42 protein-coding genes, 3 tRNA genes and 1 pseudogene (1 of these 46 only partly in view) are annotated in these 57,671 nt (G+C 39.0%); 20 read left to right on the top strand and 26 right to left on the bottom strand.

Features of this window, described 5'->3' with window-relative positions:
* Both QE404_RS18270 and QE404_RS18265 read right to left on the bottom strand, forming a co-directional pair.
* Window positions 1-143 carry the start of a RidA family protein gene (locus QE404_RS18270; protein ID WP_307452966.1) on the bottom strand. Its footprint begins 238 nt before the window's first position, so 143 of the gene's 381 nt are visible here — the first part of the coding sequence; its start codon is at window positions 141-143; the stop codon falls past the left edge of the window.
* A 54-nt stretch (window positions 144-197) separates the two neighbouring features.
* Entirely contained in the window at window positions 198-2,786 is a 2,589-nt protein-coding gene (locus QE404_RS18265) for a putative LPS assembly protein LptD (protein WP_307452964.1), read from the bottom strand.
* A 53-nt stretch (window positions 2,787-2,839) separates the two neighbouring features.
* On the opposite strand from QE404_RS18265, the gene QE404_RS18260 reads away from it, so the two are divergent.
* The 15 genes and pseudogenes from QE404_RS18260 to QE404_RS19385 all read left to right on the top strand — a co-directional run bounded on the left by QE404_RS18260 (window position 2,840) and on the right by QE404_RS19385 (window position 19,103).
* Window positions 2,840-4,126 (top strand): N-acetylmuramoyl-L-alanine amidase family protein, encoded by a 1,287-nt coding sequence (locus QE404_RS18260; protein ID WP_307452962.1) that lies wholly within the window; start codon window positions 2,840-2,842, stop codon window positions 4,124-4,126.
* Between the two features lie 57 nt (window positions 4,127-4,183).
* Window positions 4,184-4,258: transfer RNA gene (locus QE404_RS18255), tRNA-Glu, on the top strand.
* A gap of 378 nt (window positions 4,259-4,636) precedes the next feature.
* A complete protein-coding gene (gene rpsT / locus QE404_RS18250) occupies window positions 4,637-4,891 on the top strand; it encodes a 30S ribosomal protein S20 (protein WP_307452960.1) in 255 nt (84 codons plus the stop codon).
* 11 nt (window positions 4,892-4,902) lie between these two features.
* A tRNA-Glu gene (locus QE404_RS18245) sits at window positions 4,903-4,974 on the top strand.
* A gap of 92 nt (window positions 4,975-5,066) precedes the next feature.
* Window positions 5,067-5,138 (top strand) — tRNA-Glu (locus tag QE404_RS18240).
* A 666-nt stretch (window positions 5,139-5,804) separates the two neighbouring features.
* A complete protein-coding gene (locus tag QE404_RS18235; protein ID WP_307452959.1) occupies window positions 5,805-7,472 on the top strand; it encodes a T9SS type A sorting domain-containing protein in 1,668 nt (555 codons plus the stop codon).
* A 3-nt stretch (window positions 7,473-7,475) separates the two neighbouring features.
* Window positions 7,476-10,250, top strand: a complete 2,775-nt coding sequence (locus tag QE404_RS18230) for a hypothetical protein (protein WP_307452957.1) — start codon at window positions 7,476-7,478, stop codon at window positions 10,248-10,250.
* Between the two features lie 95 nt (window positions 10,251-10,345).
* Window positions 10,346-14,017: a DUF6443 domain-containing protein gene (locus QE404_RS18225; protein WP_307452955.1), complete on the top strand. Its 3,672-nt coding sequence runs from the start codon at window positions 10,346-10,348 to the stop codon at window positions 14,015-14,017.
* A complete protein-coding gene (locus QE404_RS18220) occupies window positions 13,995-14,681 on the top strand; it encodes a hypothetical protein (protein WP_307452953.1) in 687 nt (228 codons plus the stop codon). The genes QE404_RS18225 and QE404_RS18220 overlap by 23 nt, the downstream gene beginning before the upstream one ends.
* Before the next feature lie 635 nt (window positions 14,682-15,316).
* Complete coding sequence (locus tag QE404_RS18215) at window positions 15,317-16,102, top strand: hypothetical protein (protein WP_307452951.1); 786 nt, start codon at window positions 15,317-15,319, stop codon at window positions 16,100-16,102.
* A 2-nt stretch (window positions 16,103-16,104) separates the two neighbouring features.
* Complete coding sequence (locus QE404_RS18210; RefSeq protein WP_307452949.1) at window positions 16,105-16,434, top strand: hypothetical protein; 330 nt, start codon at window positions 16,105-16,107, stop codon at window positions 16,432-16,434.
* Window positions 16,435-16,524: 90 nt separating this feature from the next.
* Entirely contained in the window at window positions 16,525-16,860 is a 336-nt protein-coding gene (locus QE404_RS18205; protein WP_307452947.1) for a hypothetical protein, read from the top strand.
* 207 nt (window positions 16,861-17,067) lie between these two features.
* Window positions 17,068-17,433: a hypothetical protein gene (locus QE404_RS18200; protein WP_307452944.1), complete on the top strand. Its 366-nt coding sequence runs from the start codon at window positions 17,068-17,070 to the stop codon at window positions 17,431-17,433.
* 61 nt (window positions 17,434-17,494) lie between these two features.
* Window positions 17,495-18,031, top strand: coding sequence for a hypothetical protein (locus tag QE404_RS18195; protein WP_307452943.1), 537 nt, complete (start codon window positions 17,495-17,497; stop codon window positions 18,029-18,031).
* A 359-nt stretch (window positions 18,032-18,390) separates the two neighbouring features.
* Window positions 18,391-19,103: pseudogene (locus QE404_RS19385) on the top strand (IS1 family transposase).
* Window positions 19,104-19,360: 257 nt separating this feature from the next.
* Here QE404_RS19385 and QE404_RS18185 read toward each other — a convergent pair.
* The 11 genes from QE404_RS18185 to QE404_RS18135 all read right to left on the bottom strand — a co-directional run bounded on the left by QE404_RS18185 (window position 19,361) and on the right by QE404_RS18135 (window position 28,951).
* Window positions 19,361-20,305 (bottom strand): transporter, encoded by a 945-nt coding sequence (locus QE404_RS18185; RefSeq protein ID WP_307454053.1) that lies wholly within the window; start codon window positions 20,303-20,305, stop codon window positions 19,361-19,363.
* Between the two features lie 10 nt (window positions 20,306-20,315).
* Window positions 20,316-21,401 (bottom strand): cytochrome-c peroxidase, encoded by a 1,086-nt coding sequence (locus tag QE404_RS18180; RefSeq protein WP_307452937.1) that lies wholly within the window; start codon window positions 21,399-21,401, stop codon window positions 20,316-20,318.
* The gene (locus tag QE404_RS18175; RefSeq protein WP_307452935.1) at window positions 21,385-22,212 is read right to left on the bottom strand and encodes an MbnP family protein; all 828 of its coding nucleotides are present in this window, start codon (window positions 22,210-22,212) and stop codon (window positions 21,385-21,387) included. Before QE404_RS18175 ends, QE404_RS18180 begins: the two co-directional genes overlap by 17 nt.
* A gap of 121 nt (window positions 22,213-22,333) precedes the next feature.
* Entirely contained in the window at window positions 22,334-22,699 is a 366-nt protein-coding gene (locus QE404_RS18170) for a hypothetical protein (RefSeq protein WP_307452931.1), read from the bottom strand.
* A gap of 3 nt (window positions 22,700-22,702) precedes the next feature.
* On the bottom strand, window positions 22,703-23,377 hold the full coding sequence (locus tag QE404_RS18165) for a superoxide dismutase (protein WP_307452929.1): 675 nt from the start codon (window positions 23,375-23,377) through the stop codon (window positions 22,703-22,705).
* Window positions 23,378-23,406: 29 nt separating this feature from the next.
* Window positions 23,407-24,090, bottom strand: a complete 684-nt coding sequence (locus QE404_RS18160) for an SCO family protein (protein ID WP_307452927.1) — start codon at window positions 24,088-24,090, stop codon at window positions 23,407-23,409.
* Entirely contained in the window at window positions 24,077-24,352 is a 276-nt protein-coding gene (locus QE404_RS18155) for a YHS domain-containing protein (RefSeq protein WP_307452926.1), read from the bottom strand. Before QE404_RS18155 ends, QE404_RS18160 begins: the two co-directional genes overlap by 14 nt.
* A 127-nt stretch (window positions 24,353-24,479) precedes the next feature.
* A complete protein-coding gene (locus QE404_RS18150) occupies window positions 24,480-24,839 on the bottom strand; it encodes a hypothetical protein (RefSeq protein ID WP_307452924.1) in 360 nt (119 codons plus the stop codon).
* Window positions 24,840-24,999: 160 nt separating this feature from the next.
* Window positions 25,000-26,976: a heavy metal translocating P-type ATPase gene (locus QE404_RS18145; protein WP_307452922.1), complete on the bottom strand. Its 1,977-nt coding sequence runs from the start codon at window positions 26,974-26,976 to the stop codon at window positions 25,000-25,002.
* Between the two features lie 45 nt (window positions 26,977-27,021).
* On the bottom strand, window positions 27,022-27,441 hold the full coding sequence (locus QE404_RS18140; protein WP_307452920.1) for a Fur family transcriptional regulator: 420 nt from the start codon (window positions 27,439-27,441) through the stop codon (window positions 27,022-27,024).
* A gap of 214 nt (window positions 27,442-27,655) precedes the next feature.
* Entirely contained in the window at window positions 27,656-28,951 is a 1,296-nt protein-coding gene (locus QE404_RS18135) for a hypothetical protein (RefSeq protein ID WP_307452918.1), read from the bottom strand.
* Window positions 28,952-29,396: 445 nt separating this feature from the next.
* Here QE404_RS18135 and QE404_RS18130 point away from each other — a divergent pair, with 445 nt between their 5' ends.
* Together QE404_RS18130 and QE404_RS18125 are read left to right on the top strand one after the other, a co-directional pair.
* Window positions 29,397-30,377, top strand: a complete 981-nt coding sequence (locus tag QE404_RS18130; RefSeq protein ID WP_307452916.1) for a helix-turn-helix domain-containing protein — start codon at window positions 29,397-29,399, stop codon at window positions 30,375-30,377.
* 42 nt (window positions 30,378-30,419) lie between these two features.
* Window positions 30,420-30,833, top strand: coding sequence for a type II 3-dehydroquinate dehydratase (locus tag QE404_RS18125; RefSeq protein WP_307452914.1), 414 nt, complete (start codon window positions 30,420-30,422; stop codon window positions 30,831-30,833).
* A gap of 148 nt (window positions 30,834-30,981) precedes the next feature.
* On the opposite strand, the gene pckA is transcribed toward QE404_RS18125, so the two are convergent.
* The 13 genes from pckA to rimP form a co-directional block, all read right to left on the bottom strand.
* Entirely contained in the window at window positions 30,982-32,601 is a 1,620-nt protein-coding gene (gene pckA / locus QE404_RS18120) for a phosphoenolpyruvate carboxykinase (ATP) (RefSeq protein WP_307452911.1), read from the bottom strand.
* 127 nt (window positions 32,602-32,728) lie between these two features.
* Window positions 32,729-33,634 (bottom strand): GYDIA family GHMP kinase, encoded by a 906-nt coding sequence (locus QE404_RS18115; RefSeq protein ID WP_307452909.1) that lies wholly within the window; start codon window positions 33,632-33,634, stop codon window positions 32,729-32,731.
* Between the two features lie 15 nt (window positions 33,635-33,649).
* Window positions 33,650-34,525, bottom strand: coding sequence for an ACP S-malonyltransferase (fabD, locus tag QE404_RS18110; RefSeq protein WP_307452907.1), 876 nt, complete (start codon window positions 34,523-34,525; stop codon window positions 33,650-33,652).
* 73 nt (window positions 34,526-34,598) lie between these two features.
* Window positions 34,599-36,500, bottom strand: a complete 1,902-nt coding sequence (locus QE404_RS18105) for a LysM peptidoglycan-binding domain-containing protein (RefSeq protein ID WP_307452905.1) — start codon at window positions 36,498-36,500, stop codon at window positions 34,599-34,601.
* Window positions 36,501-36,538: 38 nt separating this feature from the next.
* Entirely contained in the window at window positions 36,539-38,125 is a 1,587-nt protein-coding gene (gene bshC, locus QE404_RS18100; protein ID WP_307452903.1) for a bacillithiol biosynthesis cysteine-adding enzyme BshC, read from the bottom strand.
* 12 nt (window positions 38,126-38,137) lie between these two features.
* Window positions 38,138-40,078, bottom strand: a complete 1,941-nt coding sequence (locus QE404_RS18095; RefSeq protein ID WP_307452901.1) for a putative porin — start codon at window positions 40,076-40,078, stop codon at window positions 38,138-38,140.
* 88 nt (window positions 40,079-40,166) lie between these two features.
* Window positions 40,167-41,633 carry a RagB/SusD family nutrient uptake outer membrane protein gene (locus QE404_RS18090; RefSeq protein WP_307452899.1) on the bottom strand — a complete coding sequence of 489 codons (1,467 nt, stop codon included), beginning with the start codon at window positions 41,631-41,633 and terminating at the stop codon, window positions 40,167-40,169.
* Between the two features lie 14 nt (window positions 41,634-41,647).
* Window positions 41,648-44,452 (bottom strand): SusC/RagA family TonB-linked outer membrane protein, encoded by a 2,805-nt coding sequence (locus tag QE404_RS18085; RefSeq protein WP_307452897.1) that lies wholly within the window; start codon window positions 44,450-44,452, stop codon window positions 41,648-41,650.
* Between the two features lie 372 nt (window positions 44,453-44,824).
* A complete protein-coding gene (locus QE404_RS18080) occupies window positions 44,825-46,183 on the bottom strand; it encodes a RagB/SusD family nutrient uptake outer membrane protein (protein ID WP_307452895.1) in 1,359 nt (452 codons plus the stop codon).
* Window positions 46,184-46,202: 19 nt separating this feature from the next.
* Window positions 46,203-49,034 carry a SusC/RagA family TonB-linked outer membrane protein gene (locus QE404_RS18075; protein WP_307452893.1) on the bottom strand — a complete coding sequence of 944 codons (2,832 nt, stop codon included), beginning with the start codon at window positions 49,032-49,034 and terminating at the stop codon, window positions 46,203-46,205.
* 302 nt (window positions 49,035-49,336) lie between these two features.
* Window positions 49,337-52,261, bottom strand: a complete 2,925-nt coding sequence (infB, locus tag QE404_RS18070; protein WP_307452891.1) for a translation initiation factor IF-2 — start codon at window positions 52,259-52,261, stop codon at window positions 49,337-49,339.
* A gap of 76 nt (window positions 52,262-52,337) precedes the next feature.
* Window positions 52,338-53,573: a transcription termination factor NusA gene (nusA, locus tag QE404_RS18065; protein WP_307452889.1), complete on the bottom strand. Its 1,236-nt coding sequence runs from the start codon at window positions 53,571-53,573 to the stop codon at window positions 52,338-52,340.
* Window positions 53,574-53,588: 15 nt separating this feature from the next.
* Window positions 53,589-54,056, bottom strand: coding sequence for a ribosome assembly cofactor RimP (gene rimP / locus QE404_RS18060; RefSeq protein WP_307452887.1), 468 nt, complete (start codon window positions 54,054-54,056; stop codon window positions 53,589-53,591).
* Between the two features lie 217 nt (window positions 54,057-54,273).
* On the opposite strand from rimP, the gene QE404_RS18055 reads away from it, so the two are divergent.
* The 3 genes from QE404_RS18055 to rfbA are packed head-to-tail and all read left to right on the top strand — an operon-like array spanning window position 54,274 to window position 57,549.
* The gene (locus QE404_RS18055) at window positions 54,274-55,587 is read left to right on the top strand and encodes a UDP-glucose dehydrogenase family protein (RefSeq protein ID WP_307452885.1); all 1,314 of its coding nucleotides are present in this window, start codon (window positions 54,274-54,276) and stop codon (window positions 55,585-55,587) included.
* A gap of 4 nt (window positions 55,588-55,591) precedes the next feature.
* Entirely contained in the window at window positions 55,592-56,671 is a 1,080-nt protein-coding gene (gene rfbB / locus QE404_RS18050) for a dTDP-glucose 4,6-dehydratase (RefSeq protein ID WP_307452884.1), read from the top strand.
* A 14-nt stretch (window positions 56,672-56,685) separates the two neighbouring features.
* Window positions 56,686-57,549: a glucose-1-phosphate thymidylyltransferase RfbA gene (gene rfbA, locus QE404_RS18045; protein ID WP_307452882.1), complete on the top strand. Its 864-nt coding sequence runs from the start codon at window positions 56,686-56,688 to the stop codon at window positions 57,547-57,549.
* The last annotated feature ends 122 nt before the right edge of the window (window positions 57,550-57,671 follow it).

Below are 57,671 nucleotides of genomic sequence, written 5' to 3'. Positions count from 1 at the left end.
TTTTCAATTCCTTCCACCAGTTTACCTGTAGCCGGGTCTACAGGGATCTGCCCTGAAATATACAAAACACCGTTAGCCATATTAGCTTGGGAATAAGGCCCGATAGCTGCAGGCGCATTCACTGTATTGATTACTTGTTTCATTAGAGTTTATTTTGGGTGCAAATATAAAATTTATATTTACAAATATCAATCCAATTAGAAAGGAGCATTCGGCTGGGTAAAGCTTCTGTCTTTGTACTTCAGTGCATCGCTCAGGATGTTGGCTTTGATCCCGATGAAAAAATCATATACTTTGTACTGTCCGAAAGGAACCCAGTTGAAATTGATCGTGAAACTTCGCTGGTCCCTGGCAAAACCGATCCTTGTATACGCAAGCTGCTGGGTAATCATATCATAATGGGTACTGCCGTTGATATTCCAGTACGGCGTAAGCTTGATACTTCCGTCCAGTCCCACCGATGCGATCCTATTAGGCGTACGGGAAGCAAGCGTTCTGGTGAATGCATAATTCGCATTGATGTTCAACGTCCATGCCTGTTCAAAGTGCGCATAGTTATCATCATCAAAATAGTAGTTTTCGTTCCGGATCTCACCTTTGGTCTTATATTTTTTGGAATAATCTGTCTTCTCTCCGAAGATTTCGTTGCTTAAAGGATAAGACATCTGAACATTGAATCCCTGGATACTGAAGTGTCCGAAATTTTCAGTCCTGATCCCGGCCTCCTGGCCAGGGATATAGATAATGCGGTACGGGTCTATGGATAATGAGGTGTTTACACTCAGTTTATTATTGAAAAAGGAAGACTGCCCGTTTACGGTAAGCACAGACCACGGATGCGTCTTTGCAGCAAAGTTATAGTTCCCGGAAAGGTTTAGGGATTCAAAAAGCTTCATCTTCTTGATGCCGGTAGAATCCTTTTTAGACCTTACCTTCATTTCAATATTGTTTCCGATATTGAATCCTAAAGCTCCCACCATTCCGCTGGTAGGGCTTCCTACAATACCTCCGTCAAAAATAGAATAGGGTGTCAATGCTCCGTTGGCATCATAATAATTCCTGTAATACCCGAAATTAGACCCTCCGAAATCCGGTGAATAGGTAAATCCGATGCTCGGCGTCATCATATGCCTGATCGCTTCAATGGCAGACCCTTTTTTAAACTTAAGCATCCCGTATAATGTGGTCTGCACACTGGCCGTGGTAGAGAATGTAGAATACCCGGAAATTCCTTTTTCCACTTCATTAACAGTGATGTTCTTTAAGGGATCATAGTATTTCCTTGTGGTCTTTGTGGTTAAGGCATTATCGATATTGGCTGCGAGACTGAATGTAAAATATTTAGCAAAGCTGGTATTGGTTCCTAACGCTATATTATTTTTAATACCGGTCTGGAGTTTGTCCCACATCGCCTGAGTAAAGAGTTCCCCTTCATTGGTCTGCACATAATTCGTTAGGTTGAATCCCGTATTCACGGTAATGTTTTCAATAAGTCCTCTTCTTACTCCCGTCTTTGATTTAAAAAGGTAAAACTGGTTGATGGCCACATTCATCTGCGGAAGGCGGAGATCTGAATTACCCGTTGCGAAGTTCTGTGAGTACGAAGCCGTCCCCGTTATTGTTATAGGAAGTGTAAGAAATCTTTTTGTAACCGTTACCGTAGAGTTCTGCTGGGTGTTCAGGACATTCTGGTTGAATATGTAATTGTTATTGACGGTATTGTTGTAAAACTTATTGCTCACGATATCCACCGATGCGGAAAAGGTAAGAAACGGATTGGCTTTGGTATCCTGGGTATGCCTCCAGGCAATCCTGTAGGTGCTGCTTTTGCTGTAATTATCCAGTCCTTTAATTCCACGCACTGTAGTTCCGATATCTGCAGCAAAATTTCCTGAATACCTGTATTTCTTTACATAATTCATTTCAGGTCTCAGGTTCCAGCTCCCTTTTGTATAAATGTCCGCAAGCACCTTGAGATCAAAATGCTCACCGATGGGCTGGTAATATCCCAGTCCGTTCAGGAAGAATCCTACGTCCTGCCGCTCTCCGAAACTCGGAATGAGGATTCCGGCAGACCTTTTATCTGAAAACGGAAGAATTGCAAAAGGCATGATGAGCGGCGTAGGTACCTGCTCTATATACATCTGTATGGGACCGGTGATGATCTGTGATTTTTGCTTGGTCTTTACAAGCTTGATGTTGGATGCCAGCAGGTGGTAATCTGCAGCGGTATCTTTTTTCTTCAGGAAATATTCGTCCGTAGTGTACAATGCATGGCGCATGGCAAAGACAGAGTCATTGTACTTTTTCGTTTTATTCGCTATAATCACACCCTGGCTTTCCTCCGTTCTGGCATTATAAGCAATAGCCTGCCTGGTTTTGGTATTGTAGCTGAACTGGTCGGTTTCGTATTTTTTACCTGCCTGGGTTGTAATTACAGGCTCGATAATCTTACCCAGGGAATCCTGTTTCCCACGGGCATAAATAAGGTTTTTATTATCATCAATGGAGATGTAATCCGCATCAATCTGCATGTCCTGATATTTTACCTGTGCATTCTTGTTCAGGAAAGTCATTTTTTTGGGAACATCTCTTCGCTGGTCGTCTGCCTTGGTCCTGAGCACGTCTTCCAGAGCCTCCTTTTTCACAGCGATCGTATCTCTCTTCGGAATGGTATCATTAGCCGCATTTTCAGACAATTTTCCGGGGTTTTCCTGTGCTAAAAAATTGTTAAAAATTAGGATAATTAAAATTTGTAGTATATTTTTGAAAACGGTTTTGGCCAATTGTATTCTTTATATTTTAGGCCCAAAATTACTATAATTTTTAAAACTGTAAGATGTACAAACAAAATTTTAAAATAATTTTATCATTTCTCTTCATACTCCTCAGCAACTTTATTTTTTCACAAAAAAAATTCACTATTGTTCTTGACGCAGGGCATGGAGGAAGTGATCACGGAGCGAACAGATCCTATAATGATATAGGACGGGTAGCTGAAAAAGACATTACCCTTGCCATCGTCCTCAAGCTGGGAAATATGCTTGAAAAGAACAAGGATTTTAAAGTAATCTATACCCGGAAAATTGATGAGTACCCATCTTTATCCGACAGGACCAATCTGGCCAACCGGAGCAAAGCAGACCTATTTGTATCTGTCCATTGTAATGCTTCCGGAAGATCCGGACCTTACGGAACGGAAACCTATGTACAGGGACCGGACCAGAACGACACCAACCTTGAAGTGGCAAAAAGAGAGAACGACGTGATCTATCTGGATGAAAAGGATAAACAGACATTCGGATCCTACGACCCCAGTTCACCGGAATCGCTGATTGCATTGAAACTGCAACAAAGCAAATACCTTGAATCCAGTTTACTGCTTGGAGGATTTGTGGAAAACAATTTTGTCAATAAAGACAAAAGATTCTCAAGGGGAGTATTCCAGAAAAACTTACACGTACTGAGGATGAATGCCATGCCTTCCGTACTTATTGAAACAGGATTCATCAACCACCCTGAAGAAAGCCATTACCTGGCTTCGGATAAAGGACAGGAAGAAATCGCATCCAGTATCTACGATGCGATTATCAGTTATAAAAAAGCGGTAGACCGGAAGTCCGGCGGATCGATAGCTATAAAAAAACCTGAGCCGGAAAAACCTACAGAACTGCCTTTGAAAAATGATTTCAGGATCTTACTGATGAGCTCCCCGATGAAGTTCAATGACGGAGACCCTGCGCTGAAAGGACTGAACTATATCCTTCAGATCAAAGAGAACGGACAATACAAATACTATTATGGAGTAACCAATATGGCTTCCGTAAGAGACATTAACCTAAAAACTGCGAAAGATGCAGGCTTCAGGAATGCATTTGCAGTAGGGTTTATGCCAAATCAGAAGCTGAGCACCGGATACTATACCATAGAATTGCATGCGGGCGAAAAACTGAACGGCAATTCCCCTATCCTGCTGGCCTATAAAAATGCCGAAAGGAATAAAGAAAACGGAGTGTTCTATTACACCTACGGAAAAGTGTATACATTGGAAGATGCCGTAAAGCTGCAGAAAGAAATTGAAGCCAAAGGCATCAAGAATACGGTAATTCAAAAAGTTTATAAATAACCGACTGATAAATTTTGAAGTTCAAAAGTTAATACTTATTTTTGCGCCTCAAAATTTGGCCTATTCGTCTAGTGGTCAGGACTCAAGATTTTCATTCTTGCAACAGGGGTTCGATTCCCCTATAGGCTACCAAATTTTATGTCATGCGCAATGAAGTATAAGGTAATGCCTTAGAAATCCAGGCAGTCCCAAAGGCTTTGATCAAAGATGAATAAGTTCAGGGTTCCAGGCATAGATATAAAAAGGTTTCAGATCTTGAAACGTAAAATGGCCGTTTTTAAGTAATAATTGCAGGAATTTACCCTCCTAATGATGACAGAAAATGGAACCATGAGATGATCCTGCCGGGAAGCAGGATCTAAAAATATAAGAGTAGAAGATAATTAAAAGAAACATAACAGGCAACGGATAAACTAAGACAATATTTATCAGAAAAAAATTAAAATTTTTCAAAGATAAATTTGGTAGTTAAAAAAATAGTTTATACTTTTGCACTCACATTTGAACGATATGGCAAATCATAAATCAGCATTAAAAAGAATCAGACAAAACGAAGTAAGAAGACTTCGTAACAGATACTACCACAAGACTGCTAGAACAGCCCTGAAGGCGTTAAGAAATGAAGAGGATAAAGCTGCTGCTGCAGAGCAATTGCCAAAAGTAATCTCTTTGTTGGATAAATTAGCGAAGAAAAATATTATCCATAAAAACAAAGCAGCTAACTTAAAAAGCAAATTAACTAAGCACGTTAATAAACTGGCTTAATAAGCATAGTTGGCCCGTTCGTCTATCGGTTAGGACCTCAGATTTTCATTCTGGTAAGAGGGGTTCGATTCCCCTACGGGCTACTAAACAATCATTGCACTAACCTAATGATTGTTGTAAGAGTTGATACTTATAAAAACAAAAACTAACCCGCCGTAACAGGTGGAAGATAGCTGGCCCGTTCGTCTATCGGTTAGGACCTCAGATTTTCATTCTGGTAAGAGGGGTTCGATTCCCCTACGGGCTACTTAAAGAGATTCATTGTATGAATCTCTTTTTTTTGTTTAATCAAAACATTCCATATCCTCCAAATAACACTCTTCCCAAGATATTTTATATTTGTTTTTGGGTATTGAAGTTTTCCTCAAAGATGTTTGCTTAAGAATAACAGGTATTAAAATAAAAATAGATACTTATTCGGGAAAGTACATGCAATAAATTATTCCTTTATTTTAGTGATCAAGGTTTTGATAAGCTTATTCGAAAGCTTAATCCCCATGTCTTAGTATCTTGATTTTCAGGGATGGAACAGGCTTAAATTTCCGTAAATATTTTATATTCAGTAAAATAAAGACTATGGATACCTCCGTATTTTCCCGGAGGCATTTTTCCGTAAAATCACGGTTGTTTTGCATCTATAGCTGTGCTATTTTTGCAGCAAAATAAACCAGCAAATAATGAAACTCCTTTACCCTACCCTTCTTTTGGATTATTTTAATAAAATCCGGTTATTCCCATTTTTAATACGACAAGTTTTGTCGTTTTGCTGATTTACTTTTGTTGCGGAATCATTAAATAATGATGATAATATTTACATTAAATTATGGTCATCATCTTTTACAGCTGAAGCAAAAGGAGTATTTTTGCTGCGGAATTAAAAGCAATAACATTAAAACAAAAAATAAACACGAGTATGAAGAAATTCTACACTGGCGCATTGTTCTTATGCGCAGCTCTGGGTATGTCTGCCCAGGAAGTAATCTGGCAGAAAGACATCCGATCCTCCTCACAGGATTTCCTTTCCCAGGTAACCACCACCATTGACCAGCAGTACTTAATTACCGGCAGTTCGATCCAATCCAAAAAACTTTCTGCTGAAGGCAATCAAAACAGTGGCTATGACTTCCACCTGGTGAAATTAAACCAGCAGGGAGAAGAGATCTGGGAGAAATATTTCTCAGGCCAGAACCATGATTTTTTATCTGCTACCGTAAATACCCAGGAAGGAGGTTTTCTTCTGGCAGGAACCTCATTCAGCGGAAAAGGCTCAGATAAGAAGGATGATTCTAAAGGCGGCTCAGATATCTGGCTGATCAGGATCAATGAATTCGGGGATGAACTCTGGCAGAAAAGCTTAGGCACAGCTTCGGATGAAGAAGCCAGATCGGTCATCCAGACCACGGACTTAGGATTCTTTGTTGCCGGGAATATCCAGAATTCAGGAAAAGGTTATGGTTCCAAAGATGCCTGGATCATCAGGCTGGATAAAAACGGTAAGGAAATCTCCCAGCTGATCTTAGGGGGCAGAGGCCTGGATGAGGTGGAAAAGATGATCCCGACAAAAGATGGCGGTGCCTTACTAGGGATCTACTCCAGAAGCGGAAGTGTTACTATGAATGATCATCGATCATTGATGGATGATAAAATCAATAATCAATCATCACTTATCACTCATGCAAAATCGGTCGACAATTACGGTGAAGGCGACTATTGGATCGTCAAATTAAGCAAGGACGGGAAAGTTGAGTGGGAAAAGAACTTTGGAGGCAAAGGCGATGATCATATAAGGACCTTAGCTCTTACTTCAACGGGCTATCTCATTGGCGGGGAATCCAGATCTGAAAGATCGGGGAATAAAACCGTAGGGATAGAAGAAGGAACTGATATCTGGCTGATCGCTTTAAATGAAAGAGGAGAAGAAGCCTGGCAGAAATCCTACAACTTTAAGAACCGGGATGTCTTGATGGGAATGAGTGTGGTGAATAAGAGACAGGAGTGGGGAACCAAGAGCCAAGAGCCAGGAACCAAGAATCAAGATGGGCAGGATACTACTAAAGGTATTTTACTGGGCGGTTACACGCAGGCAGAAGGAAGGATAGAGCATAATGATGAGACGTTCTGGATGCTGTATGTTGACCAGAATGGCAATGAGCAGTGGCGCAAGCATGTGAAGGGAGAATCCAGCAAGAAAGAAGAGCGGTTATCAGATATTAAGCTGAACCGTGACGGCTCTATCGTATTGGCCGGAACCAGTGCAGAGGAATTAGGTAAAGAGAACTGGAAGATCGTGAAGCTTGGGGACAGTCAGATCGATCAGCTGATTGAGAAGCAGGACATCAGGATCTATCCGAACCCTGTGAGTGATTATGCGTATGTAGAAATAGGGTTTGAGGGCCAGAGAGTGGGAGCTTTTGAGGCTGAGATCAGTGTGTATGATATGGGCGGAAGGCAGCTTCAGAGCATCAGGACTAAAAACAAGGTGACAAAGATCAACACTCAGGCCTTGGTTCAGGGAGCTTATCTGGTGAGTGTAAAAACCAATGACAACAAAACAGCAAGTGCTAAACTGATTAAAAAATAATAAATGATAGAAAAAAATAAGAAAATTGGCATGACATTTTTGCTGATGGTTCTTTTGCTAGGAAATAATGATGCCTTAGCTCAATCAAGCGTAGGAGACTGGGTAACGACCCCTATCGCATCACCTTCCATGGCTTCCATGGCAAAGTTTTCTGATGCTCCTGTATCTATTCAGACAGGTCAGCCTTCTATACAGATCCCTTTATTGGAATTTCCGGGAAATACAGGTAATTTCAATTATCCTTTAGGGCTCAGCTATAACAGTATGAGTGATTATGGCAGCGATGTATCCGATGTAGGGGATGGATGGTCATTCGCAGCCGGTGGTGTGGTGTATAAGAAAGTAATGGGTGATCTGGCAGATGAATCGTATCATGACGCTTCTGCATCTTATTATACGAAAAATGAGTTTGATGATATTTACTACTATAATCTGCCAGGTTATTCGGGTAAATTTATAATTAAGAGGAATACTTCAAATGACACTTTTTCATTGGTGAAAATGACAATGGATAATATGAAGATCACCTATGAAAGAGACAACAGCGTATCGGCAACCCTGAAAATCAAGAATTTCACTCTTACGGATGATCAGGGATACCAATACTTCTTCAATACGGTGAATGTCAACCGCTATAAATTCCCGGATGAATTTTTGGGCGTTGAATATAATTCCGCCTATATGCTGACGGAAATTAAAAATGCCTCAGGGATATCGCTGGTTAATTTTACCTACGACAAAAAAGATAAATATTCAGGCAACATACGTCTTTATGAAAACTACCGCCTGAAAAGCATCCAAAGCAAGAAGGGACAGGTCATATTCAGCCAGACCTATGATGAAGCACTTGAGAAATCAGTTAATGATCCGTATTCACTACAGGGAATGACCATCAAAAATCCGGCAGGCGAAACTGTATACAGCTATGTTTTCGGATCATCCGTTAATGGAAGCAGGACACTTAATTATATTGAAAAAAAGGATAAAAACGCTACGAAGATCGAACGTACTGATTTTGTCTATTCATCATCAAAGCTTGAAAAGATCATTTTCCCGCAGGGAGCGGTTACTCAGTATGAATACGAACAGGGAGAACTTTTCTTCAATTATAATGACTCTGCCTATTTAGCTTCTATCGAGAGCAGCCTTACATTTAATCCGGAAATTCAGTATGAACAAGCAATAATGACCAATCAGGTCAATACTTCAACTGCTGCAAGCCAGGATTTTACGATTCCCGGTGACGCGTCAAAGAAAAAAAGATTTGTCTTCAAACTGAATATTGCAAAGAATTACAGCGGCAACGACCTGCCTTCCTTACCCGGGACCCCGAAGCCTCCTAAAAATCTTAAATTTATATTGAAAAAGGGAAGTGAGCAGATATTTGTTTTTACCAATTATAATAATGAGAGCAAGGAACTTTTAATCTATCCGGGAGTGTATACCCTGCAGGCTGTGTATGACCCTTACGTCAGCGGTGTCGGAACATATACTGTTATTGAAACCAAATTCCGCCCTCAGCCGTACAGAAATGCTTTGAAAGCAGGCAGACGAAGGCTGAAATCCATCAAGTACTATGCAGGTACCGGAGACACAGTTCCCAAAAAGACCATACATTACGAATACGATGCTTTTGATATGTCCAACAGCTCAAGTGGGTATGGTTTTGTGAATGAAGAAGGCGCATCAAACAGCTATACCTTGTACAGAAATGTAAAAGTATCTGAAACAGGTCTCGGCTATACGAAATATACTTTCGGCAATCCCGATGATTTTCCTAAGCAGCAGGTGGGGGGAACTGCATCAGACCCAGTGTATTTCTGGCCTTATTACAATGTAACCAAACAGGGACTGATGATGAAAAAAGAAATTTATGACGTTCAGAATACGCTTTTGAATTCAGAATTTTATACCTATGAACCGGATCATTATTTTGATGAAGAATACATTTTCAGCAGCAGCAGCAACATTAAATCCAAAACCGCTTATCTGAAAAAAACAGGATCTGTGAGCAAGGCTTATTATGCCGGAGGCGGAATTCTCCAGGCTGCTTCCGAGACCCATATCAGCAACTCTAATCTTCAGCCTTATTACATTAAAAATACTGCTGACGGAGAAGTTTCAGAGCGTTTTTTAACCTATGCCGCAGGACTGCCGGACTATGCTCATCTCGTAGCCGCCAACATGACGGGTATACCGGTCATTACGGAAGAGAAGAAAAACGGAAAAACCATTTCCAGGACCATCACCGAATATAAAAACCTCTCTCTCCTCCCAACCTCAGTGCTGGCTGCCAACCTTGCAGACGGCAGCCTGAAAAAAGCAGTGAAGATGGATGCCTATGATTCCGGGAACAATCCTGTGCAGATATCCTCAGATGCCGGGCAACCTGTAGTGTTCATTTATGGATATAACGGTACTCAGGTGATTGCTAAAATTGAAGGTGCCCAGTTTGCAGCTGTAAAAGACAGCCCGCTGGTAACAGCAGCAGTGCAGGCTTCGGACGCTGATAACCTTAATTCGGCCGCCGAAGGCAGCCTCATTGCTGCCCTGGATAATCTGCGTAAAGATGCTTCCATGACAGGCTACCGGATAACCGCTTATACCTATGACCCCCTCGTGGGCGTTACCACGATGACATCTCCCAACGGGCTGCGGGAACTTTATGAGTATGATGCAGCGGGAAGGCTGAAGATCATGAAAAGAGAAGAAAAAGATGCTTCAGGGAATACTGTGATCAGCAAGATCAAAGAGTACCAGTATAATTATAAAAATTAAGTTGGATGATGTTATATAAATCAGATGGATCTTCAGAGATTAACGATAGATCAATGTACTCCTGCAGGCGTACTCAACTGTTTAAAAACACAAGTATGAAAAAGATCATAACTTTATTTGCCCTATGGATGGCAGTTGCCCTGCATGCGCAGGGCAGCCTTACCGCAACAGAAAATTATATTTACACCAAGACCTGCCTTAACGGAGATTGTACCAAAACTGCTGAAAATGTACAGTATTTCGACAGCTTCGGGAGGCCTTTCCAATCGGTAGCCATTAAAGCGTCTCCTGCCGGTAAGGATATGGTGCAGCATATTCCTTATGATGCCTATGGAAGATCAGTAGACAACTGGTATTCGGTCCCGATGCCAAGCCTCAACGGAGCCGTTCAGGATACGGCTGCCGTAAAATCAAATGCCGTGACAGTGTATGGCGATAACCGGCCGTTTTCCCACTCCATCCTGGAAAGCTCCCCGCTTTCAAGAGTTTTAGGCAGCATCGCACCCGGGCAGGAATGGCAGGCGCATCCTGCGACAGCCGGCTACAATACCAATACAGCCGGTGAAGTAAAAAAATATACCGTCAGCACTGCATGGGCAGAAGGAAGGACAGAAACGGCGATCTCGGAAAACGGGACTTATCCTGCAGGAGTGCTGATTAAAAATACGTTGACTGACGAAGACCAGAATACTTCGATACAGTACAAGAATAAAGAAGGGCAGGTGGTGCTTGTCAGGAAAGGTGCAGGTACAGATCTTATGGCTGATACGTATTATGTGTATAATGAATACAACCAGCTGGTCTGTGTAATTCCTCCTATGGCAAAAGACCAGCCTGTCTCTGCTGCCATGCTCGATACATTCTGTTATCAATACCGGTATGACGGATGGAACCGCCTGGTGGAAAAAAAGCTTCCGGGAAAAGGCTGGGAATATATGGTATATGATAAAGCGGACCGTCTTATTTTTACCCAGGATGCTGTTATGCGGCCTACGGCCAAATGGCTGTTCACCAAATATGATACTTTTGGGAGAATCATTATAACAGGAATTGTTTCAGGAGGAAGCAGGCAGGAGATGCAGGATATGATCGGTGGGAATGTTATTACGGAAAATCGTGATAATACAGGCTTTGCTAAAAGTGATGGCATGAAGATCTATTACACCAACGCGCACTTTCCTTACTTTGATAAAGCATTTTCTGTTAACTATTACGATACTTACCCACCTGGTTATCCTATAACGACTTCCCAGGTGATGGGACAGCCTCTCCTTCCCCAGGCTGGACCGGGCGTTGCAGTAAATACCAAAACCCTTCCTTTAGCGTCTTACCTTAAGAATATAGAAAATGACAACTGGACGAAGAACTTTACCGGCTATGATATGAAAGGAAGGCCGGTCATTGTGTATTCCATCAATCATTTAGGCGGTTATACCCATGTAGAATCCCTGCTTGATTTCTCAGGGGTTCCACAACAGACCATTACCCGCCACAAGAGGCTCTCTACGGATGGTGAACGGGTCATTACCGAGACCTTCCTGTACGACAGCCAGAACCGGCTTCTGGTCCACAGGCATAAAGTGGATAACAATACGGAAGAGATCCTGGCGCAGCATACCTATAATGAGCTTTCCCAGTTGACCAATAAGAAGGTAGGAGGCATATCTGCTGCAAACCCTTTACAGAGTATAGACTATACCTATAACATCCGGGGATGGATGACTAAAATTAACGATCCGGATAACCTGGGGAACGACCTGTTTGGATATGCACTTCGCTATACCAATCCCATAAACCAGAACATCACTCCCGGCAGGTTCAGCGGGAATATAGCAGAAGTTGACTGGAATAATGCCTCCGAAAACCTGCTAAAAAGATACAACTACGAATATGACAGGCTAAACCGCTTAAAGAATGCCTTTTATAAAGAACCTTCGACGGGTGCCAGCAATACCTTTGACGAATACCTGAACTATGACCTTAACGGGAACATCACCAACCTTAAAAGGACAGCTGTGCCTGTTTCCGGTCAGACCGCTACGGTAGTAGACAACCTCGATTACCAGTACAGCGGGAACCGCTTAATGAAAATCACCGAGAATGCCCTTAATGATACCGGTTACGAAGGCGGCAACAATTATATAGACTATGACCTTAATGGCAATATGGTCAACATGCTGGATAAAGGCATACAATCTATTGCCTACAATTACCTGAGCCTTCCGGATTCATTTTCTATAAGCCAGGTTAATCCATTAGGGATGATGACTAATTTTTCACTGGATTATCTGTACCGTGCAGACGGGGTCAAGATCCGCAAAACATATGTGGCACCGGGAAGCCGTGGCCAGATAGGGACCACGAGAATGACGGATTACCTGGACGGTTTTCAATACAGCTATAATGATGCTTCTTCGCCTTGTTTTTGGTGCAGTACCGAAGTGGCGTATGAACGGCAGGCATTCTCCAATTCGGAAACCCTGCGCCCGGCACCTTCTCCCTGGGTGCTTGATTTTGTGGCCACCTCGGAAGGGTTTTACAGTTTCACGGAAAACCGTTATATTTACCAGTATAAGGACCACCTGGGGAATGCAAGGATAACCTATGCAAGGAATAGTGAAGGGAATACAGAGATTACCGATACCAACAATTATTATGCTTTCGGGATGAACCACATTGGTGGACTGACCAGTTTATTGGGCGGATACCAGAACTACAAGTACAACGGTAAGGAAATCCAGGAAACCGGCATGTATGATTACGGGGCAAGGTTCTATATGCCGGATATCGGCCGATGGGGTGTTATGGATCCTTTAGCTGAAGATATGAGAAGGCATTCGCCGTACAACTATGCATTTAACAATCCTGTTAATTTCATAGATCCGGACGGGATGAAGCCTGGCCGCATGGGGGTATTTAATGAGACGGGACACTGGGATTTTGATCCTAATTCCACCCTTATGGGAAGTGATTTTTTCGGAGGTTCTCAGTACACTCCGGGACTGTATTCCGGAAACAATTATGCCATGAGCTTTATGTATGGAGGTGGAGGAAGTGGCAGTACTAGTAATACAGCTACAAATATTATCCTCAATTTTTTAAGAGGTGATAAAAATGGTCTTGGTAATTTTGTAAATAGTGATTTTGAAGCAAATGGATGGCATGTGATTGATGCAATAAGTCTACAAGACGCAATGAAAAAATTGACAGCATATTTAGGAAATACTCAAGCCGACAATATTTATATTAATGCACATGGTCTGGTAAGTGAACGTTATACTTTTGATGAAAATGGAGATGTCATTCGTGATCCAAGTACAGGCAAATATGTGATGGTGGGAGATACTGGTTTTTATACAAATATTGATACGGAAAAAATTTTAGGCAGCGATATTCAACAATATATCTCTGATAAAAGTAAACTATCATCAGATAAGTTGAATAGTATAAATAGTTTTATTGGAATTGTAAATTATGTTAAAAGTGGTAAAAACTTAATAATGGGGTCTTGCTGGTCAGTAAGGTATGATGACCTTTTTGGAACGGGAATTTCTTCCATTGTAAAATCTAGAGATATTTTTATAAATAGGGATTATTCAAGCCTTTGGCCTAATGGAGGGAAAATAGGATTTGAAAGTTTCATTAAATATAATCAAACCTCACAGGATAAGTATATAAATGGGTGGGTTTGGTATAAAGACGGATCAGCCATTCAAAGGAATTTTAATATTATAATGACAAAATATGGAGTCAAAACAATTAAATAAAATAATAGTGTTATTAGTATTAACCATTAATATGAGTGTCTTTTCTCAAATGAAAATGGCTGATATAGAGGATAAAGAATTCTCGGTTAATTTAAATACAGAAAAGAAAAGTATCATAAAAATATTTGAAAATAAGCATTATGATGTATTTTATATTCTAGATAGAAAAAAATTTGACTTCGATAAAAAAGTAAGAAATGTTGATTTAGTAAATATAATCTTCTTTTCCAAAAAATATAATAAAGGAATACTTGCTCTTTTTAAACAAAGTATTGAAAATAAAAAAAAATCTATTTATGATATTAGATTACATACAGGCTCAGCAGGTAATTACATGTTTATACCTTCGATGATCATATTGGATAAAGATTTTAATTATGAGTATTTATTAAAGTATTACTACATGCCTTTACCACCACCTAAAAGTGATATATATACATCAGGTATTAAAATACAGGATAACGATAATCGTTGTAATATAATTGAAATTGATATAAAAGGTAACATTCTTAATGAAAACATAGATGATATTTTGAGTAATACTTTGACAATAAGTAATGATAAAACAACAAAATCCTGTGATCCTATCGTTTATGATATTGATCTTAAAGATTTTTTTCCAAAGAAAATAAATAAAAACGGTCCGGTTTATTATAAAAAATAATAGAAATTCCAAGTTCATATATCAGATTAAGATGCTATGTTTTCAATCTTTAAGTTATTAAAACCATTAAAAATTAAAATAATACAAAACAAGAGCAGATAACTCCTGCTCTTGTTTGTTTATGAGGTTAAAATCATTCTGGTCATTTACGGAGTGTCAGAGTTAGTGATGAATTAATTTTTAAAATCAATATTTGCAGCTATAAGGATCATCTGGATCTACTAGTAAAATAGAAATTTTTACGAAGAATACGAACGAAGTTCAGTGAGATTAAGCTATTTTAAAAACGCCGATGGCAGCGCAGAAGCTCCTAAAGAAAAAAACTATTATCCTTTTATGCTGAAGTATTAAGGCTACAACCAAACGGTATGAAATCCTTCTTACAACTATCAATATAATGGTAAACAGTTACAGAATGAAACGGGTTAAAGTGATTACGTAGTAAGAATGTATATGTCTGATATCGGACGACGGGGTGTTATGGATCCACTGGCTGAAATAATGCGCAGACACAGTCCATATAATTATGCATATAATAATCCTCTCAATTTTATAGACCCGGACGGGATGAAGCCTGCCGCATGGGGGTATTTAATGAGACGGGACACTGGGATTTTGATCCTAATTCCACCCTTATGGGAAGTGATTTTTTCGGAGGTTCTCAGTATGCATCTGGACTGTATTCAGGGAATAATTATTCCATGAGTTTTATGTACGGAGGTGGAGGAAGTAACGGAGACCCTGGTCCCTCAAGATGGCAGGGGTTTAAAGACTGGATTCGCAACCTTTTTGGAGGAAAAAGAGGTGCTGAAATAACTGCTTTTGCACCCGGTGCCACAGTATCAAGAGCTGTACAAGTAGGCGAAGTAATACCTATGGGTGAAGCTATCTTAACTTGGGAAGAGGTAGTTGCAGCCGTAGGATCAATTGCTAAAGGGGGTCTTTGGGCAATGCCTCTTATGTTGAACGGAGACAGTTCTCATGCACGCGGTTATGATATTCCGCTTACAGGAGCAACGGATGTACCAGCAGATGAATCAGGGATTTTACTCTATAGAGGAATAGCGTCACCTAAAAATGTTTTTGATGCGGATATGTATTCTCAAGGTTTAATGGGTATTGCAATACCGAATGGTTTAAGAATAGTAAGTACTCTAAAAGGGCCACATAGAAGTCAAGATTTACATGCTGAAGGTGATAATTATTCCATATGGACATCTTGGACGACTGATCCTGCAGTAGCTAAGCATTTTAGTGGAGGCTCAGGAGGAATAATTTTATCTAAATATTTTCAAGCTGGGCAAGCTATACCAAATTTATCTATAACAGCACAAGGTAATTCAATTCCTTCTGGAAAACCAGAAAATGAATGGCTTGTTCCAGGAGTTGTATATGGTGCAAATGTTCAATTAATAAAATAGTAATGAAGGACAATATAATAAAATCTATTAAAGATTTTGATTCAACAATAAATATAGATAATCTAGAATATTCTAATAATCTTATCAATATAAAAGATTTGATTTCCTTATATAAGTTAAGATTGAATATATATCATGATAAAAATGCTCCCTATAAAGAAATAGAATTTTTAGAAAAAAAAATTCACGCCTTCAATCAGTTAGATAGAATAAACATCTCAAGTATAAAGATGGTTAATGTAGATAATTACATTTTTTATCTCGATGAAGAATATATGAAAATATATTTAATAATAGATAATTTTCAAAAAGATGTTAAAAATTTATGGTAATAAATCTCGCTCTCGCAGATTTTTAATCCGTGGGTAAACTTTTGTTTTGGTAAACTTCCCTGTTTTTCAGACAAATGAAAATTGATAAAAATGAATGATAAAATTATAAATGATCTATATGATATAAGATACTATTTAGATCAGGTTGTTGATTACATAAAAATAATTAAAGATAAAAAAGACATTTTTACTTTATCTTTTGTAGAAACAAAACAACATTTATATGATATTTATAATGATAGACTTGAATATAGCATACATGCAAATAATTATTTTGATGGGCATGGAGAAGTTGTAAAAAAAATGAAAAATTCAGATTTACAGAATATAAGGCTATCTGTTATTGATGGGGAAAAAAGAAGTTGTTCTATCTTTAGCAGTGAAGATTACAGCATTATTCTAGGAATGATTTTTTATGATAATTGACTTCTAAACTCTAATTGATGATTTGAATTACAGCTTGATTAAAAGTGTTGAAATTGCAGGCAGCTTCGCATGCAACCAAATCGAAAATAAGAATAACATATTCTAAATTATGACAATACGACCTGCAATTCCTATGAATGTAGGGACATTTAGAGCATTAATCCAAATCACTGCGCCAGCTTGGCAACCAATAAAATAATTAGACATATGGAAGAAAGAGATGTTATTATAAGGAAAATTTTAGAAAAATTATATGTTGAATTCAATCCGGAAAAAATCTCAAAATTAACTCTAGATCAGTATAATGATTTTTTCTTTTCAATATTTGACTATATAAATTTGTACAAGAATAAATACCAATTGACAGAGAAAGATTTTGTGGAATTTAGCAAGATTATTCATCATAAATATGATTATGATAAATATGAAGATAATTGCTGGGAGAGAGTAGCTTTTTTTATGGATGAATTAATATTCTGCTTTTCTACACGTCCTCCATATTTTTTTGATTCTAATTTTGAAGATTTTAAAGATAAAATTAAAAAGTACATGACGAAGGGTAATGGTTTATAAAAGGTAAAGTATATTATCAGTTTATTAAGCTTTTTAATATCCATGAAGTTATATAATGAACATGTTTAAAGACATATTAGGAAAACCAGATCAAGAGCAACTTGCTATTGCAGAACAATATAGGAAATATTATAATTTTCATATAGAAGACTTTAAAACTGAATATGAAAATTATTTCGATATAGTAGATAAAGATGCTTCATTAAAAGCATTAGACTATGCTAGAACTTACCAATTATTTGGATATAATAAAGATGAAATATCAATTTATATTAGAAAAAAAATAGAATCTTTTTATCTATGTAATATATCAAATTTTATAGTAAAAAAAGAAGAATTTGCTATATACTCATTCATTGACATTTTTTATTGTGATCCATTATTTTTTCAAAATAAAGAAAATTTAAAGATATTTTTTGATGTTACTTATCCAATTTTATTTGTGGAAACTGAAAATATGTCATCATTTATTGCTATAGCCTGTACACGATATATTGCTATTCTGGGTTCTCAAACTGAAGGAAAGACATATTTAGAAAGGTATTTATATGAAAATGATAAAGGTATTTATATCGAAGATGTCAGAGAAGAATTATAAAGGCCTATGTATCAGAATTAGTGATATAAGATTATTTATATTAAATGCTTGATTTTTAGTATAAATTTATTAGATTAATAAAGCAAGAGTAGGATATTTACCTGCTCTTGTTTATCAAAAAATATAGCCAAATGATTGACAATTATTTCTTAAAGTTTAACAATAATTGACCTTGTCTTAGTGAACCCTATTGGTAAAATGAGACCTCATGGATCCTTGGTCATGTATCAGAGTTAGTGATAGAGTATTATTTCTATTTAAACGCTTGATTTTCAAAACTCATTGAACAAGAAATAATAAAAACAAGAGTAGGATATCTTCCTGCTCTTGTTTATTTTAGCCCTAAAAAACATAGCCAAATGATTGAGGATCATTCCTCGTGTATCAGATTTAGTGATGCACGGATCTGCAGGTACTGCTATTGCTGCAGCATCATAAAAAACGGGACTACAAAAACCGGAAAACAGCAGTACTTCTGTAAAAACTGCCGTAAAAGATTCATAGCCTTTTATACCTACCAAGCTTACAGGGCCAATATAAACACCCTGATCATTTGATTTACAAAAGAAGGTCTAGGAATAAGGAGCACAGCAAGATTATTATCCATATCAACCACTACACTGCTTAAGAGGATTATTGCTATTGCAGATGATATGGTACCCCCTAAGATTTCTTTTGGACAATCTTATGAATTAGATGAATTAAGATTTTTTATAAACAGTAAAAGAAATCCGGTGTGGCTTACCTATGCATTTCAAAAAACGACAAAGCAAATAGTCAGTTTTCATGTTGGAAAAAGGACCAACAAAACTTTAAGCTATGTCATTGAAACTTTAATCCATTCCAGAGCAGAAAAAATATATACCGATCAATTGAGGAATTATCGGTTTTTGACACCTAAAACCATTCATTCTACCCGGAGATTTGGTACAAATTCTATTGAGAGATCCAATCTTACAACCCGGACACATATTAAAGATTTAACAGGAGAAGCATCTGCTTCACAAAAAGTATACTGATCCTAAATGCAGTTTTAAAAATTTATTTTTGGGATACCACCTATATCAGGTAAGAATAATTCTACACCTCCAAAAGTTGCTTCTACATAATGAAACTAAGTTGTGATATTTTCTGACGAATCTTGAAATTGATAATAATGATTTGTTACATGAGTTTTTTTTGTTTTATCTTACTCTGATCCGCCTCTTAATTTTCTGATTCAAATAATTACTCCAGCTTTTATGAGCACAAAAAACCTGACAGCTTTACCCCTGTCAGGTTTTAAAAATTATATAGCCGGGAACTGGGAAGACTTACCGGCAGTCCGGATTATATTCCAATATTCAGGAAAATGCTGAACCTCGATTTGGCTTCAATATCACCTCCGGCAAGATGGGAATAAGCCGGAAGCATCACTTCACTGCCCAGGCTGAATCTTTTATAAGCCGCTTCAAATCCCAGCTTTCCATACAGGGCACTACCGGCGGTATTGGGCAACGGTTCTGAAAACTGACGGTTACCATCATATACCTCCCCCTGTATGCCGGTCTTTACAGAAAATACGATATCCTTACCGGTCAGCAGCTGATAAAATCCCGTGGCAGCATAATTCCACTGATTGCCAAACCGGTAATGCTTTTTATTTTCCGTTTTTACCGTGTAATCTGTGTTGATGATGACTGCGGCATTTCCTTTACGGTATTGGTAGTTCAGTACCATCTGATAATCCCAGCTGCCCGTCCCCAGCTGAAAACTGGGATTGACTCCTGAGATTCCTTTTTCATCAAACCTGCCCAAAGGGATTTTTATACCGGCTCCGGCATTCAGCTGATGCACTTTAGCTTCAGATTTTAGGATGCTGTAAATTCCCATCAGGTTCATGTCGCCTACCCCGCTGATCCTGATATCACCCTGCATGTTTTTTTTATCATGAAAATGAAAAGGAAGGCTGGCGTATAAGCTCAGATTTTTAGTTACGGGCACCCTACCCCACAACTGTAGGGTATTGAAATACTGGTCCTGAGTAAGGTCTTTTACAAACAAATTCTCTTTAGCTTTATAGTGCTGTGCAAAATACTTAATTCCGATAAACTGAGGATTGAGCAATGATTCAAATCCTGATGATCCGTTTCCTGCAGCACAGCCACAGGCATCACAGTCGTCCAGGACAATATCATTGATATCATTTTTAAATACAGCAATGCTGTCACGAGTTTCTCTGGCAAAGGTGAGAGTTCCCCATATACAGGTGATTGCAAGGATAAACTTCTTCATTAGGGTGGTATTATTCTGAAAATTTAGGATTAGAAATAAAATTCTGGTCTGAAAGGGTTTTCAGGAATGCAATGATCAGTTGCTTTTCCTGACTGGTCATGGGGATTCCAATAGTTCCGTTCTGTTTCAGCAGCGGATCGAGATTAGGCTGGTTTTCCACATGGTCGGAGTAAAAGTTTAAGACCGCATCCAGCGTATACAGCCGGCCATCATGCATATACGGCGCGGTATATTCTACATTCCTGAGGCTGGGCACCCTGAACTTCATATTATCATTCCAGTCCAACGTAACCCTGTATCGTCCCCGGTCATCTAGCTGGGGATTATAGTACATCCCGGTATTCCTGAATGTCTGATCCGTAAACAGTTCCCCCGAATGACACGAAGCACATTTATTATTGAATAGTGCCATTCCCTGCTTTTCATCAGCGGTAAAGTCAATGAGTCCCTTTTTATAGCGGTCATATCTTGAATCCGCAGAAATCATGGTCACCATAAACTGTGATAAAGCCTGTAAAACCTTTTGCCCCGTAATCTGATCATCCCCGAAAGCTGCTTTGAACAATGTTTTGTACTGAGCATCAGCATTGAGTTTGTTAACCACTTCCGGCATATTGCTGTCCATTTCAAAATCCGTTGTAATGGGGACCAGCGAACGCTCATCCAGGTTGTGGCTGACGCCGTCCCAGGTGTAATTCTTCAGGAAGGCCATATTCTGTATCGGAGGTGCATTGCGTATTCCAAGCCTGTCATTGATTCCATGGCTTACTGTATGGCCGTGATGTGTAAAGGCATATTCCTGGATGTGGCAAAACCCGCAGGAAATAGTATTGTTTCCGGATAACCTGCCGTCATAAAAGAGTTTTTTACCTAATGCCACCCCATTTACAGTAACCGGATTGCCTGTGAGGTCAAAAGTCATCTCAGGAAAATATCCGGGTATTTCCAATGGGTACGATTCATTCCGGTTGATGGGCTCTCCTTCAAACTCATCGGAACAGGAAGTTAAAACGGCCAGTGTAAGGATAAGGGAAATCCGGAGCAGAACTTTCTTTCTGCCCCGGAATTGCCGGATCACCCTAATCATTGTGCACATGATCTACTTTGAACATGGCCGTCAGATTATTGGTGATATTTACCAGGTGCTGACTGGAACCCATCGCCATATCATTGGATGCATTCAGCGTAATAGGAGTTGCTCCGCTCAAGTACTGATTGAAATCCGCCAACATATGAATAGACGGAGTGATGGAAGTGGTAACCCTTGCTTTCACCGGAAGGTCCAAAGTAATTTCACGGTACAGGTCAGGCGTATTGTTCGCTGTAACATTTCCCATATTACCACAATGATTCATAAAAGCCGTATCAGCGGAAGTACTTCCGTATTTTCCTTCCAGCTTTGTAAAAATATACCCTGCTGCCCATGACCACGTCATCCCTGCCGTTTTAGCTTTCGCCCAGAATTCTCCCTGTCCGTTTTGTCCTAAAAGGTAAGCAGACTGGCTAATTCCCAGTCCGAACCTGATTTTCTTGTAATTATTTTTAGGCACTTCACTGAGGTTGATATAATTAATTCCTGCGGAAGCTTCTGCCTGGTCTATGATAAAAGCACCATGATCAGGATCGTTGTAATGGTATTTAAATTCCGCTCCGTTTTCATCGATTAAAACGATATTGCTGATGATATACTTTAAGGTAGAGAACTGATGTCTCTGCCAGGAAGAAGAAATCTGGGTTGTCTGATTAAGCACAATGCCGCCCAGGTTACTGAAACCATTCTCAAATTTCAGCTGCAGCTTTCCCGGTGTTACATCTGCTGGGTCATCTTCGTCATTGCTGCTACATGAACTGACTATGGTAAGACTGAAGGCCATTAGGAATAGGAATATAAATTTAGAAATTTTCATTGTTGATTTTTTAGTTGGATTTTAAGTATTGATATAAGGATACAGAGCCATTTTAAGTTTAAAATGACGGCGTTGACTGCCCGTTGATTTGCTGCCGGCAGCCTGAAATTTAAAATACAACTTAAAAAACCGGAGGCCTGAAGATAGAATAAAGAAAAAGGAAGGCATATGCTTTCCGGTAGGCGAAACTGATATATTCTGAAGAGAATCCGGCAACGTGCTGAATAGCCGTAATGCCCGGAAGAAGATAGATGTCCAGGATTTTCTGCCCTGAATTTTTTACTTTATCCAGAGGTGAAGGAGCATCACTGTTTTTTGCCAGCTCTTTGCTCAGGTAGCATTTTCCGTTGCAATGGAGCTCCGGTTTAGCTTTGTTGATACACAGCACCTCAGCAATGTATCTATAATTTACAGCATATTCCGCCAGGGGGATCAGAGGCCTGAACACCATGTAAAAGATGAGGAATATGCTGCAAAAAAATTTCATGAATTACTTTTTCATCAGGGCATCTTCATACCTTTTGCTTACTTCTTTCCAGTTGATGATGTTCCAGATGGCGGTAAGGTAATCAGCCCTCTTGTTCTGATATTTCAGGTAATAAGCATGTTCCCATACGTCAATTCCTAAGATCGGTGTGCCTTTCTCTTCCACTACATCCATCAGAGGATTATCCTGGTTAGGGGTGGAAGACACGAAAAGTTTACCATTTTTATCCACAGAAAGCCAGGCCCACCCTGATCCGAAACGGTCAGCTCCCGCTTTGCTCATTTTTTCCTTCAGCGCATCCATGCTTCCGAAAGTAGCCGTAATGGCTTTCGACAGCTGAGCCGATGGCTGAGTGTTTTTCTCAGGGGTAAGGATGGTCCAGAACAATTCATGGTTGTAATGCCCGCCGGCATTATTCCGTACTGCCGGGCTCAGTTTAGATACCCCCGAAAGAATCTGTATTAAAGTCTGTTTTTCCTGAGGTGTTCCTGCAATAGCTTTATTCAGGTTGGTAACATACCCTGCTGCGTGCTTGGTGTAATGAATTTCCATTGTTTTAGCATCTATTGATCCTTCCAATGCATCATAAGCGTACGGCAATGGAGTCTGCTTAAACTGCGCCATGGCAAACTGTGCTGCGAAAACCGCACTTAAAGCGGCTACTTTTAAAATTTTCATACTATTCTTTTTTAATGGTTCGTATTATATTACTGTAGTAATTTCTTAATGTCTTCAATCAGTTTTTCACGGTCAGGATGGTATTTGCCCCGCAAATCCGGTGTTTTACCGTCGGGATCGGCGTAATTCAGGCCAGAATAATAAAGGATCGGCATATGATCTTTATTATATCTGCACCGGATGTTGCCTTCACGGTCTACCAAGGCAATCATACCACTGTGATTAAGGCTTTCCGCCTGATCTTCCTGGTCGCCTACATAAATATTGAATTGATCCGCAAGCTTTCCGATATATGCCCTGTTCCCGGTAAGAAAATGCCAATCCGGTGAGTGAATTCCCAGGCTTTCCGCATGCTGACGTAAGTTTTCCGGAGTATCATGATCAGGATCTATGCTGATAGAAAGAATTCCGAAATCCGGATTTTTAATTTCATTGTTAATGACCTTCATATTGCTGTTCATTACAGGACAGATGGTTGGACAACGGCTGAAAAAAAACTCAACAAGGTATACTTTTCCCAGCATATCTTTTGGAGTAACCTTTTTGTTGTTCTGATCCGTCAGTTCAAAATCCGGGACTTTCATCACCGTGTACAGGCTGCTCCTGAAATAGCTCATCCCGATACCAATCCCGACGAACAGGAGGGCAAAAACCACCAGGGGAATGATGATTTTGTTTTTGGCATTACTGGTTTTCTTCTTACTGGCGGACATACTTGGCTGGTCTTTTTTTAAATTCTTCTTTGCACGAAGCACTGCAAAAACCGTACGTTTTATGCTGGTAAACAGCCGTATCTTTTAAAAACTCGGCCGTCTTCATATGACATACCGGATCTTCGGCGTTTACAACCTTAATATTCTTGAGCTCCTGCTCAGACAGGGTCACTGTTTTTTTATGTTTTACTTTAGGAGCCTCCTGAGCGCAGGCACATAAAGATACTGACGTAAGAAACGTCAGAAAAAGATGCTTTTTCATTGTTAAAGGTAATTAAAATAATACTGATTCCGAACAGGTATATTTATATTCAACCTGAATCTTAAAGAATACTTAACAGACTACTGATCTGCCACTGATTTCAGCAATCAGAATGATCATATCTGGGTCAGCACAATGGAGGATGGAAAACACCGGTACAGTATTCCCGGGTATATGAATCAGAATAGATGAAATCCTTATGGCTCATCTGTGTGAAGACTACAAGATTGGTGACGGAAAGAATTTCACGGGTAAGGAAATGATCCGGAGCAGAAACTTTTGACGCCTGAACATTCCCAGACTGTTTTTCCGTTTTGGAAAGCTCTTTTTCAAGGTAGCATTTACCTTTACAGGTAGATTGCGGAACCGTTCTGTTTTCGCAAAGATTTTTGGTGATATAATCATAATTCACAGCATAATTCACCAGTGGCAGCACAGGACGTACTGCAATCATAAAGATGATGAATATGGATATGATATACTTCAAACCGGTTTTATCTCTTACAAAGATACAAATTTGAAACACTCCACAGTATTGTCATGATGAAAGTCAGTATTGGCAACTACACGGTAAAACGCTACTAAGGTAGCTTTCTGAACAGATCTTTCAAAAGCTACCTTAATATTTCACGGGCACTTTACCGTGCTTATGACAATTTAAAATTCATCCTCTGGATACGCACGGCATTCACAATCGCCAGCAATGCTACGCCTACGTCAGCAAAAACAGCCTCCCACATATTGGCAATTCCTCCGGCGCCCAGGATCAGCACAACGGCTTTTACCACAAATGCCAGAATAATATTCTGCCAGACAATTTTCTTGGTCTGCCTTCCGATGGAGATGGCCATAGGGATTTTTCCTGGCCTGTCATCCTGAATTACGATATCTGCAGTTTCTATGGTCGCATCACTTCCCAATCCGCCCATAGCAATCCCTACATCACTTAAAGCGACTACCGGAGCATCATTGACCCCATCCCCTACAAAAGCTACGCTTCTGTTCCCGGCTTTGATTTCTTTGACTTTATTAACCTTATCTTCCGGTAAAAGATCACCGTAGGCATTTGCAATTCCCAGTTCATCGGCTACATGCCTGACCACTGAAGATTTATCCCCACTAAGCATGGTTGCTCTGATCTTTAATGCCTTCAGCTGATCAATAGCCGCTCTGGCATCAGGTTTAATCGCATCGGCAATCGTAAAGTATCCTGCAAATTGATGATCATAAGCAACCGCAATAAGCGTATATGTATCATTCTGTACATCGATATTATAAGGGATGCCGAATTGGTCCATCATCCTGAAATTCCCCACCAACAAATCTTTTCCGTTGATCCTGGCTTTCATACCATATCCTGCTATTTCTTCCACCTTCTCCACAACGATTGAATGATCTATTGCCCCCGCATACTGATGAATTGCCGTCGCAACGGGATGTGTGCTCTTGCTTTCCAGGACATTGACCATCTTCAACACTTCAGCAACATCCGTTCCTTCCGTAAAATTTGCGGACTGGACTTTGAAAACACCCTCAGTTAAGGTTCCTGTTTTATCCATGACAACTTCCTGAATGGTAGCAAGCCTGTCCAGAAATGTACTTCCCTTGATCAGGATACCGTTCCTGCTTCCGGCGCCTATCCCGCCGAAATAGCCTAACGGGATGGAAATCACCAATGCACAGGGACATGATATCACAAGAAATACCAATGCTCTGTACAGCCAGTCTCTGAATATATAATCCGTCACAAAGAAGTAAGGCAGAAAAGTAATGGCTATAGCCAGGAAAACGACGATCGGCGTGTATATTTTGGCAAATTTCCGGATAAAGAGTTCTGTTGGTGCCTTCTGTGCTGTGGCATTCTGTACCAACTCGAGTATTTTACTCAGCTTGCTGTCTTTATAGGCAGCAGTAACCTTTACCTGGCTTACGGTATTCAGGTTGATCATGCCCGCGAGAACCGCCTCTCCTTGCATCTTGGTATCAGGTTTACTTTCCCCGGTAAGCGCAGCGGTGTTGAAGGAAGCTTTTTCCGAAAGGAGCTCGCCATCAAGTCCCAGTTTCTCCCCGGATTTCAGCTGGATGATTTCTCCAATTTGTACGGTTTCCGCTTTTACCATGTGCGTACGCGAATCCCTGATGACTACCACTTCATCCGGTCGCTGGTCGAGAAGAGATTTTATATTGGTGGTTGCACGGGTCACAGCCATGGCCTGAAAAACTTCCCCTACGGAGTAGAACAGCATTACTGCAACACCTTCAGGATATTCTCCGATGGCAAAAGCTCCTATTGTAGCCACACCCATCAGAAAAAATTCTGAAAAGACATCCCCGTGAATGATGCTCTGCCATGCTTCTTTCAGTACCGGGAGTCCTACAGGAACATAAGCTATGAGATACCAGATGAGCCTGATCCATCCAGAAAACCATTCGGGTTGGGAAAAATTATCCAGTACAATTCCGGACAGCAGAATTCCAAACGAAATAAGGGCAGGCATAAACATCTGAAGTGTTGTTTTCCCGGCGGTATCATGAGAATGGTCATGCCCATGATCATGGTTGTGGCCTGTATGTTCGGAATTGTTGAGTTTATCTTTCGTTTTTGTGCTGCAGCATTGTTCCATATTTCGTAATTTTAAAACAAAGCTACAGGGAAAAGGCATGCAATACTATTGCAAACTTTCCAGGCAGTTTTCACAGATCCCTTTGGCAAAAAGCCTGATTTCGTCAATCCTAAAATCTGTGCGCATGTTTTCCGGAAAGGATATATCTTCTTTGCAGGTTGTCTGCTGGCAGATTTTACAGTAAAAATGCAGATGCCAGTCTTTATGGGTATTCTCGTTGCAACCGTCATGGCAGAGCTTGTATTTGGTAGTTGCATTTTCCTGAATTCCGTGTACAATACCTTTTTCCTCAAAAGTTTTTAACGTTCTGTAAATGGTTGTCCTGTCCGCATGGTCAAAATGATTTTCAATTTCAGATAAGGACATGGCGGCTTCCTGAGAACTTAAGAAGTCATAGACCAGAATCCTCATGCTGGTAGGCCTGGTGTTTTTACCGATCAGCTTATTTTCAATATCTTGTTTCATAACGGATAAAATACTATATAAAGATACGGTATTAATTTAATATTGCCATTTACAAAAATTCCAGAATATTTCAAAAAGAGCGTTGTTTAAAACTCCCTAATATCTATTGAGAATCTCCTGTATGAAGTGTATTCTCGTAACTGAAATAAAAATATTAAGAGGCTGATCTTTTCAACAGCCTCTTAATACGATCACTTCACATCATTGCTGTATATCAATATAACCTCTGGATAGAAAGATATATTTCTCTGGTATCATCATTTGTGGTAGCCGTATTTTTATTATCTACAATAGGGAAATAATATATTCTATACCATTTGTCATCCAGTGAAAGATCCACGGTGAGCACTTCCTGATTTGCTCCAGCCCCACTGCCTGTAGTTCTTGGTGTAGATGTTCCGAGGATATCATTGAATCCCAGATTATAATAAATCCCGTTATCTAGTTCTACATAAGCGGAAGGGGCAAGTGAAGTTCCGGACCCTGTAGCTGTACTTGGAGCCAGTAAATAATTACCTGCATTAAATCGGTCTACTGTACTTAAAGCACTGAACCACAGTTTCACAGGAGATGATGACGTGTTTACGATCCTCGGATACATGGTAACAGCGCCATTCCCCTGACTTGAATTGGCATTAAAATAAGCATCAAGCCTTAATTTGCCTCCTAATACCGGCAAATCTGCCGCATAAGCACTCAGCCAGATACCGGCAGGAGTAGCAGGGATGCTTGTTTTATAATAAATGAGCTCTCCGAGAGCTATTCCATCCCCGGCTCCGACCGTTGCATTACAGCTCTGTCCTCCAATATTCAATGCAAATGTAGTTGTAACAGGGCTGCTTACTGTAGGTGTTCCGGATACTTCATAGCTCAGTGTTCCTGAACCGGAATTAAAATTTCCTGATAACAGAGTTGCCGTGAGACCGTTAACAGATCCTATAGACTGTGCTCCGTACACACCGCCGTTTCCTCCGGTATAGGGGACAATTAAGGTTCCTGTATAAGATACTCCAGCGGTATACGTAGCTGGAGAAAGGTTTACTGCATTACAGGTAATGGCTCCAATAGTTCCGGGAGCCAGTGATGCATTACTCAACGTTCTCCATTCGGAGCCGTTCCAGAAAACATATCCATTATAGGTAAGCCCTCCAGTTCCCTGGTTGTATACCAATAGCCCCGTGGCCGGTGATGGAATGGTTACCTGGTCTGTCTGGGATGATAAGGCAGCTTTCGGTCCAAGAAATCCCTTTTTATTTCCACCTTCAAGACCGTCTACACTGACATCTAATATTGCGGATGAATCCGGCAAGTTTGTACCGATACCTACACTGCCATTGGAAGTAACAACAAAATCGTTTGCCTGCTGTACGGATGTAGACATTCCTGTTGCTGCATTATCCTTTGCCCCATCAACATGGAAGATCCCCTGCGGATTGGATGTATTGATTCCCACCTGAGAATAAATAAATGCAAAAGAGCTTAATGTGATCGATAAAAAAATTTTTTTCATAAGATTTGTTTAAAAATTAAAAATCGAGAGATCTTTAAAAGCAGATTCTCTTATAATAAATTGTATGTTTATTATTTAGGATGCATGCCGTTCAATTTTTCCTATTACGTTTGTCACGTCAAAAATTAATGATCGAAGCATCAGGGTTAATTATCAGTTCATTTTTTCTTATTTTGAACTTGAATTCCTTAACTTTTAGCTCAGAAACAGAAAAACAGGCTGATGAACCTAAAATATTTTTTAGCTTAAAAAGGCCCCAGGTTATTCAGAATATTTTCATGAGAAATTATTTCGCAAAATTATTTTTGCTGATCAATAAAAAAAAGGGGTGATTAAATCAGAATCCTGAAACTAACTTAACATCAATAAACTATTCATTTTAAAACCGTTATGTAAGTCAGTTATGGAAAATGACTTTCTTACCTGAAAAAGTATTAAACACTGGATGAACAAGAAAGAGGAATCTATTGAAAAACTCAAAGAGGAATTAATGGACAGGTATGTAATTCTTATGCTTACTGTCATGAGTATTTATACCTGCATTTTTATTTTTTATATCCCGGATAAAGTGATGTCCTGGTATCTGTCTGCTGAAATCTTATTTTTGGGATATACCTATCTTCTGATGCGAAGACGGTTCAGCACTACCTTTATCGTCCATCTTTACTTAATGATAACTCCTCTGTACAATTTTTATATTATTCTGGCATTTTGGGAATACTCTGTTGCAAGTTTCTGCTGGCTGTTACCGATCCCTCTGGGAGCTTATGTCTTTTTCTCAAGAAAAGAAATCTGGATGTATACCCTTTATGTATTATCGATGATCTCTGTAAGCTACTTTGTAGCCAATAATTTTTCTTTTGATTTTCCGAAGCATACCCAAAAGGAAGTACTTTTCACTGATACGATGGTTTTCATTTCCAATATTTTAGTCGTTAGTTTACTCATCTATTATAACGACAAAATAAGAAAGGCTGAAATGTTTTTTCGATTTGAAAATATTGGAAGCACGATTGCTGATGATAAGAAAACACATCAGCAACCTTCTGAAGATTCTGATACCACTATTGAAAATATGGAAAAACTATTCTCACGAATTGAAGATTCGATGAATGAAAAAATGCTGTTCAAGGATACCAAGTTCAATCTTTCGGCACTGAGTGTGGAACTGGACGTTAACAACACCTATATTTCAAGAGCCATCCGATCTCAGGGGTATCCTAACTTTAACAATTACCTCAATACATACAGGATCAATCACGTAAAGCAATTGCTCTCTGAAGTGGACTTTCAAAAAGCGACCTTCATGTATGTTTATACGGAGGCAGGATTTTCAAATCAATCTACTTTCAATCGCGTTTTCAAACAGATTGAAGGGATCACGCCGTCGGAATATTTCCAAAAGCATTTGAGCAATACTCTTTAAACGTATTTTTAAAATATAGTATCTTTGAATAAATCGTTTTCAATGAAAATTTTAATTATAAATGGTCCCAACCTCAATCTTCTGGGCACAAGAGAACCCGATATTTACGGAACCATTTCCATGGAAGACTACCTGGATCAACTGAGATCAGAGTTTCCTGGATTGGAATTGGAATATTATCAGTCTAATATTGAAGGGGAAATAATCAATTATCTCCAGAAGCATGAATTTGAGGCGCTTGTGATCAATCCCGGCGCTTATACTCATTATTCGTATGCGATTGCGGATTGCTTAAAGAATATCAGCAAGCCTAAAATAGAAGTTCACATCAGCAATATCTATAAGAGAGAAGCGTTCCGCCAGAAATCGGTGACGGCTGCGAATACCGATGCCGTGTTATCCGGATTCGGGATGGAAGGATATCGGTTAGCCCTATTGAGCCTGACAGGCGTTTGATTATCTTTCACGGATTTTTAAGAGTAATTGTATACAAATTGTGTGATGAGGTTTTATATATATTCCAAACCTTTTGAAACCATCATTAGCTAAACCTTCAGAATTATTTATATAAAAAATCCTCATCGTTTCTGATGAGGATTTTGTTTTAATTTGTGGTTTGTTTCTCTAACTGAGGGCCTGATGACACCAGTTTTTTTCCTTCTTCTGTATTGCAGTACTGCTCAAAGTTCTTAATGTATTTTGAAGCAAGGTCTTTCGCTTTTTCTTCCCATTCGGCAACATCAGCATAGGTTTGCCTCGGGTCTAAAATCCCTTCTGAAACATTCGGAAGCTGAACCGGGATCTCAAGATTCATAATCGGGATCCTTGCCTTAGGAGCGTCTTCAATTGATCCGTCAATAATGGCATCGATGATGGCCCGTGTATCCTTCAGTGAAATTCGCTTTCCGGTTCCGTTCCATCCGGTATTTACAAGATAAGCCTTTGCTCCGTACTCTTTCATCTTACTAATTAAAGTCTTGGAATACATGGTAGGATGCAGTGTAAGGAAAGCTTCCCCGAAAGCAGGTGAGAAAGAAGGTTCCGGTGCAGTAATTCCTCTTTCTGTTCCGGCAAGCTTGGAAGTATATCCGCAAAGGAAATGGTATTGTGCCTGATCCTCATCCAGAATGGAAACCGGAGGCAATACCCCGAAAGCATCGGCAGAAAGGTAAACAATCTTTTTGGCATGTCCTGCCTTAGAGGGCAGCACAATTTTGTTGATATGATAAATAGGATATGAAACCCTCGTATTCTCCGTAATTGAACCATCGCTATAATCTGCAATGCCGTTATTCACGACAACATTTTCCAGCAATGCATCTCTTTTGATCGCCCTGAAGATATCCGGTTCTTTTTCCGCTGATAAATCGATTACCTTGGCATAACATCCGCCTTCATAGTTAAAAACTCCGTTATTGTCCCAGCCATGTTCATCATCACCGATGAGATATCTTTTCGGATCTGCCGATAACGTCGTTTTCCCTGTGCCCGAAAGACCAAAGAAAAGCGCTACATCCCCATCCTCGCCTACATTGGCAGAGCAGTGCATGGAAGCCATTCCTTTCAATGGCAGATAATAGTTCATAATGGCAAACATTCCTTTTTTCATTTCTCCTCCATACCAGGTTCCCCCGATAATCTGAATTTTTTCAGTCAGGTTGAACATGATAAAGTTTTCAGAATTCAGTTCCTGGGCTTCCCAGTGCGGATTGGTTACTTTTGAACCGTTGATTACCGTAAAATCCGGTTCTCCGAAGTGTTCCAGCTCATAATGTGAAGGCCTGATGAACATATTGGTCACGAAATGGGCCTGCCACGCCACCTCTACGATGAATCTTACTTTTAATCTGGTATCTGCATTGGTTCCGCAAAATGCATCCACCACATAAATTTTCTTTGCATCAGAAAGCTGATTCAACACCAGTTCTTTACAAGATCTGAAAACTTCCGGTGTTGTTGGCAAGTTAACCTTACCGTCCCAGAAAATCGTATCTCTTGTAACATCATCCTGAACAATGTATCTGTCCTTAGGCGAACGACCTGTGAAAATTCCTGTTTTTACTGATACTGCACCAGATTCCGTAAGTTCAGCTTTCTCAAAGCCCTGATTATCGGAAGAAACTTCAGCCTGATATAACTCTTCATAAGAAGGATTATATAACAGTTCGTAGTCTCCCCTGATCCCTAATTTTTCTAAATCGCGGATGATTTTAGCGTTTCTCATTGTACTTATATTTTCTGTTTCTTTTTGGGTCCTGACAAAATCAATATTAACTAATTGTTAAAGATGGTTTAAATATAATCATATATGTCAGAATGGCAAATAAAAAAACAGGTTTATAAAATACTGGCTATAAACCAATTAAATCATTCCAATTAAAAAGAGATCTGAAACCTTTTCCCCAAAAATAGTCCTGAAAGCCATCAAATTTTGCGCTCATGACAAAATCTCCTCCCCAGGCTCCTAAACTTTTCACAAATACCGGACAATCAGAGAATAAGCGTTGTTTAACTGTAGGAATTTCAATGAAATCTGATATTTTTTGCTCATGAATCAACATTAGCCTGGAAAAATTTTCCAATTCTTCGCATAACAAAATTTTCTTTGTCAAATCTGAAAATTCATTAACCAGTTCTGCAGACTTAGTTTTGGAGCGATACAAATTGATGGCTTCCCGGCTGTCCTGTTTCTGATTAAGATGGATAAAAATCAGGTCATTACTAAAGGCAGGATTAAATTTCACCTTATCATATTTTATCTCGGGAACGCTTTGGTATAGAACAGCAGATTTCTCTTTGGCCACGGCAATATCGTAACCGCTACCGCCAAGGCTTAGGGTATTTAACTGAAAAGGATCTATTGCAGCCCATTCGGCAAGGTTGTTCATTAACGTTGAGCTGCTGCCCAGGCCATAATCCGCAGGGAACTGCAGGTTAGTTTTTATATGACAGGAAGAATCTTTAGTAAATCGAGTGGAAGAAAGCTTTTGAACATTCTTCAGGGTTTTCAGGACGAATTCCGCAGCAGAAGGAATATTTGTTTCTATAATACGCCAGTCTTTGTAATTGATCGCCGCTTTTAGCCATGCCCTTCCCTGATGAAATGCCTCCCAGAACACCATGCTTTCATGGTCTTCTGTTTCTTCATAAAAAAACTCTTGTCCAAGCTTCGTAGGTACGGCCAGGACAAGAGCTCCGTCTAGGGCAAAATATTCTGAAGTCAGCATCAGCTTTCCCGGTGAAAATATTCTGCTCATGTTTTGGTTGTTGGGTTAAATGGCAGAAGCTATGTTCACAGAACTGTCAATTTTTTTAATAAGCCCCTGCAGGGTCTTTCCCGGACCTACTTCAAGGAATTGAGAGGCACCGTCTTTGATCATATTCTGGACAGATTGAGTCCATTTTACCGGACCTGTAAGCTGTGCAATAAGATTCTGTTTGATTTCTTCAGGATTGGTTACTGCTGTAGTAGTGATATTCTGATACACCGGAATCGTTGGCTTTCTAAATTTTGTATTCTCAATCGCAGCTGCCAGTTTCTCCTGTGCAGGCTGCATGAGCGGTGAGTGGAATGCCCCGTTTACCGGTAACAGCAAAGCTCTTTTGGCTCCTGCTTCTTTAAGTTTCTCACAAGCTTCTTCTACTGCTGAAGTTTCACCGGAAATCACCAGCTGTCCGGGACAGTTATAGTTTGCCGGAACCACAATTCCTTCGATCTGGCTGCAAATCTCCTCCACTTTGGCGTCTTCCAGCCCAAGAATGGCAGCCATGGAACTCGGATTGGCATTACAGGCTTCCTGCATTGCCTTTGCTCTTTCAGACACCAGCTTCAATCCGTCATCAAAAGATAAAACACCGTTGGCTACCAATGCAGAGAACTCTCCTAAAGAGTGCCCGGCTACCATTTCAGCTCCTAAACCATTGACTGCTTTAAGTGCAGCAACTGAATGAATAAAAATAGAAGGCTGCGTAACCTCTGTTCTTTTAAGATCTTCATCCGTTCCGTTAAACATAATCGAAAGAATGTCGAAACCTAAGATTTCATTGGCAGATTCCATCAAATCCTTTATGTCTTTTCGAGAATCATATAATTCTTTTCCCATTCCCACGAATTGAGAACCCTGCCCAGGAAATACAAGTGCTTTCATGTATTGATTTAAAATATTATGCAAATATAATTATAATGTTAACGATATTTTCCAACGCGTTTAAAAATCAGGGTTATGGCATCAGCCTGATCACCCGGTAACCGGTATTCACATAAGCCCCATTCGCTTTGGATTTTACAAATTCGAATTTTGTGGCCAGCTGGGTCTGAACTTTATTCATCTGCCTGAAAATTTCACCTTTGCGGTTTTCCCTGGTCAGCATATCATTCATTACATCAAACCCGATGATGGCATATTTAGGAGGTGTCTTGCAGTATTTGGCTTTGTATGCTGCGAGAATTTCTTTTTCAAAACTTCCTTCGGTGTTGATTTTCCTGTCCATCAGATATACCAGATGAGCCTGGCTAAGGTCATCCACTTTCCTTTCGAAACTCGGATGGTAGAACATACTGAATGCTTTTACCCCCTGAACTTCTTTTGAAAGGGCAATAACCCTGTTGGAGAATGCTTCTCCGGCAGCATCACTATCATTGGCCAGTATGGCAATCACCGGTGCAGACTGTCCTGTCATCATATTCTGATCCAGCTGGATATCCGCAGGAGAATTTACGATGATCACAGTAGCATTCTTAACTGCTTTTTCAATCCCGGACTTAATGTAATTGGCATTTTCTTTTTTGGCATCCGCTACAATGTAAATTTTCTGATTGGAATAAGCAGTCTTTACTTCATCAACAATCTTATCGGCATACGTCTGGTCATTGGTTTCCACAATGATCAGATTGCTGTAATTATACAGTTCCGGAGAGTTCGCAAATGGAGCTACTACAGGAATCTTCTGGTTTTTAATAAAGTCCAGGACATCGATAACATTGGATTTAAAGAACGGCCCTACAATAAGGTCTGTATTATTGGGATTGATCTGGGTCATCGAATTTTTGAATGACGCTTCGTTTCCGGAATCTACTATTTTTATATCCAGTTTTTGTCCGCTGGCAGCATTTCTCTCAATCGCCAGTTTAGCACCGGTCAGGAAATCTGTTGCCATGCTCCTGTATTGTGTCTCATTGGTGCTATATCCGAACGGAAGCATGAGGACCACGCTCAGGGCATCTCCATTTTTCTTAACATAAGCCGGATCCTGTTTTTTGATTTTAAGCACCATGCCGGATTTAAGACCTCCGGACAATTCAGGATTAAGTGCAATCAGTTCATCAATCGTGATCCCGAATTTATTTACAATGGAGAATACTGTATCTCCATGCTGAACCGTATAGGTAACATAATCGTCTGCAGCAGCAGTTTCTGACGGTGATTCAACAGAAGACCTTGTATTATCCTCATCCATCTTTGCTTTAGTAGCAGTATCAGAGGTTTCTGCAGCTGTATTTTTCCTGACTTTTATTTTTGTACCAGGTTTCAGTCCTTTTTCTTCCAGTCCCGGATTCAGCGCAAATAATTCCTGCTGTGTAATATTGAACTGTTTTGTTATTCTGTAATAATTATCTTTCGTCTGGATGGTATAGGTTTCTTCGTCAGCAGAAGCTGTATCTGTTTCGGCAGGTGTCTCTGTTTTTTGTACCGGAGCTGCCTGCTGGATATTTCCGTATTTTCTGATGCTCTCCAAAGGAAGTGTAATTTCTTCCCCGATTTTCATATGAGAGTCAAGATCAGGATTCAGTTTTCTAAGGTCCGTTTCGGAAATACGGTATTGTTTTGTAAGGCCGTAGATGGTCTGTTTTGGTTGCAGGATAATTTTTCCCAGTTCTGCTCCGCGGGAAGGTTTGTTTTTATCCGCTGCTGCACGAACATCCGTTTTAACCGTTAAAATATCTCCGATAGCCAGTTTGCCATCTTTATGCTTAGGGTTCAGTTTCAATAATTCATCTACGCTTATGCCGTATCTTTTGGCAATGCTGTAAGGAGTATCTCCTTTTACCACCGTATGGGATTTCTGGGCAGACAAGCCTAGAACCATACAAAGACCGGATAGAATAAAAAACCTTTTAATCATAGTCGACAATTATAATGTACAAAAATACTCCTTTAAAATTAAATGGCAACAATTATTAGTTTTGATTCCTCCACCACCATTTTCTCCAGGCAGCTTTCCAGCCAGTCATAGCCATAGTCGGCAAAGAATACACTGAAGTTGTATACCCTTTCCTGCCAGGTTCCGGCAGGATGCACTTCAAGGAAAAGAGTTTCCAGCCTTTCCATGAGCTCGTTTTGCTTTATTTTCTCTGCATGGAGAAGCCGCTTTTTCATTCTCGTAAAAGATTTCAACTGCCGTACCTCTTCTGCACGCACCATATTTCCGAAAGATTTATCAGTAGTTTCTGCAACAGCCTTCAGCTGAGAGAACTGATTTATGAGGTTAGTTTCACTGTCTTCCAGCATTCTGAGGATTTCATGGTTTTCCAGGATTTTACCATCTACAACCTTTGCAAAATTCTGAAAGAAACTTTGCGGTTTGAGGCTTAGCTTTTCTATTTTCTTGACCGTTTTTTCTTTAATGAAAAGCATGGAATTCCTCGGGATGAGTACCGGAAAAGGAATGCCTGTTTTGAAAAAATAATCTTTAAGTTCCATCCAGTACATGATTTCTGCATTACCTCCAATGTATGCCAAATTAGGCAGTACTTTTTCCTGATATACGGGACGCATCAGCGCATTGGGACTGAATTTTTCCGGAAACTTTTCAAGTTCATGAATTAATTCGTCTTTTGTAAACCTGATATTTTTATCGACAACGAAATACGAGCTGCCATCAAAGTCTATCCTGTCTCTGGTTTCGGTGAGATAAAACAGGTTTATTTCACGCGGATTAACCTGAACTTTGCCATATTTACCGGTAAGCAGGGCAACTTTATCCCTGGAAGATTCATACAGGCTGAAGTTTACAAGCTCATCTTTAAAAATATCTTTTATCTGCTGCTTGAGTATAGGACAATCCCCATCAATACTTATTAATCCGTAACCGGAAAAAATCCTGTTAACAAAAATCCTGATCGCTTCCGTTAAAGTATTTCCGTTTTTGTAAGCCTCTTTAAGCATCAGAATCAGTTCGGTACCGAAAACAGAATCTTTAAATTCTTCTTCAAATTCAGAAATGAAAAAGGTATCACTTACAGTGATCCTGCCTACAGGACCGCCTGATTTTTCATTGATTTCATAATAGTTATTTTCTGTCCTGAAATGGTTGATTTCAGCAAAGTCATGGTCTTCCGTAGCCATCCAATATACCGGGACAAAGTTAAATTCCGGAAAATGTTGTTTCAGATATGAACATGTTTTGATGGTCTGAAGAATTTTATACACAAAAAATACAGGACCTGAAAAAAGGTTTAGCTGATGGCCAGTAGTAATTGTGAAAGTATTAGCTAATTTTAAATGATCGAGATTTTCTTCCTGCTCCGAAGACAACTGCATACCCGAAAGCTGCTGTTTCAAAGCCTGGTAAAGTACGGCTCTCTGTTCAGGAGTAAAGGATTCCTGCTTTTTATGAATCTGCATTTTAATGGCATTCAGCGTAAAGATATTGTCCTCAAAGCCTTTGACGTCCTGGTTCAGAAAATCTTTAATCAGCTGCGGAATGCTTTCTATATCAAGAAATGATATTGTATCAATTGTTTTCAACGTACAGTAGTTTTAGTTGAACAAATACCATACGATCCCCAGGTTCAGCCTGAAATCATACACCGGATAATGCGGAAATGCGTATGCTTTGTTATGTGAAACGAGTGTGGCTACCTGCTGCCCTTCTATAAAGAAAAACATTTTCTTAACCTTCATATTAAAGTAAACATCCGTAATCGGCTGTCCCCCGATGGAGAACGCACCTGAAGTAGGAAGAATGTATTCATTAAGAATAGGGAAATATTCTCTGGAAGCAAACTTCGAGAAATAATACACTTTGATACCGGTCTGGATTTCCGCTGCATTCTTGAACGCTTTGGTCTGGTAAAATATATTTGCCCTTCCGATGAAGCCCGGCAAAGGCAGAAGGTTTTTATTAGTGAGTACATTCTGGAACTGCAGCCTTGTATTCAGGTGGAACTTTCCGTAATTTACCGTTGCGTCCCCTCCTATCTGCGAGATGTTCACAGAATTATCACTTTGACGTGGAAGAGCATCCTGATCAAAATAGGTATAATTATCTACCCTGAAGTAATTGGCAAATAACTCAGTTTTAAACCATTTCAGGTTTATACTCCCTCCAATTTCCGTAACCGCCTGGTTTTTTGCATCCTGAAGATAATAATTGAATTTCCGGTAGTTGGATGTATTCATAATATAGTTGAAGGACGGATAAGCACTTTGAAAATTTACCTTGGCATTAACAAAATAGTCTTTAATGGGTTCAAAAGAAAGATGGTTTGTCGTCCTGATATAGCTCCCAAACTGGTTTCCCTTTGAAATTTCAAGGAATGAATTGAGCTGTATCTTATCCAAAAGACGGATCTGTAAGTTTCCAACAGCCCCCAAACGGTTTTCTTTCAGTTCAGAAGGAATGGTAAGGTTTGGCAAAACAATTTCTGTAACCCCGAACTTCAGCATCTGATAGCGCAATCCGGCATCCAGTTTAAATTTTTCATTGTCCCAGACTAAACTCACGGTGTTGCTCAGGTTATCCGAATATTTTTTAACCGGCAGCGAACCACCCGGATTTACTAATTGTGAAACATTATTGAACCAGTAAGGCTCCAAAGCATTTTCTGTATAATGATACTTATTTCCCTGATGAGAAATAGTATGCCTGATTTTAAAAGGAATCTTATCTGAATTGAACGGTGCAAACTGATGTGTAAGGTAGTATCTGCGGTAGGAAAACTGGGAACTTGTAGAAGCCAGGTTGACCTGCATATTCTGCCTGTTCCGGGAATCGCTGTTTCCATTCTGGAAGAGGCTGTCCACGGCAATTCCTCCACTTTCCTGGTTGTTCACATTCTGATGGAGGTAATGGGCAAACAATTCATATTTACCGTTCTTTGAAGTATAATGTCCGGAAAATAAAGTATTATTATTCGCTGCAAGGCTGTTCCTGTACATTCCCTGCGAGCGCAATCCCATGTATTCGATAGCAAAATTAAATCGTTTTCCAATATTCTGCGTATAGGTAGACCGAAGCGCAGCCCCATTTTTCATCGCATTATGGTATACAAAAGTAGCGGTAGGTGTTTTCACATCGTAATATTTGATGTCATCCACCCCTAAGATACCGTATGATTTATTAATAGGCATCAAAGCCAGGTTCTGTTCCGGGTTCAATTCATAAGAAAGGGGATTAAAGCCGGCCCCGATATTAGCAACCTGCACCCTGCCGAAATTATCCCTGTTATTATACTGTGAAAAAATATAGGTTTTGTCAAACGTCATTACCGTATCAAAAACTTTTTTCTCCGCAAACTGCTTCTGGTACAAATAATCATTGATGGTAGGTTTAAAGATCTTCAGTGAATCTTTTGTCCCTGAATCAATCACCAAAGTATCTTCCAATTTCTTTTCCAGGGTATTGCTGTCTGTCTTATTAACAACCTGTGCCTGAGCCGTGAAAGTGAAAAATAATATGATGAAAAGTAGATGCTTCATTTATTGCTTTTTGTAGAGCAAAAGTAAGAAATAATGGGGAATAAAAAACCCTGCTTGGAGCAGGGTTTAATTATGTGTTATTTTTTGATTAATAACCAGGGTTTTGTTGGAATGTTGGAGTAATATTAATGGTACTTTGTGGGATTGGCCACTGCCATCTAGTATCACTTGGTAAAATGGTTTGTACTAAGGAAGCTACACCTCCTCCGTCAACATTTGGACCTTCACCTGTTCTCTGCATTGTAAGCCCTTGTCTTTTAAACGTATAGAATCTATCATTTTCAAAAGCAAGTTCTAATCTTCTTTGAAGCATAATTTCATTCCACAGAGCTGTACCTGTTAAAGTTACTGGAACATAAGCACTATACCTTTGCGCTTTCAATGTATTTAATAAGGTGTTAGCTAATGTCTCATTTCCTAATTTAAATGCAGATTCAGCAACATTTAAATAAACTTCAGCTGTTCTTAAATACTTAGGTTCTACTACATTCAAAGGAGTTCCTCCACCTGTATTAAACGCCCATTTAATTACATGATTTCTTTGAACACCTTGGTAAGCAGCTGTTCTAATATAGGCTGTCCTTCTAATATCTGTTGCTGAATATAAAGTATACAAAGATTTTGGCACAACGTACTCAGATCTAATACTTCCACCTGTAGCAGTAGCACCCTGCTGATATGCAACCCCAACTGTTACGTTTTCTTGAGTTGAGTTAAGGATTTTCAAAAGTACACCGTCCGTACTATTTGATGCCCAAATATTTGTAAAATTCCCTATTGTTCCTACACTAGGAGACAATGCAATACTAGAGTTTCCAGCGGCAACAGCATTAGTATAATCACCTTTATACAAATATACTCTTGATAATAATCCATAGATCGCCGCTTTAGAAAACTTCGATTTATCCGTAGGTGCATCTGTAATATTATTAACAGCAAATGTTAGGTCACTGATAATATTATCATATACCTGAGCAACGGTAAGATCCCTTACTTTTGAATTTTCCAATGGATTAAATTCAGTAATATATGGTATACCTAATGATGCATTGGCATCAGCTGACTGTGTAGGTATTTTGCAATAAGCCCTTACTAAATCAAAGTGTGCTGCCGCTCTTACTGCTCTTGCATGAGCCTCAATATTGGTTCGGAAACTCCCAGCAGGAAGGTTATTTATATACTTCAAAGGCATATTTGCTCGTGAAATAACAAAATAAGCTTGCGTAAATAATCCAGTTACGGATCCATTATTAGCAGAAAGAGTCCAGTTATATGCTGTAAAGTTAGAAGATCTTCCTTGCGGGTTATAAATTAAATTATCCGTCAATAAATCAGGAACAATAATTTGATTACCTGTATCAGTAGAAAAATATCCAGATCCCTTTATGGCAGTATAAGCTCCGTTAATTGCCTGTGTAAAATTTGCCTGCGTTGTCATTGCTTGATCAAGAGGAATTTGGGTATATGAAACCTGATCCAACTCTCTGTCACAAGAGGACATTACGCCTAATGTAAACGCACTTAATATTGTTATTTTTATTATCTTGTTTTTCATAATCTTAACTTAATTTAAAATTGTAATTCAACACCAAATGTTACAGTTTTCTGAGTAGGATAAGTGTATAGAGTATACGATCCTGGAACGTCCGTATTTCCTTCTCCAGAACCTACTGCAACCTCAGGATCTCCTTGGAATTTAGTCCACAAAAATAGGTTTTGTGCTTGAGCATAAATTCTTATTGAGCTTAAAGGAATACTTTCTCCTAAGAAATTCTTGTCGAATGTATAACCAACATTTAAGCTTCTGAATCTAATATAATCCGTTTTCTGTAAAAAGTAATCAGTCATCCATATACCGTCTGGATTAGGAGCAGGTAATACATTGGTATCTCCAGGGTTTCTCCAGTAATTTGTTGCATCAGTAGATTTATTGGTATTATACTGAGAAGGATCAAGCCTGTTAAGAGCTTCATTATTTACTGCATATCCACCAAATTTATACGTGAAATCTGCGATAATACTGAAATTTTTGTAAGTAAAAGTTGCTCCAAAACCTCCGAAATATTTAGGATATGGAGATTTGTCTTTGATATCTTGAATATCTGTTGTAGAATAAACGTTCGTAGCTCTACCTCCTGGCAAATCATAGAATGTTTCTCCAGCATTAGCAGTAGTACGGTTTGTATAATACAATGCTTCTCCATTTTGTGGATTCACACCTGCTGATCTTACCATCCTGAAATAATAAGGCATCTCACCAACTTCAAGTTTATTATAGTTTCCTATGTTTCTTGACGTTTCACCTGCTCTTAAAGCTAAGATTTTATTTTTAATATTTGAGTAATTACCTCTTAGTTGGAAAGTCCAATCTTGTGTCCTTAAAACATCGGCTGATAAATCTACTTCTAGACCTTTGTTTTCCAATTCTCCTGCATTATCATACACGGTATAACTACCTTGTACAGTTGCATTTGGAATAGCCTGTAAGAAATCACTTCTTTTATTGATAAAATATTCAACGGATCCTCTGAATCTATTTAAATAGTTAAAATCCACACCAAGGTTTGTAATTTTAACCTTTTCCCACTGTAACTCTTTATTACCTACAGTAGTTGGAACCACAGTAGTGGCACCAGGACCATAAAGACCAAAAGAAACATAAGGTTGGTTTACGTAGTCAGGAAGAGGAGCATCATTCCCGGCAATACCATAAGATGCTCTTAGCTTAAATGCTTTTAGATCTGGAATATCGATGAATGATTCTTTAGCAATGTTCCAAGCAGCACTTGCACTCCAGAAAACTCCAAATTGGTTATCTAAACCAAATCGGGAACTACCGTCTCTTCTGATTGATGCACTTACAAGGTATCTTAAATCATAATTGTAGTCTGCTAATAAAGCTAGGGATGTTCTTCTGGTTTGAACTCTACTACCTGAAACAAGATAAGGTGTAACCATATTACTTAAAATATCTAGCCCAGGTGTTCTGTAATTTCTTCCTGTTGCAGACATCGTATTACTATCTTCTCTATTATACTCAAAAAAAGCAGTTGCAGTAACACTATGTTTACCAAACTTTTTATCAAAATCCAATCTTTGGTTAGCCGTTAAGTAATATAGATCATTATTAGACTGACTCACTTGCCCATTCAACCCTAGGATAGTATCTAAGTATGATCCAGGCTGTAAAATTGATTTACCTTTTAATTGTGCGAAAGTATTATAGAATGACGATCTGAATTTTAACCAATCAGTAAATTTATACTCTCCAAACATATTTCCATTCAGCCTTAAGTTACTGTTGGATGATGTATTTCGTTGTAAAGCTTCAAGAACTGGGAATCCTACTGTGGTTGGATTATAAGATCCATCCTGAAGAAAAACAGGCTCATAAGCATTGGCTGAATACATAAAGTTAAATGGGTTTTGCCCATTATTCAGGTCCCTTTGATTTTGAGTTTGCTGGTATTGTAATGAAGCATTAATTCCTACCCTAATTTTATCGCTTAATTGATTTTCAAAATTAAATCTGGCACTGTATCTTTTTAAAGCATTTAAACTTTGAATAATACCGGAATTACTATCATATCCTAATGAATAATAAAATAAGCTTTTATCAGTACCTCCGCTAGCTGTGAAAAAATATGATTCTTCTCTCGAATTTCTTAAGATATCTTTCTCCCAGTTATGATTAAAAGCAGTTAAACTCGCAACTTCCGCATCAGTATATGGAGTATTTCCTACTAATGGTGCTATAGCATTTTCCCAAGCTAATTTTTGACCTGCATCCATCATTTGGAAATTCATTTCCTTGTCTGGTACTTTCCAAGATGTTCCAAATCTCGATTCGAAGCTATAATTTGTTTTACCTTTTGTACCTCTTTTTGTAGTCACTACAATAACCCCTGCGGCAGCTCTAGAACCATACTGGGCCGTTGCCGCAGCATCTTTAAGAATTACCTGAGACTCAACATCACTAGGATTTAAAGCATTTAACTGAGCAAACGATGAATACTGGCCATCGATAACAACCAATGCTCCTGTATTTGAAAAGTTAGAGAACCCTCTAATTGTAATAGATCCAGCACTTCCTGGCTGACCACTTAAAGTTTGAACAAATACTCCTGGCGCTTTACCTTGCAACATATTTGTCAATGACAAAGTATTAGATTGCTGCTTTAGCTCTTCTCCACCAACAACAGATTGAGCTTGCGTAATTTCATCTGTTTTCTTAGTTCGATAACCAGTAACTACTACTTCTTCAATTTGTTTTTCTCTGTTAGCAGTATCTCTCCTGGTAGTCGTCTGTGCAAAAGCAACTTGTCCTATAAAGAATAATGCTCCAGCACTCAATACACGTAGTTTAACATTCATATTAACAAATTTTAATATTTTTTAATGGGCAAATATGTTAATAAATATTAAGATTGACAAATTTTTCATAATATCTTAGAAAAAAAATCATAATCACAATCCCACAATAATATTTTTCAGAATATGATACCATTATTTAATTTTAGCAAAAACTGAAACAAATAAAAAAAAACACCCAAAACAGACTAATTTAACATTTATATATCAAAAATTTAAAAATTATTTAGAATCATTATAAATTTCAGCCATTATATCTTGCCACACGGAGAGATACACACATTATTTATTATTACATTTTACAAACGTCCAATAAATAAAAAAACCAGAGAAGAAAAAATCTACCCTGGTTTTTTTTATTATTAGTTAATAAAATTAATTATCGTAGCCCGGATTCGAAACAATTAGTGTTCCAGCTATATCAGTTTCTGCCCTTGGAATAGGAAATGCATTCAGCTGTATATTAGTACTTACACCAGCTGGTCTAGGAACCGGATCTCCCCATCTGAATAAATCCCATAACCTTAAACCTTCACCAACAAGCTCCTTAGCCCTTTCCTGTTTTAATATAGACATATTAACGGTTGTTGCTGCGGTAAGACCTCTGTTAGTAATTACTCTATTATAGTAATCTAATGCTGTAGTCAAAGATCCCCCATTCAATTCAGCTTCTACTCCATTAAGCAATACCTCTTCGATTCTAACAATCTTAATATTATCTGTACCCTCCAAATTTGGATATTTGTATATATAATACTCTCCATCAGTTTCTTCAATTATACTTTTTCTAACATCATTATTACTGTAAGAATTATACAATGACGGATCCATAACGACATTTCCATATCCATTATAGTTTTGCATATATCCCCAGGAATCTGTCCCATTAGAACCAGGTACTCCAACTGCCAATTCAAAAATACTGTTATTTTGTTTAGTGGAGCTCCAAGATCCTTTATAAGAAGCTGCAGGAATCACCTGGTATGAATCTGCAATTTCTGATACAAGGGATCTTACTTTCGCATAATCTTTTTTATACAAATAAAATCTGCTCATTAAGGCTTTCACTGCGTTAACACCAAGAAACGTAGGATCAGTAGTACTGATATCATAAGTCTGCATCATGTTAAGACCTTTAATAAAGTCGGCTTCTATCTGAGCTTCATTTTCTGCTACAGTACCTCTGGCCTGCTTTGCTTTAGGATCATATTTTAAAGGAGTAACAATTCCAAGATTTCCACCCGCATATTTCTGTCCATACAGCTTTAAAAGATCAAAGAAAAACATTGCTCTCAGAGCATACGCCTGACCAATATGGTATCTTACCGCATCTTTTTGGGATGCATTGCCTTCTATACCATTAACATCTGTATTAATTAAAATGTTAGCCTTTCCTACAGCGGTATAAATCTGACTATAGGTATCTCTTGCATAGGCATCTGCAGATGTCATTGTATAATTATATACGGTATTGTAATAACCTGCATAGCCATTACTATACATTTCGTCGGATCTTACTTCCGCATATAATCCATAATCTCTTCCATAATATGTTGAAGCTCTCATTGAAGTATACATACCTCTCTCGAAAGATTCAACTTCTGTCAAACTCTTCAATGGAGCTTGCTCAACATCCTGATAAAACTTTGTATCAACAAAATCATCACTACATGATAAAGAAGTTATTGACACACCGACTGCTATAATAGCTGTTTTTATAAGATTTATTTTCATAATATTCTTTTTAATTAGATTAGAACCCAATATTAACACCAATACTGTATGTTTTCATAATTGGTAAGTTTAAGTTTGATGTACCTTCAAGATTAATTTCCGGATCAAGCTTTAATCTATCATCAAATGTATGTGTCCAGATATTGGTACCCATTACATAAATCTGTACTGAATTTAGTCCAGAACCATTTAAAAAGTCTCTGGTAAATGTATAGGAAAGTTTAGCATTTCCTAATCTGATATAATCACTATCATACAAGAATCTTGTTGATGCCTGATTACTTCTTTTATTCCCTCCATAAATAGGCTTCGGATTTGCAGCATTCGGATTATCAGGAGTCCAATAGTCCATCTGATCTGCATAACCAGGATAGTTTGCAGTGTACTGACCATCACTTAATAAATAATTAGCCCAGTCATTATATATCTTTCCACCAAAACCATAGGTAAATTGTGCGTCTAAACCAAAACCTTTGTAAGCCATATTTAAATTAGCACCACCAAATATTTTGCTTAAGAAACTTCCCTGAACAGCCTGCTTGGCATTGTTGTAATTATTTGTAGTCTCTCCGTCAACACCATTTACATACCATAGTGGGTCTCCATTACTAGGATCTACACCTGCCCATTTTCTTAAAAACCAAGTTCTAACACCTTCTCCCACTCTAGTTGTTTGTAAAGCTGTGTTTACAGTCCCTCCATATAATGAAGTTATTTCATTATGCAGGGTACTTAAATTTGCACCTATACTTAAACTGAACTGATCTCTTGATCCTTTTAAGATGTCACCATTTACAGCAAATTCAAATCCTCGGTTTACAAGATCACCAATATTGTCGACATAACTTGATAATCCCTGAGAAGATGAAAGTGGAATATTATACACTAAATCTTCTGTTTTTTTGTTGTAGTAATCTGCTGAAACAGTTAATCTATTCTTGAAAAAACCGAAATCAAATCCTACATTAAAAGGCTTTATAGTCTCCCATTTCAGATTAGGATTATAATATCCGGAATAACTTGCAGCGGCAAGATCACCATAATTGGTAGAATAAGCGTACAGTGCATATGGCAGTGCAGAAATCTGGTTACCAACCTTACCATATGACGCTCTGAATTTTAATGAAGAAATAGCATCTACATTTTTAACAAATTCCAATCTTGCCAAATCAACACCTAAACCTGCAGACCAGAAGTCACCAGCTTTTTGACCAGGCGTAAAATTCGAAAGAACATCTCTTCTGTATGATGCGTCTAATAAAATCAACTTATCGAAATCATAGTGTCCAGTTACAGCATAACCATATCTGCTGTTCTCACTTCTACCTCCTGCTATAGACTGCATTTTAACAAAATTTGTTAATGTTGTCAGGCTAAGAGTACCGATTGATGAAGCTGAAGCTGTAATGTTTCTAAAATCTGATTTGTAAGCTTCCTGAATTGCAGAAAAGTCAAAATTATGTTTTTCAGCCAGTCTAAAGTTATAACTTAATATATTTTGTACGTTAAAATTAAAATATCTTCTTGTACCTGAATTAGCCAAACCATTGTAATTGGTTCCATCTCCATGAACAGGGCTGGAATATTCATCTTCTTCTATGTTAATGAATTCAGGTGCAAAAACGAATCTATATTTCAAATTTTTAAGAATATCATATTCAGCATATAAGCTACCAAATATCCTTGCTGTTTTTCCTGTCCTCGAGTTCAACTCAAGAAGCGCAGCATTATTAAATAACCCGTTGGACATTCTTCCATTTGGCCCCCAATAATAACTTCCATCAGGATTGTAAACCGGATCTGTTGGCCTTAAAAAATACTCACCTAAGATAGGGTTTGCAAATCCTCCTCCATTCGCTAATGTGCTTATCTTACTGTAAGAAAACTGTAGATTAGTCCCAAATCTGAGTTTATCTGTTGCTTTTACATCTAATTTATTTGTGAATGTTAACCTATTGAAGTAAGAATTTTTAACAATACTATTCTGATCAAAATAATTTACTGATGTGTAGTAGGATATTTGGTCACTTCCTCCTGATACACTTACATCAGCATTTTGCACATAAGCTCCTGAACGAGAAAGCTCTTTTCTCCAATCCGTATTTCCCCCCAGAGTATATATTGACGCTATCCCTTCTCCAAGAGCACCATCTGCAAGTTGAGCCATTGTATTGTCAATAGTTCCTAATGATGGATATCTATTTAAAACGCCTACTGCCGTTAATTGCTTATATTGATCTGCATTAAGCCCTCTGTATCCTTCAATAGCGCGGTCACTGACACCATGGTTAAAACTCACATTAAATCTTGGCTTACCTTTTTTACCAGATTTTGTTGTGATGATGATAACTCCAGCTCCTGCATCAGCACCATAAACAGCTGTTGATACCGCATCTTTTAGAACTGTTAAACTTTCAATGTCATCAGGATTTAAGTTCGCCAATATATTTGCAGTGGTACTATTACCCGTTAAATCCCCAGATGCTACTCGAACACCATCTACAATATAAATGGGAGAAACCCCACCATTAATTGAGGCTACCCCTCTTACTCGTACAGCGGCAAATCCTCCTGGCTGTCCGGATGAAGAACCTGTCTGAACTCCGGTAACTCTACCTTGAAGCATTTTATCTACAGAAGCCACCGGAATATCTTCAATCGCTTTTGCTTTCATGGTAGATGTAGAGCCGGTAATTTCCTGAACTGCCCTCTTTTGGCCAAACCCAACCATTACCACCTCTTCAATCTGAGCTTCCTTGGCTATGGTATCATTCTTCGTAGTCTGTGCAAAAGTAGTCTGTCCTAAAAAAAACAAAACTCCTGCACTTAACACTTTTAGTTTAACATTCATATTAACAAATTTTAATATTTAAGCAGCAAATATGTTAATTATTCTCAACACAGCCAAGCTTCAACTTTTGCGTCTATAGCGTTATAAGTTGTTTGCTGCCATGTAATTTTAAAATAAAAACCATCATTATTGCCAATTTTATCATAAAAATGATTCAAACAATAGGGATTTAAAATGATAACAAACAAATGTTTAAATAAATTAAACAAACATTTGAGTTAATTTAGAAGCATTATAAATTACACTATGAAACAAAAAAATCCCGCTTATTTCAAGCGGGACAATTATCTAAATAAAGTATACTATTTTAATTTCTTCTTCACAGCAACCTCTTCATACACTTCCAGGATATCTCCAACTTCAATATCATTGTATCCTTTCAAGTTCAGACCACATTCGTAACCTTTTGTAACTTCTTTAACGTCATCCTTGAAACGCTTTAAGCTTTCCAGTTCCCCGTCAAATTTCACAATACCGTCGCGAAGCACCCTGATTTTTGAATTTCTGGCAACTTTTCCTGAAAGAACCATACATCCGGCAATCGTTCCGACTTTGGAGATTTTAAACACCTCTCTGATCTCAACATTACCGATAACCTGTTCTTTAATTTCAGGAGAAAGCATTCCTTCCATTGCTTCTTTCACTTCTTCGATAGCGGCATAAATTACAGAATAAGTTCTGATCTCTATTTCCTCCCTGTCTGCAAGTTCTCTAGCATTACCTCCGGCTCTCACGTTGAAACCAATGATAATGGCATCTGAAGCAGCGGCAAGGTTAACATCTGATTCCGTAATTGGACCAACACCTTTATGCAGTATATTAACGTTGATTTCCGCAGTAGAAAGTCTCTGTAACTGATCTGACAATGCTTCTACCGAACCATCCACATCACCTTTTAGGATGATATTAAGCTCTTTGAAGTCACCAAGAGCAATCCTTCTTCCCAATTCCTCAAGCGTTGTATGCTTTTTAGTCCTGATTGAAAGTTCACGTTGAAGCTGCTCTCTCTTATTGGCAATAGATTTTGCTTCACTTTCATCTTCATATACCTTGAACTTGTCACCGGCAGTCGGAGCACCGTCAAGGCCTAAAATCGTTACCGGAATAGAAGGTCCAGCCTCAGCAAGGTTTTTACCTCTTTCATCCAGCATAGCTTTCACTTTACCATGGTTTTTACCTGCCAATACATAATCCCCTACACGTAGAGTACCTGATTGCACCAACATGGTAGAAACATATCCTCTTCCTTTATCCAATGAAGCTTCAATAACTACTCCCTGGGCATTTCTGTCCGGATTTGCTTTTAGCTCCAATAATTCTGCCTGAAGCAAAACTTTTTCTAATAACAGGTCAACGTTGTTACCGAATTTAGCAGAAATCTCCTGGGATTGTACATTTCCTCCCCATTCTTCCACTAAAATGTTCATTCCTGAAAGCTGCTGACGGATGTTATCCGGATTAGCATTCGGTTTATCAACCTTGTTTAAGGCAATGATCATCGGTACACCTGCCGCCTGAGCGTGCGAAATAGCTTCTTTAGTCTGAGGCATCACATCATCATCTGCTGCAATTACAATAATGGCAATATCGGTGATCTGTGCTCCTCTTGCCCTCATCGCGGTAAATGCTTCGTGACCTGGTGTATCGAGGAATGTAATTCTCTGTCCGTTTTCAAGTTTCACGTTGTAAGCCCCGATATGCTGGGTGATACCTCCTGATTCGCCGGCGATAACGTTGGTCTTTCTGACATAATCCAGCAAAGACGTTTTACCATGGTCTACGTGTCCCATAACAGTCACGATCGGTGCTCGTGGTACAAGATCTTCTTCACTGTCAACGATCTCTTCTGTTTCAGAATCTTCAAGATCAGCATCAGAGAATTCAATCTTGTATCCGAATTCATCTGCTACCAACAATAAGGTATCCGCTTCCAGCCTTTGGTTCATCGTAACCATAACTCCTAAAGAGAAACATGCAGAAATCACTTCAGTCGGGGAAACATTCATTAAACTGGCCAATTCACCTACGGTAATGAATTCCGTAACTTTCAGTGTTCTGTCCTGAGCTTCCAGCTCCTGCTGACGCTCATCCTGCTCTCTACGGAAGGTCCTTTTGTCTTTCCTGTGCTTGGAAGATTTAGATTTACCTCCTTTATTAGTCAGTTTTTCAAGGGTTTCCTTGATCTGGTTCTTAACCTGCTCATCTGTAAGCTCAACAGGCATTACCCTTTGGCCCGGACGATTATTCTGGCCTCCTTTTTTGAAGCCGCCACCCTGACCTTGCGGACGGTTGCCCTGATTGTTTCCAAAACGGTTTCCACCTTGGCCACCCTGTCCCGGTGGACGGTTTCCAGGTCCGCCGTTTTGCCCCTGAGGCCTGTTATTTCCTCCCTGGCCTTGCGGACGGTTGCCCTGATTGTTATTGCCACCCTGTGTATTCCCAGTATTAGGCTGGTTAGACCCTGGCTTTTCAATTCTTTTCCTCTTCTTTTTCGCTCCTGCACCTTTCGACTTATCAGCAAACTGGCTTAGGTCAATCTTTTCTCCAACGATTTTCGGTCCGTCAAGCTTCTGATATACGGTCTCAATCTTCTGAGGTTCCTGAGATTCAGGTTCCGCTGCCGGTTGTTCAGGTTTAGTATCCGCAGGAGCCTGAACAGGCTCTGCTTTCGGACTTTCTTTTACAGGTTGTTCAGCCGGTTTTTCTTCTGCCTTCTTCTCTTCCACTTTCGGCTTATCTTTTTTAACGGGTCTGTTTCTGGATTCGATCTGGGAAAGATCTATCTTGTCCAGAACTTTAAATTCCTGTTTTTCAGGAGCAGGTTTATGGTCAGAAACAGGTTCAACTTCTTTTTTCTCTTCCACTGCAGGAGTGGAGAAATCCGCCGGAGCCTCTTCAGCCTCAGGCTTTTTAGGATCAAGATCTATTTTTCCAAGAACCTTTGTTTCCGGTTTTATATTAGCTTTAGCTCTTATTACTTCAGGGGTCTTTTTCTCCTCAATTTCCAGTTTTTCTTCCGGAACTTTGGTGATAACCACCTCATGGGAAGCTTTACGTTGCTCGCCGTCCTTGGCAAACTCAGCCTCCAATGCAGAATATGCCGCTTCTTCTAATTGAGCGTTAGGATTACTTTCAACCACGAAGCCCCTGGACTGTAAAAATTCTACTAACCTGGACATCGAAATATTGAATTCCTTAACCGCTTTATTTAATCTAATTTTTGGCATCTATTATTTTACTGTTTTTTAATCCTTAAAATTAAAGTATTTCTTTTTTACTAATTATTAAAATTTATTTAAAATCTTAATCTTCAAATTCTTCCCTAAGAATACGTTTCACTTCTTCAATGGTTTCTTCTTCCAGATCCACCATATTCAGCAGGCTTTCGGTATCTTTATCCAATACAGATTTAGCAGTAGTAAGCCCTACTTTTCTGAACTCTTCCAATACCCATTCTTCAATATCGTCATTGAATTCTTTCAATTCAACGTCATCGTCCTCACTGGATTCTCTGTGCACATCAATCTCATAACCTGTCAACCAAGAAGCAAGTCTGATATTCTGTCCCTGTTTTCCAATCACTTTAGAAATCTCCTCTACCGGTGTGTATACCAAGGCATAATTTCCATTACTGCTGATATCAATTTTATTGATGGTTACATTCCCTAAAGCCCTTTTCACAAGAATTTCAGGATTTTTAGACCATTGGATGACATCAATGTTTTCATTTCTCAATTCTCTTACCACACCATGGATTCTTGAACCTTTCACTCCTACGCATGCCCCTACAGGATCAATTCTGTCATCATAGGCATCCACTGCGATTTTCGCTTTCTCTCCCGGAATCCTCACAACTTTTTTAAGCATAATGGTTCCGTCCTGGATTTCCGGAATTTCTAGCTCCAGAAGTTTTTCCAAAAATTTAGGTGCCGTTCTGGAAATGATAATCTGTGGTTTGGATCCTTTAAAATCAACCGTTTCTACAATAGCTCTGATATTCTCTCCTTTTTTAAAGAAATCGGAAGGGATCTGATTTTCTTTAGGCAAAATGAACTCATTCCCTTCATCATCCAGCAAAATAACATGCTTGTGGCGGATATGATGGATTTCACCAACAACAATCTCGCCAATCCTGTCTTTGAACTGTTCGTATAGCATCGCATTGTTGTGTTCCTGAAGTTTTGTAGCCAGAATCTGCTTCAGCGTAAGGATATTTCTTCTCCCCAGCTGGGCCACAGGAATTTCCATTGTAAAATCTTCCCCAACTTCAAATGTAGGATCTATCTTCTTGGCTTCAGAGATTTCAATTTCCAGGTCATCATCTTCAGACATTTCATCTTCCACAATGGTTTTGTTCAGGAAAATCTGAAAATCTCCCTTATCAGGATTTACAATAACATCAAAGTGATCGTCTGAGTCAAATCTTTTTCTCAAAAGAGTTTTCAGTGAATCTTCAATAATCGCCATAAGATCAATCTTACTGATCCCCTTTTCGTCTTTGAAATCACCAAAGGATTCAATCAACGCTATATTATCCATTTATTTTTTTTCTTTTTAAAATTTAATTATTACCAATGATTTTTTTATTTCAGTGTAAGGAATTTCTTTCTCTTCCTCCACATCCACTTTCCCTTTACCTATTTCTTTAGGTTTCCTGTAACGCAGGATGAGCGTGATCTTTTCATCATCCACCCTGGCAAGCTCTCCTTCAATTTTAGAAGAATCGTTGAGTAAAACTTCAATTTCTCTTCCTATGTTTTTCTGATATTGCCTCGGTATAGCCAAAGGCTCACTTAATCCCGCAGACATTACCTGAAGACTGAAATCATGTTCCTCACGGTCCATATTAAATTCTATGGCTCTGCTTGCATCCAGACAATCCTGAAGGGAAACCCCATGGTCTCCATCCAGAATCACGGTAACATCATCCCCGGCAGAAATCTTAAGATCAATAAGAAACAGATCTTCTCTGTTTTCAAGGAATTCGTTTAATAATTCTTCAATTCTTTTTCTAAACTCCATATAGTACTATAATGATGATTTACTGTACGAAAAAAGGCTTTCTTCCGAAGGCCTTCCCATTTTTTTCCGTAAATCCAATGCAAATATACGCATTTTTTATAAAAAAGCAAAATATCTTATTATCAGATCAATAAGTTAAGTTTTGTTTATTCAAATTTAAGGATGTATGAAAGTATTTTTATTACTTTTGTCACTGGATTTTTAAAAACAATACATTTTGAATATAACGATTGTAGGAACAGGTTATGTAGGATTAGTCACCGGGACTACTCTTGCCGAGCTTGGCAATTCAGTATACTGTGTTGATATTGATGAAAAGAAAGTAGAGGGTATGAAAAACGGCATTGTTCCCATTTATGAGCCGAACCTCGAAGAAATGTTCCTGAGAAATATTCAGGCAGAGAGACTATTCTTTACAACAGATCTAAAGAAAGCTCTTGACAAAAGTGAAGTCGTTTACCTCGCATTGCCCACTCCTCCCGGAGAGGATGGTTCTGCAGATCTTTCTTATGTACTTCGCGTAGCCCATGACATCGGTGAAATGATGACGGATTATAAAGTCATTGTGAATAAAAGTACAGTTCCTGTAGGAACGGCTGACCGGGTAAGAGAAGTCATCGCTTCAAAAACCGACATCCCATTTGACGTGGTTTCAAACCCTGAATTTTTACGTGAAGGGTTTGCTGTAGAGGATTCCATGAATCCCTCTAGAGTGGTTGTGGGGGCAAGTTCGGAGAAGGCTAAAAATATAATGGCAACAATTTATCAGCCATTTACCAATACGGGGATTCCGATTATTTTCATGGATGAAAAATCTTCCGAGCTCACCAAATACGCCGCTAATTCATTTCTGGCAGTAAAGATCACCTTTATGAACGAAATTGCCAATTATTGTGAAAAAGTAGGCGCTGATGTGGATAAAGTAAGATTGGGGATGGGAAGTGATGACCGGATTGGACATCGTTTCCTTTTTCCTGGAATCGGATACGGCGGAAGCTGTTTTCCCAAAGACGTTAAGGCACTGATCAATTCTGGCAAACAGGATGACTTTGAATTTCAGATTTTAAAGGCCACCGAAAATGTAAATTCCCATCAGAAAGTGATCCTAGTATCTGAAATTGAAAATTATTTCGGCGGAAGTATTGAAGGAAAAACCATTGCTATATGGGGGCTGGCTTTTAAAGCCAATACCGATGACATCCGTGAGGCATCCTCATTGGACAATATAAGACTTCTACTGGAAAAGGGAGCCCGCATCGTAGCTTATGATGCTGTAGCCGAAAATAATGTCAGGAAAATCCTGGGCGATAAAATACAGTATGCTAAAAGCATGTATGAAGCTCTGGATGGCGCGGATGCTCTTCTTATTGCTACGGAATGGTCTGAATTTAAAAATCCTAACTTTGAGCTAATGGCTAAAAGGATGAACAGTAAAACGATATTCGACGGCAGAAATATGTATCCTCTGGATATTCCTGCACAGAATGGATTTTATTATAAAAGTATAGGCAGAAAAACGATTGTAAATTAATCAGATGAAAAATATTATTATAACCGGAGGTGCCGGATTCATAGGATCTCATGTGGTAAGGGAGTTTGTAAGGAATAATCCTGATGTTAAAATTATTAATCTTGATGCGCTTACTTATGCCGGTAATCTTGAAAATCTGAAGGATATTGAAAATGAGCCTAATTATGTTTTTGAAAAGGCAGATATCACAATACCTGAAGAATTAAGAGCCGTATTTGAAAAATATAATCCTGATGCAGTAGTCCACCTTGCTGCAGAAAGCCATGTAGACCGGAGCATAACCAATCCTATGGCATTTATCAATACTAATGTAAATGGTACAGCCAACCTATTGAACCTTTGCAAAGAGTTCTGGACACTGAACCCGGATCATACCCACGGAAGATTTCCTGAAGAAAAGAGAACCAATCTCTTCTACCATGTTTCTACAGATGAAGTATACGGAAGTTTGGGTGAAACCGGTTTCTTTTTGGAGACTACGGCATATGATCCACAATCCCCGTATTCTGCATCAAAGGCGGCTTCGGATCATCTGGTAAGAGCCTATGGCAATACGTACGGAATGCCTTTTATCATTTCAAACTGTTCAAATAATTACGGGCCAAACCACTTCCCTGAAAAGCTGATTCCGCTTTGTATCTCCAATATTATTAACGAAAGACCTCTACCCATTTATGGTGACGGTAAATATACGAGAGACTGGCTGTTCGTAATCGATCATGCAAGAGCGATCCATCAGATTTTTAATGAATCTAAAACAGGCGAAACCTATAATATCGGTGGTTTTAATGAATGGCAGAATATAGATCTCGTTAAGGAACTGATTAAACAAATGGATGCAAAGCTTGGCAGACCGGAAGGATATTCAGAAAAGCTGATTGCATTTGTAAAGGACAGACCGGGACACGACAAACGCTACGCTATTGATGCCAACAAGCTGAACAAAGACCTAGGATGGAAGCCTTCTGTAACTTTTGAGGAAGGATTAGGAAAAACCATAGACTGGTACCTGGAGAACCAGGAATGGCTGGAGCATGTGACCAGCGGTGACTACCAGAAATATTATGAAAACCAATACCACTAAATAAACACACAAGGATGAAAGGTATAATTTTAGCCGGAGGTTCCGGAACCCGACTGTACCCTCTTACCATAGCCGTAAGCAAACAGCTGATGCCTATTTATGACAAGCCGATGATCTATTATCCGCTTTCAACGTTATTACTGGCGGGCATCAAGGATATTCTGATCATTACCACACCTCACGATCAGGAGGGTTTTGTAAAGCTGTTGGGCGATGGTTCTCAGATCGGCTGCCATATAGAATATGTAGTTCAGCCCAGCCCGGACGGATTAGCACAGGCTTTTATCCTGGGTGAGCAGTTTATCGGAAACGATGCCGCTGCTCTTGTCTTGGGTGACAATATCTTTTATGGTTCTGAAATGGGCACATTGCTTAAAAACAAGACCAATCCGGACGGCGGTGTTGTTTTTGCCTACCATGTTTCAGACCCTGAACGGTATGGTGTAGTTGAATTTGATGAAGATCATAAAGCGGTTTCCATAGAAGAGAAGCCTACAACTCCAAAATCAAACTACGCGGTACCAGGCCTATATTTTTATGATAATGAAGTAGTTAACATAGCCAAAAACATTCAACCTTCTGCGAGAGGTGAGCTTGAAATTACAGACGTAAACAATGTATATCTGAAAAAAGGCAAGCTGGAAGTAGGCGTTCTGGACAGAGGAACTGCCTGGCTGGATACAGGCACTTTTGATTCCCTGAATGATGCTTCTGAATTTGTACGGGTCATCGAAAAAAGGCAGGGATTCAAGATTGGATGTATCGAAGAAATTGCCTTCAGGAATAAATTTATTAATGAAGAAAAACTGCTTGAAACTGCTGTAAAATATGGCAAAAGCGGGTATGGCGAGTACCTTAAACAACTGGTTTACAAATAATTTAACTATACAATCATTGACCTTATGGCTAATGATTTTTGTTTATAGCAGCAAAATCAATATATTAGTTGTTAGCTTCTTATTTTATGTGGACAGTATTTAATAATAGACTAACCATGGAT

It is taken from the genome of Chryseobacterium camelliae, from assembly GCF_030818575.1.
GTDB classification, from domain to species: Bacteria; Bacteroidota; Bacteroidia; order Flavobacteriales; family Weeksellaceae; genus Chryseobacterium; species Chryseobacterium camelliae_A.
This window is presented reverse-complemented; position numbering and strand designations above follow the sequence as displayed.

Coding starts and splice junctions, on each gene's coding strand:
- QE404_RS18215 (WP_307452951.1), top strand. CDS start 15,317: ATGGGAAGTGATTTTTTCGGAGGTTCTCAGTATGCATCTGGACTGTAT.
- QE404_RS18155 (WP_307452926.1), bottom strand. CDS start 24,352: ATGAAAAAGCATCTTTTTCTGACGTTTCTTACGTCAGTATCTTTATGT.
- nusA (WP_307452889.1), bottom strand. CDS start 53,573: ATGGATAATATAGCGTTGATTGAATCCTTTGGTGATTTCAAAGACGAA.
- QE404_RS18105 (WP_307452905.1), bottom strand. CDS start 36,500: ATGATTAAAAGGTTTTTTATTCTATCCGGTCTTTGTATGGTTCTAGGC.
- fabD (WP_307452907.1), bottom strand. CDS start 34,525: ATGAAAGCACTTGTATTTCCTGGGCAGGGTTCTCAATTCGTGGGAATG.
- QE404_RS18140 (WP_307452920.1), bottom strand. CDS start 27,441: ATGAAACAAGATATTGAAAATAAGCTGATCGGTAAAAACACCAGGCCT.
- QE404_RS18200 (WP_307452944.1), top strand. CDS start 17,068: ATGGAAGAAAGAGATGTTATTATAAGGAAAATTTTAGAAAAATTATAT.
- QE404_RS18135 (WP_307452918.1), bottom strand. CDS start 28,951: ATGAAAAAAATTTTTTTATCGATCACATTAAGCTCTTTTGCATTTATT.
- QE404_RS18075 (WP_307452893.1), bottom strand. CDS start 49,034: ATGAATGTTAAACTAAAAGTGTTAAGTGCAGGAGTTTTGTTTTTTTTA.
- QE404_RS18085 (WP_307452897.1), bottom strand. CDS start 44,452: ATGAATGTTAAACTACGTGTATTGAGTGCTGGAGCATTATTCTTTATA.
- QE404_RS18195 (WP_307452943.1), top strand. CDS start 17,495: ATGTTTAAAGACATATTAGGAAAACCAGATCAAGAGCAACTTGCTATT.
- QE404_RS18180 (WP_307452937.1), bottom strand. CDS start 21,401: ATGTGCACAATGATTAGGGTGATCCGGCAATTCCGGGGCAGAAAGAAA.
- QE404_RS18260 (WP_307452962.1), top strand. CDS start 2,840: ATGTACAAACAAAATTTTAAAATAATTTTATCATTTCTCTTCATACTC.
- QE404_RS18130 (WP_307452916.1), top strand. CDS start 29,397: ATGAACAAGAAAGAGGAATCTATTGAAAAACTCAAAGAGGAATTAATG.
- infB (WP_307452891.1), bottom strand. CDS start 52,261: ATGCCAAAAATTAGATTAAATAAAGCGGTTAAGGAATTCAATATTTCG.
- QE404_RS18235 (WP_307452959.1), top strand. CDS start 5,805: ATGAAGAAATTCTACACTGGCGCATTGTTCTTATGCGCAGCTCTGGGT.
- QE404_RS18175 (WP_307452935.1), bottom strand. CDS start 22,212: ATGAAAATTTCTAAATTTATATTCCTATTCCTAATGGCCTTCAGTCTT.
- QE404_RS18185 (WP_307454053.1), bottom strand. CDS start 20,305: ATGAAGAAGTTTATCCTTGCAATCACCTGTATATGGGGAACTCTCACC.
- pckA (WP_307452911.1), bottom strand. CDS start 32,601: ATGAGAAACGCTAAAATCATCCGCGATTTAGAAAAATTAGGGATCAGG.
- QE404_RS18170 (WP_307452931.1), bottom strand. CDS start 22,699: ATGAAATTTTTTTGCAGCATATTCCTCATCTTTTACATGGTGTTCAGG.
- QE404_RS18090 (WP_307452899.1), bottom strand. CDS start 41,633: ATGAAAAACAAGATAATAAAAATAACAATATTAAGTGCGTTTACATTA.
- QE404_RS18230 (WP_307452957.1), top strand. CDS start 7,476: ATGATAGAAAAAAATAAGAAAATTGGCATGACATTTTTGCTGATGGTT.
- rfbB (WP_307452884.1), top strand. CDS start 55,592: ATGAAAAATATTATTATAACCGGAGGTGCCGGATTCATAGGATCTCAT.
- rimP (WP_307452887.1), bottom strand. CDS start 54,056: ATGGAGTTTAGAAAAAGAATTGAAGAATTATTAAACGAATTCCTTGAA.
- QE404_RS18205 (WP_307452947.1), top strand. CDS start 16,525: ATGAATGATAAAATTATAAATGATCTATATGATATAAGATACTATTTA.
- QE404_RS18160 (WP_307452927.1), bottom strand. CDS start 24,090: ATGTCCGCCAGTAAGAAGAAAACCAGTAATGCCAAAAACAAAATCATC.
- QE404_RS18225 (WP_307452955.1), top strand. CDS start 10,346: ATGAAAAAGATCATAACTTTATTTGCCCTATGGATGGCAGTTGCCCTG.
- QE404_RS18220 (WP_307452953.1), top strand. CDS start 13,995: ATGGAGTCAAAACAATTAAATAAAATAATAGTGTTATTAGTATTAACC.
- QE404_RS18115 (WP_307452909.1), bottom strand. CDS start 33,634: ATGAGCAGAATATTTTCACCGGGAAAGCTGATGCTGACTTCAGAATAT.
- QE404_RS18125 (WP_307452914.1), top strand. CDS start 30,420: ATGAAAATTTTAATTATAAATGGTCCCAACCTCAATCTTCTGGGCACA.
- rpsT (WP_307452960.1), top strand. CDS start 4,637: ATGGCAAATCATAAATCAGCATTAAAAAGAATCAGACAAAACGAAGTA.
- QE404_RS18080 (WP_307452895.1), bottom strand. CDS start 46,183: ATGAAAATAAATCTTATAAAAACAGCTATTATAGCAGTCGGTGTGTCA.
- QE404_RS18210 (WP_307452949.1), top strand. CDS start 16,105: ATGAAGGACAATATAATAAAATCTATTAAAGATTTTGATTCAACAATA.
- QE404_RS18095 (WP_307452901.1), bottom strand. CDS start 40,078: ATGAAGCATCTACTTTTCATCATATTATTTTTCACTTTCACGGCTCAG.
- QE404_RS18165 (WP_307452929.1), bottom strand. CDS start 23,377: ATGAAAATTTTAAAAGTAGCCGCTTTAAGTGCGGTTTTCGCAGCACAG.
- rfbA (WP_307452882.1), top strand. CDS start 56,686: ATGAAAGGTATAATTTTAGCCGGAGGTTCCGGAACCCGACTGTACCCT.
- QE404_RS18145 (WP_307452922.1), bottom strand. CDS start 26,976: ATGGAACAATGCTGCAGCACAAAAACGAAAGATAAACTCAACAATTCC.